The organism is Bordetella tumulicola (genome assembly GCF_965138755.1).
GTDB lineage: Bacteria > Pseudomonadota > Gammaproteobacteria > Burkholderiales > Burkholderiaceae_B > Bordetella_A > Bordetella_A tumulicola.
Window position 1 is genome coordinate 513,243 of the sequence record NZ_CBCSFP010000001.1, and the last position, 57,671, is coordinate 570,913.

A 57,671-nucleotide genomic window follows, 5' to 3' on the forward strand; every position below is an offset into this window, starting at 1 on the left:
GGACTGTAGTGGGCAACGCATCACGATCCGCCGCGCCCGTGGCATACCCTTTCCGTTATTTCAAGGCGCCGCATCGTTAGCATTACTTCCCTGGCTATCAGCACATCAAATTCGCGAGACTTACTTGCAGAATACAAAAGCCATCGCCAACGCAAGGCTGGGCGACAACTGGGAGGAATTTCGACGATCTATGATGGCAGTGCGTCGCACGGGATACGCGACCAGCCACGGAACCATCACTCCGCTCGTCAGCGGTGTGGCCGTCCCGATTCTGGCGCCTAGCGGCAGGCTGCTGGGAAGCCTGGCCCGTGCCATGCCGACCGAACTCTTACAGAAAATCGGAGAAGCGCAGGTGGCAGATGATCTTTATCCGCTGGCACAACGTATCGCAAAAACATGCGTGAGCGCATCAGCGCGGGACGTCGCGCCGTAATCCACCGCCCTACTACCGTGTTGCATGCTCCCTCTGATCCTCACAACCTTGACATGTGATCAACCAACTAGTAGATTGATGTGATTATCAATGCCATCATGGCGGCCCGAGTGCGTTTGCCACGTGCCGTTGCATACCTTTTACGCAAATCGACCCCATCCCTTTCCATGAGCCTCGAACTATCCCCCAGAGCCACCGAGATTGCCGAGCACACAAAGCTATTGCTCGCCGCGGGTGGCTATAACGGATTCAGCTATGCGGATATCTCCGACAGAGTGCATATCGGCAAGGCCAGTATCCATCACCATTTTCCGAGTAAAGCGGAACTGGTGCTTACCGTGGTTTTGAAGCATCGCGAGCAATCCCGCGAAGGGCTGGCCGCGCTCTCGCAGCAAGTCAATGACCCGCTGGGCCAACTCACGGCGTACACCGATTATTGGGCCACGTGCATACGCGAGGGTACGGCGACCATGTGCATCTGCGCGATGCTCGCGGCGGAGTTGCCCATGATCCCGCAAGAGATCGCCGACGAAGTACGCGGCTATTTTTCGGACCTGACGGCCTGGATCGGAGCCGCCCTGGAAAAAGGGGTCTCGACGGGTCAGTTTCAGCTGCGCGAGAGCGTAAATGTCGAAGCACAAACCTTTATGTCGACCATTCACGGCGCGATGCTGACGGCGCGCGCATTCGGTCGGCCTGAAGCATTTTCGTCCGTCGCCCGAACGGCAATCGACCGTCTGCAGGCGCCCACCGACCGGGCATGAGTCGAGGGTTGTCCGGAGCGCGCCCACGTGCGATTCGGCGCGATGAATCCGACCTCGACCGTATAGGTAAATCCCAAAGACCAAGCATAATAGGCAAGCAGTCAAAAGCCATGGCGTTACCATGGACACGGAACTAGCAGGGAGAGAGATGGATGGAGTTCAAGGACTACTACCAGACACTGGACCTCAAGCCAGACGCCTCGGATGACGAGATCAAGCGCGCCTACCGCAAGCTTGCCCGCAAATATCATCCCGATGTCAGCAAAGAAAGCGACGCCGAAGCACGCATGCGTGACATCAACGAGGCCTACGACGTGCTGCGCGACGCGGAGAAACGTCAGGCGTATGACAAACTCGCCAGCGGCGCTTCGCCAAACGGGGAGTTTCAGCCGCCACCTGGCTGGGACGAGGGTTTCGAGTTCCGTCACACGGCAACGCCGGGCGAGGAAGCGCAATTCAGCGAGTTTTTCTCCTCGCTGTTCGGCGGTCGTCAGCGGCACTCTGCGCACCAGAATTTTCGGGCTCGTGGCGAAGACCATCATGCCATCATCGAGATCGACCTCGAGGACGCCTTGAAAGGCGCCACGCGCGACATCAGTTTACGCGCGGTACATCTGGACGATCAGCACCAGCCACAAATGCAAACACGCACGCTCAGTGTGCGTATCCCCGCTGGTGTGCGCGAAGGCCAGTACATCCGCCTATCGGGCCAGGGCATGCCTGGACATGGCGGCGGCGAAAATGGCGACTTGTACCTTGAAGTCCGTTTCAAGCCTCACCCGCGCTATGCGGTGGATGGACGTGACCTGACCATGACATTGCCCGTCGCGCCTTGGGAGGCGGCGCTGGGCGCCAGCGTCAACGCCCCCACGCCTGGCGGTACGGTAGAAGTCACCATCCCGGCAGGGTCGAATAACGGCCGCAAACTGCGGCTGCGCGGCCGAGGAATTCCGGGTAATCCCGCCGGAGACCTGTACCTGATACTCGAAGTCATCCTGCCGCCCGCCGATACTGACGCCGCCCGGGCCGCTTATCAAAAAATGCAGCAAGACCTGCCCTTCAATCCCCGCCGCCACTTGGAGGAATGAGCATGAAAACAGTAGTCATAGCCACCAGCGACACCATCGTGGGCAAGGCGCAACCGTTGAGCGCGGATGAACTGGCGTGCGCCTGCGGAGTCGAGGTGCAATGGATCGCCCAATTGGTGTCGGTCGGTATCGTCGAGGCGACAGGCGCGCAGCCAGAAGACTGGCGTTTTCACAGCGAGGATCTGAGACGTGCACGGGAAGCTCGTCAACTCGAACGAGATTTCGACGCAAGCTTGGATGCGGTCGCGTTGATCCTGGACCTGAGTCAGGAGGTCCGGCAGTTGCGGGCCCAACTGCAGCGGACTAACAGGTATCCCGTTTGATAAGCGATCAGTAATTCCAGAGCAGTGTTGCCTGGTTGGCACCCAACACCTGACAGCGTACAGGTAGGTAAGTCGCTAGTTCGCGGTGATCCCCGCCGTCTCCACCACTTTGGTCCATTTCGCCAGATCGTCCTTCACGATTTGGGCCAACTCGTCAGGTGATCGATAACTTGCGTTGGAGCCTTGTGCATTCATCTGGGCCTTGAACTCCTCGGAGGTAATCACCTTTTCCATGGCGGTCGTCAGTTTCTTCACGACGTCGTCGGGCATGTTGGCAGGGCCAAAGACTGAAAACCAGGCCTCGAGCTGAAACTCTGGCAGGCCGGCTTCAGCCGTGGTCGGTATATTCGGCAACTTGGGATGTCGTTGGCTACTGGTGATGGCCAGGGCACGCAATGTGCCGGCCTCCAGATGAGACATCGCCGTGGGCGGCGTCGTGATGAACATATTGATGCGGCCCGCCAGCAAGTCCTGCATGGCGGGCGCGGCGCCGCTGTACGGTACGTGCACGATATCAACACCAGTCTGGATCTTGAAAAGCTCACCGCCCAAGTGCTGGATAGAACCGACACCGGAGGACGCGAAGTTGATCGTGCCGGGCTTTTCCTTGGCGAGATCAATGAGATCCTGCAACGTTTTGGCCGGAGAGCTCGCGGGCACGAGAATCAAATGCGGACCGCGGATGACTTCGGCGATAGGCGTGAAATCCTTGATCGGATCCCAGCCCAGATCCTTGGTCAGTACCGGATTACCGGTATGGAATCCTTCGTACGAAAGGACCAGCGTATAACCATCCGGTTTCGCTCGCGCGATGTAGGCGTTCGCGATGCTACCGCTCGCCCCGGCACGATTTTCTACGATCACGGTCTGGCCTAGCTCGTCTTTTAATTGCTTGGCCAATGCGCGGCCCGCAATGTCGGTGGTGCCGCCGGCGGCTACTGGAATAATCAAGGTAATGGGACGATTCGGAAAATCGTCTTCGGCGGCATGCGCACCGATAACCGTTGCCAGCATCAAGCTAGCGACCATCGTGCGGAATAGTTTTTTAAGCATATGTCTCTTCCCCAGAATATTGTTTGCATGAGAGTCACGCGCGCTTGAACCTAGAGCACAGGAGAATTATGCTGACCATCGAGCCAGTCTTCTATGGCTTTTCTCTTGTATCAGCTATGCTTTTTTAGTTTAGAAAGTATGCGGTCAATACTCAATGCACCTCAAGATGCAGAGGTACGGGGGCTGAACTTGCTGCCTCTTGCAGCACAGGGCGAATTTGCGCAAGTACGGCACGACCCTCACGGGTGAGCGGCCGATTCAGTGACGTCGCGATCATCAGCCGAGTTGCCAGCTCGGGGGAAACAAGGGGCGTCGCCCTCAGCTTCCCCGCTTTGACTTCAGCCGCCACGGCGGGCATCGCCAATACCGTATGGGCAATCCCCGCGATCGCGACTTCTTTCATCAAGGTCAGCGTATCAAGCTCGTACTGAATATCCAGCGACGCCTTGACCTTGTTCATTCCCTGGTCCAGCGTACGGCGCAGTCCGTGCGAGTGGCTGGGCAATGCCATGGGCAGGCCATCAAGCTCGGCCAGGGAGACGCTGTCGCGCCCTTTGAAGCCAGCCTTGACGATAAGCCGCGGATGCGACACGAGAAACAGGCGCGCCGTCGCAAGAGGATCGACCGCAATATGCTGCGACCGCCTGGCGTCGTGCAAGATGGCGATGTCCAAGCGGCCGTCGACCATCCACTCATGGACGTAACCACTGTAGCCAGTCAGGAAATTCAACCGGATACCCGGCGCAACGGCACGCAGTTTTTGCAGCAACGGCAATCCAATAAGAGACATCACCGTGGGCGTGAGGCCGATCGTGATCGCGCCGCAAAGCGGACGTTCGGCAGCGAGGCCATCCGCAGCCTGTGCAAGCTGTTTCAACAGCGGCCGAACACGCTCGGCAAAGAGTTCTCCCTCGGGTGTCAGTGTGACCCCGCGGCCATGTCGGTAAAACAGTTTGGCGCCACAGTCCTCTTCGAGGCGTTGCACCTGACGACCCAACGCCGGCTGTGCCACGCCAATCGTGCTGGATGCCCGGGAAAAACTGCCGTAGTCAGCCACCAAGAGGAAATACTCTAGACGCTTGAGATCCACATATCACCTTTTAAAGGATATCTAGCCCGGTGTCGCACGCTGGCTGGGAAGCACCGCATTCAGGCTGGTCGCGACCTCGATGAAGTAGGGTTCGTCGGCAGCCAACCCGCGTTCGATGGCGGAGTCGACCTGATCAAGCCGATCGACCAACTCGGACGGTACGCCGAAGCTTCGAGCCATGGCCACAAAATCCGGGCTGTTGATGTTCGTTCCGACATAGCGTCCCGGATAAGTACGATCCTGGTGAATTCGGATCGAACCATAGCAATGGTTATTCGAGAGAATGAACAAGATCGGCAGTTTTCTATCCACGGCCGCCATCATTTCGTTGCCCGTCATCATGAACCCGCCGTCGCCGACCAGGCAAACCACTTTGTCCCCGGCGTTACGCAGTTGTGCCACGATCGCGCTGGGCGTACCGTAACCCATCGCGCCTGAAAAAGACGCGATCAGTCGCTGCTCATCGTCAAAGGCAAAATGACGATAAACCGGCGCGGCAAACGTGCCCGCGTCCAGACAGATTTTCACCGACTTCGGCGACTGCTTCTTGAGCGAGCGCACCACTTCGACAAAAGGCACACCGTCCGATACCTGGATGTTGGGCCAGGCGGCGTATTGCTCCTGGATCCCGCGCAGCGTACTGACCCACGATAGCCGTTCGTCATCGATGGATATGCCGAGATCACTGTCGAGCAGCGCCTCACAAAGCGCAGCAGCATCGCCAACGATGCCGACATCGGCCGCGAAATGCTGATTCACAATCTCGGCATCGGCAATGCAATGCACCAGTTTTTGCGCGGGCCGCGGATATCGCGGGAACGTATAGCCTTGCGTCGTCACATCGCCCAGACGCGTGCCCAACGCAAGGATCAGGTCGCTGGACGCAAAGGCCTGCATCTGATGTTCGGGATTCGCCAGATCCAGATTACCGGCATACAGCGGATGGCTATTCGGAAAGAGATCATGCCCCCGAAACGACACGGTGACCGGCAAGTGAAATTTCTCGGCCAACGCTTTCAGTGCCTGCCTTCCCCCTTCCCGCGCCAGCGCGCTGCCTGCGATGATCAACGGACGCCGGGATCGTTCGATCAATGCCCTGACCTGAACCACATCCGCCGGATTGGGACGCGTCGGAATGGACTGCTGCGACACCCATGCATGCTGTGCGACCTCTTGTTGCTGAATATCCTCGGGAATGACGAGGACGACGGGCCCCGGCACCCCCGACGTTGCGACGCGTATCGCCTTGAATGCGGCGACGGCGAGCTGCTCCGGCTCGATGACCTCGCAAACCCATTTGGCGATCGATCCATACATCTGTTGGTAGTCGATCTCCTGAAAAGCCTTTTTGCGCAAATCCCGTTTGGGGACCTGGCCGACAATCAGGATCATCGGTGCCGCGTCCTGCTGTGCGGCATGAAGGCCAATCGCGGCATTCGCCGCCCCCGGTCCCCTACTGACCATGACCACGCCAGGTCGACCGGTGAGTTTGCCATCTACCGCCGCCATAAAGGCCGCCCCGCCCTCGTGACGGCAGGTCACCACATCGATATCACTGAAATCGCTCAGGGCGTCCAACACACCCAGATAGCTTTCACCAGGCACCAGGTACACACGGTCTATTCCATTGTTGGAGAATACGCGCAGCAGCGCATGAGCAGAGGTCGATCCAGGAGTGGCAGTCATAAGCGTTATCAGGGACGTTGGTAGAGCGTGCGAAGCACCGAGGCATTATTGTGTTCAACGCAAGCGTATTGAACAATGGCATAGCTTTTATATCAGCTATGCCATTGAGGCACTACAGATTTACGATCTTCGCGGCACGACAGATCTGCGGTTTACGTAGTTTCTGATGCTCTCGCCTAAGAAACGCCGTCGGCAGCGGCCGCAATGAAAACGCCGGGCAGCAAGCCCGGCGTTTTCTTCACTCACCTTGCCAGAGGCGAGTTGCCGTCAGAATGGGATACCCACCTTCAGGGAACCGCTATTGCTCGAGGCGTGGCTCGAAAACTCACCCTCATACTGCAAGCGCACATCGACGCCGCCTTTGGTCGAGATCTGCAGGCCTGCCCCGACGCGTGCCACCGAGTCATCGATCGGCAGCGAGGTCTGGAACCCGCGGCTGCCACTCGGCGCGCCGGAAAAGCGTGCCTGCGTTTTCCACTCGTCGTCGGTCAGGAAGGTCGCGCCGACATAGGCGTAGGGTCGCACAGTCGCCCCCTTGAGATCCACTCGGCCACCAAATTCCAGGGTGGGCGAGAAGGCGAACGTGGTTTGATCGCTGCCATCGATCTTCAAGGCGACGTCGCTGCCGTTTTCGCTGTAACCCGGCATACGAGCATAGATCGCATCGATGTCCATGTAGGGCTTCAGGTAGAACGAGGGGAAGGCGAAGGTGCGTGCCACCCGCAGGCGCGCAGCGGCGCTGTAGACGTCGGGATCGCTGGAGGCCGAACCGCCGAATCCAGGCACACCGACCTGCCGCTTGGTGTCGTAGTGGCCGTAGCTGCCGCTCAAGCCCGCCGCTAACAGCCATGGGCCGATTTCGTGCTTCAGGGCAACGCCCAGGAAGCCGGTATCGCCCGAGCTGCCGACCCGTCCGCTATCACTGCGCAGCGAATCATTTTGATAGGCTGCAGACACACCCACAAACCAGTTCTGCGCGACCTTTTTCTGGACGCCCACTTGATAGGTCGTGTTGTCACCCGAAAAACCGGACACATCACCCTGGCTGCTTTGGCGCGACTCACGATGCGAAATCTGTCCCCAGACGCATTCGCTTTCGCCGGTCATCGCATCCGTGTCCTTGAACGTGGGGCAACTCATCAAGGTGCTGCCGAAACGTTGTATGTTGGCCTGCGCTTGGGTGGCCGGCGCCAACATGACATCAGGCGACAGATTGGAGAGCAAGTCCCGGTAATTACCCGACCCTTGCTCGGCTACGTTATCCAGCGCCGCGAACAGTTTGCCGAATTTGCCCGGCGCGCCCGCATCCCAGATCTCCTGGAAGTGACCGGCGATATCGGCCTGCCTGGAGCCCAACTCCAATGCCGGCGCGTCGAAATCGGCCCCGTCGACGGACAACTGATATTTCTGGCCGTCACGATAAAGCGCGTAATCGAAAATCGGCGATTCTCTGGGTGCCAACTGGCCTGTGGCATCGCCATCGACAGCCAGCACGGTAACGCGACGCCCGGGTAGCAACGACAGAGCCGCGATGTCGAGCTTGCCGTTGAGTCGAGCGTTGCCCTTCACATGCAGCAGATCGGCACTGCGGTGTTCAAAATCGGCATTGACCACCAGGGTGCCCTGCGAGCCTTGCGTGAAGTCGCCGGAAATCGCCGTGCTGTCGACGATGCTATTGTTGCCGACAATCAGCGTCCCCTCGTTGATCACGTTCGCATCGTAGCGTCGGGCGCCCACCAGAACCCCACTCGAGACCGGCGCAGCGACCTTCGCGGTCATCGCGGTCATCGCCGCCGGGCTGACAGTGCCGGCACCCACGTTGGTGACCGTTCCCGCCGCATTACTGTCCAGATTGGACATCAAGATATCGCCGACGATGACACCCGCGTTCTGTAGCGTCAGGACACTGCCTGCGCTGGTGCTACGGGTACCGTCATAGCGTATGGCAACGCCCGATGCGGCCGAAACCTGCGCACCCGCCACCACGGACAACCAATTCTGGTTGCCCCCTACCAGCCACATACCCGCCCCTTTCTCGCCAGTGCCGCCAGCCACATTGCCATTGATCGTCAGATCCATTCTGCCATCGGCGGAGGGTCCCTGGCTCTGGGCAAATATCCCCACGGCATTGTTGCCTGTCGCGGAGACATTGCCATACTGAGTCACGTGGATCAAACCGCCGCTTCCTGTGCGGTCGACACCGGTGGGGCCTGCGGATGCAGTCGACGAGTCGCCGCGCAGTCCGCCCCCGCCGCCGATCGATTGGGCCAGAATGCCAAACGCATTCTCACCTTCGGTGACGATGTCGGCGTTGACGGACACGGTCACGGCAGCGCCATTGCCCCCGCCCGCGTCGGAGCCACCATCGGCGGCCGATGGCGACACGCTTAGCGTGGCGATCGAGGGATCGCCCGCGATGCCACCCCCGCCGCCGATCGACTGCGCGACGACACCATGCGAACCACGGCCCTCTGTGTAGACCTGAGACCCTTGAGCAAGGGTCACCTTCGCCTCGCCGCCATGGCCGACCGCGTCGCCCTGACCGCCCAGTGTCACCTGCGACAGCCCGACGCCAGCGCCGCTGGTCGCGATACCGCCGCCACCGCCTATCGATTGCGCGACCAGGCCAAAAGCGCGATCGCCGGTCGTACCAATGCGCAAGACGGCATTGTCGACCGTGACCGTTTGCGCGTTGCCATAGTCAGTGCCGCCCACGACGATGTCTCCGGCCACACTGCCGCCATCGGCTGGCAACGTCATCCCCGCCACCCCGCCGCCGCCGCCGATCGATTGCAGCACCACGGCATGAGCATCGGCGCCATCTGTCACAATCGTCTTGGATCCATACAACCTGACCTTGCCTCCGTCCTGGGTATGAGATGAATCGGAAGATTGTGCTCCCCCTACATTCATCTTGATACCCGTTCCGGAAGCCAGAACCGCAGCGAGGCCCCCGCCCCCGCCTATGGATTGGGCCAGGATGCCGTACGCGCCATCGCCGGCGGTAACGATGCCTGTCGTTTCGGCACCATCCACTCGCAAGGCAATGTCGCCGCCATACCCGTTGCTACCGCCACCGCCACCCACTTTTACGGCACCGACGGTGGGCGAGGACATATCCTCCGTATCTGAACTGATATAGCCTGCCCCGCCGCCGCCGCCGATCGATTGAGCGAGCACGCCCATGGCCCAATCGCCGCTCGTGCTCACCGAGCCTAGTGCCGCGACCGACACGGCGTCCTGCTCTTTCAAAGGATTGCTATTGCCAACCGCTTTCTCCGACTGTCTGGTGTCGTCGTCGTCATCGGACGTGTCAATGTCCTCCATGTCGCCGGGATCTCCGCCGACATTCAGGTACAGCAACGATTCAGTAGGAAGCGCGCCACTGGGATCGCTAGTGTCATCGCTGCCCAACGATTTCACCGCAGCGCCCGCAACGCCACCGCCGCCGCCGATCGATTGGGCCACCATGCCATGCGATACGTCGCCCAGAGTTACGACATCGTTGGTGTTCTGTAGAGACACCACACCGGCATCACCACCGTCTCCACCGCGCCCACCGAGATGCACGGTGAGTTGGGCGGTCGTGTGCTCGCCTTCGTTGAGGCCACTCTCCCAGGGATACAGTGACCGGGAGGCACCCACTCCCCCTCCGCCGCCGATAGACTGTGCCAACAGGCCAGGCGAGAAATCCCCCTGGGTGCCGATGGCAAAGTCGCCTTCGACGAGAACGTTGCCGCCGTCGCCACCCGCGCCGCCATGACCGCCAATTTCCAGCCCCGTCGTAATGTTGAGGGGCCTGAAAGCGCCCCAGACCCCCTTCGGGTTGGAGATGTCGTTGATTCCACCTACCCCCCCGCCGCCGCCTACGGATTGCGCGATCAATCCGGTGGCCAGATCACCCTTGGTCAAAATCTGAACGGACGAGCAGTCCTTCCCATAACCACAGGCCGCCACGGTCCCGCCGTTTCCGGCGTTGCCACCGTGACCGCCCAGCGACAGCACCAGTGAGTAGTCCAGGATGAACGAGTTCGCACCATAGTCGGCGGTGCCGCCGACACCACCACCGTTGCCTATCGACTGCAGCACCACGCCGTGCGAACCGTCACCCGAGGTCTGCACGATGGTGTCGCCGTGGGCCGCGAAGTTGACCGCACCGCCATGGCTGCCATCACCACCGTTTCCACCCTTGCTCGAACCGACATTCAAGGTGCCAGAGAACAGAGCGGTCCCAACGTTGCCTATGCCCCCCCCACCGCCGATCGACTGTGCCAAGACGCCATATGCCATGCCGCCCTGGGTCACGATGGACGAACCATCCAGCAGATTGACATCCGTCTGCCCGCCCAAGCCGCCGGCGCCGCCGGAGCCGCCAACGGAAATTACGCCGGAATACAACGACGTTTTGCCGCCGGCCGAGGCAAGGCCGCCTTCACCACCGCCACCGCCGATCGACTGCGCCACGATGCCGTCAGCGTAGTCGCCTCTCGTGTTGATGTCGCCCTGATTGTTGACGGTGACCAGACCGCCCTGTCCGCCTGCGCCGCCCTTGCCACCCACGGCAACCGACATCCGGCCACTGGTGCTGAATTTCAGCCGTTTGCGGTTGTCCTTGAGGTGGTTTACAAATGACGTGAGGCTATTCAGTATCGAACCATTATCGGCCCCGACAGAGCCTCCCAGGCCACCGCCGCCGCCGATCGATTGCGCCATGATCCCATCGCTATTGCGGCCCAGCGTCGAAATAGTGCCCGCGTTCTGTACCGTCGTGGCCGCCCCATCGCCCCCTCCGGGGCCGTTTCTGCCGACGGCTACCGAGAGGGTCAGCGACGGCAGTGCCGTTCCAGGTTTGGGTCTGATCTGCCCCCCAATGGAACCCACCACGGCGACGCCCTGCGACTCACCGCCACCACCACCCACCGATTGCGCAACGATCCCCCGTGCGCCTGAGCCGCTGGTGACAATGTAGCTGGCCGCGTCCTGATTCACGTTGACCAGACCGCCACTGCCGCCCACATTACCTTTGCCGCCAACGGCAACCGATGCCGACACACTGGCATACGTGCCGAAGGCATAACGCGTGGAATAGGCCGCGCCACCCGAGCCGCCGCCGCCACCGATCGACTGCGCCAGTACGCCCGTCGCATAGTCACCTGAGGTCGAAATGGGGCTTTTCGTCATATTCACATCGACGGCCGCGCCATCGCCGCCCACACATACGTCATCTGCGCACTGGCCGCCAACTGAGGCCTGTAACTGCACATTCACGGTACTAGCGGTACCAACCGCCAAAGAATAGATAGAGGAATCTCCCCCGCTTCCGCCCCCGCCACCGATCGATTGGGCGTGAATGCCACGTGAATATTGGCCAAAGGTCGTCAAAGCGGTATTGGAGATATCCACATTGACATCGCCACCGTCGCCGCCCGCACCGCCCGAGCCGCCAAAGGCTAGGTTGACCGGGATGGTGACGCCGAACCCCCCCTCTACCGGTATGCCAAGAATGGCGTTGTCTATTACCGAGTTCCCGCCCGTGCCGCCGCCTCCACCGATCGACTGAGCGAGAATGGCGGTAGAAGCATCCGCGTCCTTGGGAGCTTCGTCTTCAGTTTCGGAATTGTCATCGTCCCCGGAATCGTCGTCCCCCGAATCGTCGTCCCCGGAATCCTCATCGTCGGAATCATCATCGTCGCCGCCGCCGTTCATAATGTCGTCAATCACATCGGCTACGGCGGCCACATCAGCCTGGCCGAGTGTCGTGATCGAACTGTTATCTAAATTCACATTGACCGCGCCTCCATCGCCGGCTACGCCGCCGGTGCCGCCGACGCCCATGTTCAGGGCGACTTCGATGCTGACCGAGGCGGTGATAATGCCGCCTCCCGCGCCACCGCCGCCGCCGATCGATTGCACTTCCAGGCCGCTGGCCATGCCGCCTTCCGTCTCGATATGCAGGTTTGATCGATCGACCGTGACGGCTCCGCCTGAGCCGCTTCCGCCGCCATCACCGCCCATCTGGAAAGTCAGGTCGGCAAGACCGCCACCGATTGCGCTGCCGCCAGATCCCCCGCCCTTGCCCACCGATTGGACCAGCATGCCCTTGGCGGCAGCGCCCGTGGTGCTGATGCTGGCGTGCTCACTGCCCGACACCGTGACCGCGCCGCCGTCGCCACCGCCCTCTCCAGCGCCACCCACGCCGATACCCGCAACGATCGCCAAGTCAAAGGCAGAGCCACCGTCACCGCCCCCGCCACCGATCGACTGCGCGGCAACGCCGTGCGCGAACCGGCCCGACGTGGTGATCGTGCCGATGGACGTGACGTCGACCTCGCCACCGTTGCCACCGGCCTGACCTTGTCCGCCCACGCTCAGGATACCCCCGGTGCCGGNGGNGTCGCCGCCGCCTCCTCCAATTGACCGGGCCACCAAGCCTTTTGCGGCATCCCCCCAAGTGGCGATCGAGCCCGTGTTAGCGACTGACACTTTGCTGCCGTCGGCATCCTGTGCCGCATCGGACGTTCCGCCAATCGCGATGATGCCCCCGGCGGCTCCAGCCGCCCCGCCACCGTTGGCGATCGACTGGGCCAAGATGCCATGTGACGCGAATCCGCTAGTGTCGATGATGCCGGAATTCGATACCGTCACCTCGCCGGGATTGCCGCCCGCCTGGCCATCGCCGCCGACTTCCAGCACTAGGCCGGCAGCCACACCGCCAGCGCCGCCGCCGCCCGAAATCGATTGCGCCAGGATGCCATATGAGAATGCGTCCGCCGTATCGATAGAGGCACTGTTGGCAACCTTCACGTTGCCGGCGTCGCCGCCATTACCGCCATTGCCCGCCCCTCCGCCGATGATCCCCACAAAGTCACCTCCCGTGCCGCCACCACCGCCCAACGACATCGCGACCAGGCCGCTGGCAAAGCGGCCTTTGGTGATAATACGCGCCGTCCTATCAGTCACGACCTGAACATCGCCGCCATTGCCACCGAATCCACCGCCACCGGTGCGGCCGGCCACGGCCAAGTTGTCATCCCCGTCGCCGCCTTCGCCACCGCGACTGATGGCCACGACACCGTTGATCCCGTTGCCCGACGTCGTAATGTCGTAGGCTAGCCCACCCGAGAGCGACACGTTGACGGAACCCGCGTTTCCCCCGTCGCCACCGACATCGCCGTTCGGGCCCTTGCCGCCCTGCCCGCCTAAGCTGGCGGCGCGAACGGCGGCACCCGTGCGAATGACGTCCTCCACATCAACATCCTCGCCGCTATCGACCTCCTCGCTCGTGACATCGACCGAGATGCCACTATTGACATTGACGGTGACCGTGCCACCGTGACCGCCCAGGCCACCCTGATCGTCGTTATCTTCGGAGTAAAAGCCCTCGGCACCGTCGCTCTCGGCCAGGATGCCGTAGATTTCCTGGCCCTCGGTCTTCGTGTTGACACGCAACTGCAGTACGGCGCCCGTATTGTGATCGACCTCCACGGTGCCGCCTGAGCCAGCATTGCCGTTCAAATGACCGCCAAAGCCGCCAAAAGACCAGGCCCGAATACCGGTGACCAGGTCGGCGGAACTCTGGATCGGCGCTTGTGCGCCAATCTTGATCGCGCCGTTGTTCACGACCTTTGCCAATTGCCCCGCGCCGCCGGCTCCGCCATGCTGATTGTCGAACAGCGCACTATTTTGCCGGCCGCCCGCACCACCGCCGCTTTGTGCAAGCACCCCTTCGAAATTGCGGGAAATCGTGCCGTCGACTTCGTATTGCGCCGTCCCGTTCACCGTTACCCGGACGTCGTTGCCGTTGGCACCGGTGCCTCCATTGGAGTCATTGTCATCGTTGTCATCGAGTTCGCCGGCACCGCCTTGCGATATGCCGGTGATAAAGGCACGCGGCGTGGATGCAGAACTGTTGACGTTCACCGCCATCGTGCCAGAGCTTGTGATGGTGACACTGCCGACGCCACCTCCCTTGCCGGCGTCTTCGCCCTCACCGCCAAACGTCTGACCGAACAGCACTCCGCGATAGGTATCGAAGTTCGACGATACGGTAAACGTCGCACCGGTATCGTTGATCGTGACACTCGGGCTCGCACCGCCGTCGGTGGTGCCATTGCTGTGGGGTGGGTTGTACCCTCCGACTGACGTGCCCTGAATGCTTGTATACGTCTCGGTAGTACTGTAGTTGCACTGCCAACCGTTAGATTCGGTACAAGCTGCCGAAGCGGGCGAGGTGCTTGCGAGCAAGCCCGTCGTCACTGACGACACGAGGATGTGGCGTTGATACGCCAGCTTCCGACGAATTTTCATGCTGCCAGCCATGTTGTTCTCCGTTTTCCGGGTGCCGACGTCTCTACGCCGCACCGCAACAATCAGACCCGTCTCATTAAGTCGCAAAATGTGGGGGAACGCAGCAATTTTTCGACGAATCGCCGGTTTCTCTCGACGAAATGAAAGCGCGACGTTTCGCAAGCGCCACGTTTATGGGTTTGTGACGGACAGATGTCTTTAATGCGCGTCTTGGCCCGCCTGTCGTCAAGGATGGGCGCTGACCACGCGACACGCGATCCGCTTGACGCATCGCGTGTCGCAGGCGCCGTTATTTGGCCGGCAATAGTCCTGGCCGGCCCTCATGCGCGGCATGGGCCTTGTCCAGAATGAACTCGATCAGCATCGACAACGCGCGCGGGTGATGGCGGCTGGGCATATACAACAGGTACATGCCGCGGCCGAAAATGCTCAGGCGCCAGGTGTCCAAGGCGGTCAGCAGGCGGCCTTGAGTCACGTCTTCGTACACAACGTAATCAGGTACCACCGCCACGCCGAGCCCCGCCAACGTGGCATCGCGCAAGAATGGATAGTTACGCGACGCTACAGTGGGAACCAGCGTTACTTGCTGGCGCTGGCTACCTTGATAAGCCGACAGCCGCAGCGGCCGGCCGATCACGGCGGCGCTGATGATGGGCGCAGTGCATAGCGACTCGGGCCGTTGGGGCAGCCCTTGCCGCGCCACATACGCGGGCGATGCGCAAGCAACATAACGCACCTTTCCGAGTTCGCGCGCCACCAGATGGCCGGGCGGTTCGGACATAATACGCACGGCAATATCCACTTCGTCGCGCAACAGGTCTTCCACGCTGTTCTCGAACAGCACGTCGAGCACAATGTCCGGATAGTTGCGCTTGAATTCCAGCAGCCAGGGCGACATGACGAACTGGCCGTAGCCGCTGGGCACGCTCAAGCGCACACGGCCCTGTGGTGTTTTGCCCAGGGTTTCCACCGATTCGTGTGCAGCGGCCAACTCATCGCGGATGCTGCAACCATGCTGGTACAGCTTCAGGCCGATTTCGGTGGGTTCGACCCGGCGTGTCGTACGGCGCACCAGCTGCATGCCTACGGCGCGCTCCAGTTGGCCCAGGTGGTAGCTGACATTGGCGCGCGTCATTTTCAACCGGCGCGCGGCCTCGCTCAGGTTGCCTGCGTCCAGAATCTCAACCAGCAAAGTCAGGGATTTCGTGTCCATAGCGGGCATTGTCAAATTTTCCTGTACGCAGTGTCAACGGCTGATGTCATTGTCAAGATTCGCTTGCTGATCAAGAATAAAGAGCGGTACCCGCATCACCTATCACACTAGACAGGCTGCATCGCCTGCGCCTCCGGAGACATGACCCATGGCACAACGCGCCGGCCTGCGAACCTGACGAAATGGCTATCGACCCGATCTATGCGCTATCGCGCCTGCCGGCGCGCGAGGACAAGTCTGCCCTGTGCATGGGCTGTGCCCCATGCGCCCTGCCTATTTGACATTTATTCAGCACGAGAGCATTCATGGATCTGAATTTCACTCCCGAAGAAGAAGCCTTTCGCACCGAAGTGCGCGCCTTCCTGGCGGCCGAACTCCCCCCGGCACTGGCAAGCAAGGTACGCGCAAACCGGCGCCTGACCAAAGCCGACATGGAGGCTTGGCACGCTATCCTGAACGCGCGCGGCTGGCTGGCCAGCCATTGGCCCCGCGAATATGGCGGTACCGGCTGGACACCGATACAGAGCTTCATCTTCGAAAACGAATGCGCCCTGGCCCACGCCCCGCGCATCGTACCCTTTGGCCTGAGCATGCTGGGCCCGGTACTGATCAAGTACGGTGACGAGGCGCAAAAGCGCCACTGGCTGCCGCGCATCCTGAATGGATCCGACTGGTGGTGCCAGGGCTACTCCGAACCTGGATCGGGCTCGGACCTGGCATCGCTGACGACCAGCGCGGTGCGCGACGGCGATCACTACATCGTCAACGGCCAGAAAACCTGGACCACCCTGGGCCAGCACGCCAACATGATTTTCTGCCTAGTGCGCACTCGCAGCGAAGGCAAGCCACAAGAAGGCATCAGCTTCCTGCTGATCGACATGACCACCCCGGGTATTGACGTGCGGCCCATCATCACCCTGGATGGCGAACACGAAGTCAACGAGGTGTTCTTCTCCGACGTGCGCGTGCCCGCGATCAATCTGGTGGGCGAAGAAAATCGCGGCTGGTCTTGCGCCAAGTACCTGCTGACGTACGAACGGACCAATATTGCCGGCGTGGGCTTGTCCACCGCCGCCCTGCAACAGCTCAAGGAAGTGGCCGCCCGCCAGCGCAAAAATGGCCGGCCGCTGGCGCAAGACCCGGCTTTCGCGGCGCGCTTGGCGCGCGTCGAAATCGAGCTCGACAACATGCGCACCACCAACCTGCGTGTACTGGCCGCCGCCGCGAACGGTGGTGCACCCGGCGCCGAAAGCTCCATGCTGAAAATCCGCGGCACCCAGATTCGCCAGGAAATCACGGCGCTTAATCGCCGCGCCATGGGAGTCTATGCACGCCCCTATGTCGCACAGGCACTCGAAGATGGCTACGACGGCCCTGGCATCGGCCCGGCCGGCGCCGACAGCGCGGCTGCCCAGTACTTCAACTACCGCAAGCTGTCGATCTTCGGCGGCTCGAATGAAATCCAGAAGAACATCATCTCGAAGATGATTCTCGGACTGTAAGGACGAATCCGCATGAATTTCAACCACACCGAAGACCGGCGCATGTTGTCGGACATGTTGAAACGCTTCGTGGCCGAGCAGTACGGGTTCGCCGTGCGCGACCGCATCGCGAGCTCGCCCGAAGGCTATAGCGTGCAACTCTGGCAACGCTATGCTGAACTCGGCGCTATCGGCGCGCTCTTGACCGAAGCCGATGGTGGCCTGGGCGGCAGCGGCTTCGATATCGCCGTGGTGTTCGAGGCACTGGGCCGCGGTCTGGTCGTCGAACCCTTTCTCGATGCGTTGATGGCCGGCGACGCCATCGCCGCCGCCGGTACGCCGGTACAAAAGCAGGCGCTTGAGGACCTGCTGGCCGGCGCGACCATCATGTCGCTGGCCCATGCCGAGCCCCAAGCTCACTACGAACTCGCGCACGTCCAAACGCGCGCGCAACCCGACGGCGAGGGTTGGCGCCTGAACGGCGCCAAGGCCGTCGTGACGCAGGCCGAGCATGCCGACCTGTTCGTCGTGTCGGCACGCACTGCCGGCGCAGACGACGATACTGACGGGATTTCGCTGTTCATGGTGCCGGCCGGTACACCCGGCCTGCATGTGCAGGGCTATCCGCTGATCGACGGCGGTCGCGCTGGCGACCTGACGCTGGTCGATGTGCAAGTGAGTGCCGACGCGCTGCTGGGGCGACCCGGCACAGGCCACGCCGTGCTCGAGCGCAGCATCGGCAAGGGCATGCTGGCGCTGTGCGCAGAAGCCGTCGGTGCCATGGACGCCGCGCGCGACGCCACGCTCGAATACCTGCAGACGCGCAAACAGTTCGGCGTGCCCATCGGTCGCTTCCAGGCATTGCAGCATCGCATGGCCGATGTCCTGCTCGAAATCGAGCAGGCGCGTTCAGCCGTGATCAACGCCGCCGCCCAGCTTGATCACCCCGACCGCACGACCCGCGAACGCACCCTATCGGCCGCCAAATACACCATTGGCCGCGTAGGTAGCCTGGTCGCCGAAGAATGCATCCAGTTGCACGGCGGCATCGGCATGACCTGGGAACTGCCGCTAGCTCACTACGCCAAACGCCTGGTCATGATCGACCATCAATTGGGCGACGAAGACCATCATCTCGCCCGCTTCATCGCGCTCGCGCCGCAGGATTGACGTCATGACCGTCGAGACGTCAACGCCGCCCACCGACAGCCCGGACCTCCCGCTCGAAGGCATCCGGGTCCTGGACCTGTCGCGCGTGTTCGCCGGCCCTCTGTGCGGCCAGGTACTGGCCGACTTCGGGGCCGAAGTCATCAAGGTCGAACACCCCGTACGCGGCGACGACACGCGCGACTGGGGTATGCGCATCGGCCATACCGAGACTACCTACTACAACAGCATGAACCGCAACAAGCGGTCCATCACACTGGACCTGCAGTCGGCCGAAGGCGTCAAGATCATTCACGACTTGCTGCCGCAGTTCGACGTCGTGATCCATAACTTCAAGAGCGGCGGCGCCGAGAAACTGGGTCTGGGCTATGAGCAACTCAAGGCCCGAAAATCCGATCTGGTCTATTGCGCGGTCGGCGGCTATAACAGTGCCGGCCCCGAAGCTGCGCGACCCGGCTACGACCTGGTCATCCAGGGCGAGACCGGCATCATGGCGATTAATGGTGAAGCGCATCAATCGCCCTTGAAGTTCGGCGTGGCGGTGGTCGACATGATGACCGGCATGTATGCCGCCCAGGCCGTACTGGCCGCGTTGTTTCGCCGCGAACGGACCGGCCGCGGACGCCTGATAGAAATGGCGCTCTACGATTGCGGCCTCACAGTCAGCAGCTACTATGGCTTGGACGCCATGCTGCTGGGCCGCGACCCGCAGCGCTATGGCAACGCCCATCCCTCGATCGTGCCGTACGGCATGTTCGAATGCGCCGATGGACCGCTGATCGTTGCCGTGGGCACCAATGCGCAATTCGACAAGTTCTGCCGCCAGGTCGTCATGCGTCCCGACATCGTCGAGGATCCGCGCTACGCCACCAACGTAGAACGTGCCAAGCACCGTCTGACGCTGCTGCCCATGGTGATCGAGCTGTTCCGTGAATTTGAACGTGATGTCCTGATGCAACGCCTGACGTCCTGCGGCATTCCCTGCGGCAAGGTGCTGGGCCTGCACGAGGCGCTGACCAGCGAACGTACGCGCCAGGGCGGCATGTTGCGTGAAATGCCGCATCCCGCGGCAGGCAGCACGCATGTCTACGCGCCGCCGTACCGCCTGGACGGTCAGCGCTTGCCGATCCGGTGCGCGCCGCCCACGTTGGGCGAAGGCACCAAGGAAGTGCTGCAGCGCCTGCTGCAATTACCCGATGCTGAATTGCAGGCTTTGCAAGCTAAGGGGGTGTTAACCCTGCCCGACCCACCACCATAAATAAAGAAACGGAGACAAACCATGCACCAAAAAAAAGCCCCCACGCTGCGCCTTCGGCTTGCTGCCCCCCGAGGGGGTATTTTTTGCCTTGAGGCGGCCCGGCGGCAAAAAATGACCCGTCGTACCTGCCTGGGGCTGGCGCTGACTGCCACGCTATGCGCGGCGCTGCCTTTGCCGGCCCTGGCGCAAGACAAATTCCCCACCAAGCCCATTACGTTGATCGTGCCCTTTCCTGCCGGCGGCTCTACCGACCGCCATCTGCGCGCCATTGCCGAAGACGCCAGCAAACACCTGGGGCAAAACGTGATCGTGGAAAACCGCCCGGGTGCGGGCGGTACGCTGGGGCCGGCCAATATGGCCAAGAGCGCCAAGCCCGACGGCTACACCGTCAGCCTGTTCCCCTTGGGTATGCTGCGCATGCCCTACATGATGAAAACCGATTGGGACCCCATCAAGGACTTCACCTACATCGTGGGTCTGTCCGGCTACACCTTCGGCTTCACGGTGCGTAGCGACTCGCCGTTCAAGACGTTCAACGACTACATCGACGCCGCGCGTGCCAAGCCGAACACTATCGACTACGGGTCGACCGGCGTGGGTTCGTCGCCACACCTGCTGATGGAGGAAATCGCCATCAACGCCAAGGTCAAACTGAACCACGTGCCGTTCAAGGGCAACGCCGACCTGCAGCAGGCGCTGCTGGGCGGGCACATCATGGCGCAAAGCGATGCCACCGGCTGGGACCAGTTCGTGGACTCGGGCAAGATGCGCTTGCTGGTCACGTTCGGCGAAAAGCGCACCAAGCGCTGGCCGGAAGTGCCCACTGCCGAGGAATTGGGTTATGGCGTAGTGTCGAGCTCACCCTACGGCCTGGCCGGCCCCAAGGGCATGGACCCGAAGGTAGTGCAGATTCTGCATGATGCCTTCAAGCAAGCCCTGTTCTCGCCGCGCAGCATGGAAGTCATGCAGCAGTTGAATCAGGAACCCGCGTATCGCAACAGCAAAGACTACCAAGAATGGGCACAAGCCACTTATGCCAAGGATAAACAGTTGATCGAGCATTTGGGGTTGATGGCCAAGTAGTGTCGCTGGGTGTCCGACGTCGTTATCTCGACGTCGGAGCACGGTGCGCATTCGCATGGCGTCACGCGGACAACGCGGGCGGCCCTGCGTCAAGGAGTCTCGTGCTGTTCAACAGGCCGGAATTTGAACGCCGCGCGGATGATGCCGTGGTCGTTGGTGCCGCGAGCCTTGTGATCGTCGAAATTCAAGTGGTCATTGTTGACCACCATACCGTCGAAAATCCAGCGACGCTTACGGCTGTTGTCGTAGAACTCTTGGCTAACCAGAATATGATCCAGCGACTCGCGCATGTCCTGGTAGACATGGGTGTAGTACACATCGCGCGTGTCCCGGTATTCCTGCAAGGTTTGCGCCGTGTACAACACCACGTCCCCACCGCCACGCGAATCACCCACCAAGTAACGCGGCTGTTCTGTCAGGATGTTAGCCGTATTGCTATGCTGGCCGTCGTTGATATCACCCAGCACGATCACCGGCACGTCACTGTCCTTCATCAAATCCGACAACAAGAATCGCAGGGCGGCTGCCTCGGCGGTGCGACGGATGGTCGATAACGCCGCGCCCAGGTTTTTTTGGTGGTTGCGGTAAAGATCCCGGTCGCGCTTGAACCAGCCCTCGTTGTAGACTTTGGTCTCCCCCTTGGACTTGAAGTGGCACACGTATACGTGCACATCGGGTTCGGACTTGCGCGGCTTGATGGTGAAATGCAGCACCGGGCGTGAAAATCCGTCAATGTTCACTTCGATCTGCGGCGTCTGCGGATCGTCGCCGCTTGAATGCAACAGGAATCCTTCGGGAAAATCGCTGATCCATTCCGGCTCGCCGCTAAGCAGGCCCTTGCGCACCGCCGCGCCACACACGATGCCGGCCCCATCCGTATTGTCCGGCACCACCATCTCATACTCGTCGGCCAAATCTGCGGCCACGATGGCGGCTGCCAACGAATCGGCATGCCACAACTCCTGGAAGCCGAACACATCCGAATTCAGTTCGCGCAACTGGCGGGCCGTCCATTCGATCTTCAGCGCGTACTCGTCGCGACTCCAACCCGCTTTATCGGTATAGATGGGCAGGCCCGGCTCATTCAGGTTGTACAGATTAAAAGTGGCGATACTGAGTCTGGACAGGTTCATCGGCGCGGCTCCCGGTAGATATCCGAAAAAATCTAGCTCAGTCATGTGACAACCTTAAGAAGGTTGTGCGGTGTCTCCCCCTCGCCGGGAAGTCTCTGGGGTTGACAAGAGGCGATGGCAGTTAGATACTTTGCCATATGGCGAACTATTTAGAATCCCTGGATCAGACTTTCGCAGCCTTAGGCGACCCGACCCGCCGAGCCATCCTGGCTCGGCTGGAACGCGAAGGCGGCGTCACCGTCAGCCAGTTGGCACAGCCCTTTCCCATCAAGCTACCGACGGTCATGAAACACCTGGACGTGCTTGATGCCGCAGGCCTGATTGTGCGCAGCAAGACCGGACGCACCGTCACGGTTCGTCTGTCGCCCGAGCCTATGCAGGCCGCGATGGACTGGCTACGCCGCTACGAACATTTCTGGACCCACAGCCTCGATCGCTTGACCGCCTACGCAGAAAACCAGGAAGCTCAACGGAGACCCAAACCATGACCAGCCTGACCTTGGTACGACGTATCAACGCACAACCCACCACCGTATTCGACGCCCTGACCACGCCCGACGGCATTGCATGCTGGTGGGGCCCGGATGACGGCCCTGTCCTGGTCGCCGAAACCGATGTCAGAGTCGGCGGCCGCTTTCGGGTGCGCTTTCGCATGCTCGATGGCAGCGAACACGAAAGCAGTGGCGAATACTTGCGCGTCGATCCCCCTCACCACCTGGAAATGAGCTGGCGCTGGTCAGGCGACGAAGACGGCGGCGAATCGCGCGTCGAGATCGCGCTGCGCGCCACCGATACAGGTACCGAGCTCACCTTCACCCACGCCGGCCTGCAAGACGAAGCCTCGCGCAGCGGCCACGAAGAGGGCTGGAGCGGTGCGCTGGACAAGCTGGTGCGGCATTTCGCCGCCTGATCCGGAGACCAAGACATGATCACACTCACCGCATTCCGCTGGGTTCCGCCTTTTGCGCAGGGGATGGTGCGCGACTTACGCGTACGCTGGGCGCTCGAAGAAGCCCGCCTGCCCTATCGCGAACATCTGATCGGCACGAAAGACCAGGCCAGCCCCGAATACCGGACACTGCAACCCTTCGGCCAAGTGCCGGCCATCGAAGAAGACGGCCTCAAACTGTTCGAGTCCGGTGCCATCGTCCTGGAAATCGCCGAGCGCGGCACAGCCCTGCTGCCACCCGATGCCCAGGGCCGCGCGCGAGCCCGCGTCTGGACGCTGGCGGCCCTGAACACGCTAGAGCCACCCATCATGCAGCTGGCCTCCCTGGATATATTCCATGTCGACCAGCCTTGGGCAGCCCCTGCCCGGCCCACCGCGGAGCAGGCCGTATGCAAGCGGCTGGACGAACTGGCGGCCTGGCTGGGTCAACGCGAGTATCTTGAAGACCGTTTCACCGTGGGCGACCTGATGATGTCCTCCGTGCTGCGCATTCTGCACAACACTCCGCTGGTGACCGACCGCCCCGCATTGCAGGCCTACCGCGATCGCTGCGAAGCACGCCCCGCCTTCGCCAAGGCACTCGCCGATCAGTTGCGGCCGTTCGCCGAATTCGAGGCCGCCCGGGCGGCAGCAAACCGAACAACAGGCTAAGCCATCAAGCAACAGGTAATTCACGCAGCGACGTGCCCAGACCCGGGACTTTTTGATCATTTCCGTACAGGAGCAGTGCGAAATATCTGAGCATTTCGACGCAATGATGACGAGGACGGTTGATCATTTACATACATTACGTATGCAAATTGACGTACGCGACGTATGCTTTTATCATGCCTCGTCCGCAACACGCGGACAATCCCCACCCCGGCATGCCTCATGACCCGCACTAGACACTCACGCTCCCGCCCTGCCAGCCAGCCGCGCACCCGACATCCCTGGATAGCGGTCGTGTGCGGCGGTTTGGCTACCTTCGCCATTGTCACCACCGAAATGTTGCCGGTCGGCCTGCTGACCTCTATCGCCGACACCGTGGGAACCTCTACTGGCACCGCCGGGCTGCTACTGACCGTGCCCGCCCTGCTTGCCGCCCTGTTCGCGCCGTTGGTCGTGGTGGCTGCCGGCAACATCGATCGGCGCCACATTCTGTCGGTGCTTTTCGTACTGCTCATCGTCGCCAATCTGGCCAGCGCCCTGGCGCCCAGCATGGCATGGCTGCTGGCGTCCCGCGTACTGGTGGGTTTATGTATGGGAGGAATCTGGGCCATTGCCAGTACCTTGGCCGTGCGCCTGGTACCCACCGCCTCGGTGGGGCTGGCCACGTCCATTATCTTTGGCGGTGTGGCGGCCGCCTCGGTCATGGGCGTGCCTCTGGGCGCACTGATCGGCGACCTGGCTGGCTGGCGCATGGCCTTCGGCAGCATGGCCATGCTGGCGGCGGTGGTGTTGGTTCTACACCTTTGGTCCATGCCGCCACTGCCCGTCAGCCAGTCGGTGTCCGTACGAAAGCTATTCGATGCTCTGTCCAATCAAGGCTTGCGTCTGGGCCTGATCATGACGATGCTGCTGGTCGCAGGCCATTTCATGGCGTTCACTTTCGTGCGCCCCTGGCTGTTGTCGGTATCGGGTTTTGACCCTGAATGGATTGGCGTGCTGCTGTTCGCCTACGGCAGCGCCGGCATCATGGGCAACTTCATCGCCGGAGCCAATGCCGCCCGACGAGCCGGCTGGACGCTGATCGTGATCGCGGCTGGCCTAGCCATCACGCAATTGCTGCTGTTCTCGACCGCGGACGGAGCCTGGGCGGGTGCGCTGGTGCTGGTGCTGTGGGGCCTTGCCTATGGCGGCGTATCCGTGTCCGTCATGACCTGGACCATGAAAGCCGCGCCAAAGGCGCTTGAGCCCGCCACCGCCTGGTCGGTGACCGCTTTCAATTCCGCTATTGGGCTCGGTTCGTTCGTCGGAGGCAATGTAGTCGACCGCTATGGTCTGCACGCCAATGTACTGGCTGCCTGCGGCCTGCTGCTATTGGCCCTGTGTGTGGCGGCGACGATTCAATACCGGTTCGTACGTCCCGGCGCCTTCGCGTAGCCGGCGGCACGCCAGGTCTGATTCTGCCCGAGCCGCGCCGACGCTAGACTTCGCGTCGCCCCAGCGGTGGTGCCGTCGATATCGGAGCATGCGTGCGCATCAAATCGACGATCCAGTCGATAAACACCCGCAGCTTGGCGCTTACGTGCCGGTTCGGCGGATACGCCACGTACATCGGCATCGGGTCGAGCTGCCAATCCTCGAAGAGCGGCAGCAACTGCCCCTGCTCCTGATGCGGACGGGACATATACTGCGGCAACCAAAGCACGCCAAGGCCGGCCAGACCCGCCTCCAGATAGGCGTTGCCATCATCCACGGCCAGCACGTATCGGCCTTGCACAGTCAGGCATTCCTCGCCACGACGCATGGTATACGGCAACGCCTTACCCGTGCGTTTCCACAGATACCCGACGGTACGGTGATGCGTATCTTGCAGTTCACTCGGATGGGTGGGTTTGCCTAAGCGTTGCAGATAGCTGGGCGCAGCGAACACGCCCAGCTCCAAGTCACCCACGTGGCGCCCCACCATCGATTGGTCGACCAGCTCGCCGCCGCGGACCACACAATCGACGTTCTCGCCGATGATGTCCACCGGCCGGTCGCTCACGCCCAGGTCGAAATGGATGTCGGGATAGCGCAAGTGAAACTCTGGCAAAGCCGGCACAAGGATCATGCGTGCAAAGGGGCTGGGTACATCCACCCGCAACCGCCCCCGGGGCGAGGCCGACGCGCTGGACAATTCACCCTCGGCGTCCTCCAGATCGGCCAATACTCGCATCACTCGTTCATAGTAGACCGCCCCATCGGCCGTCACGTTGACCTTGCGCGTGGTGCGGTTCAGCAGCTTTACGCGCAAGCGTGCCTCAAGTTGCTGCACCAGCTGTGTCACGGTGGTCTTGCTCATATGCAGCGTGGCCGCCGCCTTGGTGAAACTGCCGGTTTCCACCACACGCGCAAAGGCCTGCATTGCATCGAATCGGTCCATGTCCAGCTCCGGATAAAGCACTCATTGTTTGAATTCTACAAATAGTGCGAGCTGGATTCCTCAATGACCTTACTCATGCCGCCATACCTGCGTCCAGGCATGACGGCTTTCCTACACAGAGGGATGACGAGGAGATAGATAGCGAGGCTCGATAAGCGGTCAAGTTTCTCGCCACCTATCGCTCAACGACCTCCTCATCCTCGCTCAAATCAACCCGCGTTGCCAGGCACCGGCGTGTTGAGCAACTGCTGTTCCCACAGGTAGGCGATACCGCTGCCAGCGGCATGCTGCTTCATGACCTCGATCAGGTCGGCGACATGCTCGGTTCGCGCCCAATCGCGCTGCCACTCAGAGGCCACCGCCAGCCAGGTCATCATGTTCGCACCGGCCCCGATCATGCGCTGGATAGCGACCTCGTGGGCTTCGACTGAAATACCACCGCAAGCGTCGGTCACTACCGTGACATCCCAGCCTTCGCCGAGGGCCTGGATCACCGGCATCGCGACGCAAACCTCGGTCCAGAGCCCTGCAATGATCAACTGCTTGCGGCCCGTCGCCTTGACCGCATCCACCACCTTCTTGTCTTCCCAAGTGTTGATGAATGTCCGGTCGATCACCTCTTGGCCGGGGAATACATCGGTGATCTGAGGGAAGATGAGGCCACCTTGATGAGCAATCACGCTCGTCAGGATAGTGGGGACGCCGAAGGCTTTGGCGGACTTCGCCAAAGCGGTCGAATTATTGACGACCGCTTGCGGGTCATGGCTGTTTAAATTCGTCAATTGGAACGGCTGATGATCGATCAGAACAAGTACCGAGTCCTCTGGACGAAGAAGCGAATCAAGGCCATTGCGAAAAGTCATTATTTGCGTCCTCTGCTGCTGATGTGAGTGGGAGGGGGTTGTTTTCCGGTAGACATGCGCTCGTGGCGACGTTACCCGGAAGCCGTATTGTGCTGTTGCCGTTTACGATGCGGTAGTACCATCGCGTGGCTAGCTGTGTCGCAAAATAGGGAACGCTAAATTGGATATCGAAGAACTGCAGACATTCGTAGAGGTCGCCGATGCGGGAGGAGTTTCGCCTGCTGCGCTGCGGCTGGGCGTGGCCAAATCGATCGTCAGTCGCCGGCTCGCCCGCCTTGAAGCGGAGCTTGGCATCCAGCTGCTTGTACGATCCACCCGCGCGACCGCCCTCACAGAAGCCGGGATCACCTTCCGGGACTATGCCGCCAGAGTCTGCGCCGAGATCGACATCGCCAAGGAAACGATCCTGCCCGCCGGAGACCTTCGCGGTCGTCTGCGAGTCGCCGCGCCACTCACTTTCGGCCCGACGCACTTTGCTCCCGTCATCGCGGAAATGGCGCAACGCCACCCCCAGCTTCACATCCAGACCAGCTACAGTGATCGCTTCGTTGATCTCATTGCCGAGGGTTTCGATTGTGCGATACGGGTCGGCTATCTACAGGACTCCAACTTGATCGCAAGACGTATCGGCCCGATCTATGGAAAGCTCGTCGCAAGTCCCGGCTATATCAAGGCGCATGGATCACCTGAGACACCGGACGAGCTCGCTGCCCATTCTGCCCTCATGCAAGGCACCGAAACCTGGCAATTCAAGGACGGCGACAAGATCATCACGGCGCGTCCGCAGGGGCGCTTTCAGGCCGACAACGGGACCGCGCTAGTCGCCGCTGCGACGGCGGGACTCGGGATCGCGTACCTGCCCGATTGCCTTACCTATGAACATGTGAACTCCGGGGCGCTCGTACCGATCATGACGCGCTATCCCCCTCCCCCGGCGGCTGCCTATGTCGTCCGCCCGTCAGGTCAGCATCCCGCACGAAAGATACGAGCCCTCACCGAATTGCTGATCGAATATTTCGATCAGTCCCCGCACTTTGCAAGGACAGTCCCTGTCACTGTCGCTGCCTGACGACAACATTGATCACCAGATAGAGCGTCGACCGACGGTCGGCGCCTGTACCTGTCGCTTACCTCAATCGCTTGCGCGGTGACCCAGCGGCGATCAGCTCGGCCATGTAGGTTCAGCCTGCCGATAGACATCATTTATTGTTTCTATTATTATTGAATTATGGAAACGTCAAACGCTGTCGCCGCGCTCGCGGCCCTCGCCCAAGAATCGCGCCTCGCGGTGTTCCGGCTACTTATTCAGGCCGGCCCCACCGGCATGGCCGCTGGCAAGATCAGCGAGGCGGCCGGCATCCCGCCCTCTTCGCTGTCCTTTCACCTGAAAGAGCTCGCCCACGCGGACATGGTCACCTCGCGGCAAGAAGGCCGCTTCGTGATCTACGCGGCGAATTTCTCGACCGCCGCCGACCTGGTGGCATTCCTCACAGAAAACTGCTGCGACGGGCAGGCGTGCGACCTGCCTTGCACCACGGACGCGGCAAAGGTACCAGCATGAGACTTCGCCATCTTTCCGACCCTGACGTCCTGCCGGCCCTGGACAAGTCCTTTGCTATCAAACGCCCGGCGCTCGACCTGACGGACGATGCCCAGCCGGTTCGTATCCTGCTGCTGTATGGCTCGCTTCGCCCCCGCTCGTTCTCGCGACTGGCCGTTGAGGAGGCCGCACGGCTGCTGCAATTCTTCGGTGCGGAAACGCGCATCTTCGATCCGTCGGACCTGCCGCTGCCCGACCAGATACAAAACGATGATCACCCGGCCGTCAAAGAATTGCGGGCCCTATCCGAGTGGTCAGAGGGACAGGTCTGGTGCAGCCCGGAACGCCACGGCCAGATCACTGGCGTCATGAAAGCGCAGATTGACCATTTGCCGCTTGAAATGGCCGGCGTGCGACCGACGCAAGGCCGCACCCTGGCCGTGATGCAGGTGTCCGGCGGCTCGCAGAGTTTCAACGCCGTGAACACCCTGCGCCTACTCGGTCGCTGGATGCGGATGTTCACCATCCCGAACCAATCCAGTGTCGCCAAGGCGTACCAAGAATTCGACGAGGCGGGCCGCATGAAGCCCTCGCCCTATTACGACCGAATCGCCGACGTGATGGAAGAACTGATGCGCTTTACGGTACTGTTGCGGCCGCACCGCGAAGCCCTGACAGACCGCTATTCCGAACGCAAAGCGGCAGGCCGCATCATCGACCAGGACACCGATCTCTCATCCATTGCTATTGCTCCTCAACCCCAGCTCGAAAGCCAAGCGCAATGACCGAAAAAACCTATCACCCTCGCATCCACCGTACCCCCAAATGAGCACGGGCACGCAGGCCATCGCCGCGACGTCGCGCCAGGCCTCTATGAGTGGGTTCGAGCGATACCTGACGCTGTGGGTAGCTCTGTGCATCGTCGTCGGCGTGGCGCTCGGCCAAGGCCTGCCTGATGTGTTCCACTCCATCGGTCGCATGGAAGTGGCCCAGGTCAATTTGCCGGTGGGCATGCTGATTTGGGTAATGATCATCCCGATGCTGGTCAAGATCGACTTCGGGGCACTGCACCAGGTCAAGGAACACTGGCGCGGCATCGGTGTCACGCTGTTCGTGAATTGGGCCGTCAAGCCATTCTCGATGGCCCTGCTGGGGTGGCTCTTCATCCGGCATGTGTTCGCGCCCTTTCTGCCAGCCGAGCAACTAGACAGCTACATCGCGGGCCTGATCTTGCTAGCCGCTGCGCCCTGCACAGCAATGGTATTCGTGTGGAGCCGGCTTACCAACGGCGACCCGCTTTTCACGCTCTCGCAAGTCGCCTTGAACGACGCCATCATGATCGTCGCCTTTGCCCCCATTGTCGGACTGCTATTGGGCATCTCCTCGATCTCGGTGCCCTGGGACACGCTGCTGATTTCAGTCGTGCTCTACATCATCGTGCCGGTGATTCTGGCGCAGCTCTGGCGACGGTATCTGCTCAAGCAAGGGCAGGCAGCCTTTGATCGCGCCATGCAAACAATCGGGCCGTGGTCGATCATTGCACTGCTGCTGACGCTGATTCTGCTATTCGCCTTTCAGGGCGAGGCCATTATCCAGCAGCCGCTGGTGATCGCCATGTTGGCCGTGCCAATCCTGATTCAAGTGCTCTTCAATTCCGGGCTGGCTTACTGGTTGAGCAAGCGGGTCGGCGAAAAGCACAACATCGCTTGTCCCGCGGCGCTGATCGGCGCCAGCAACTTCTTCGAGCTGGCCGTGGCAGCCGCCATTAGCTTGTTCGGTCTGCACTCCGGCGCGGCGCTGGCAACCGTGGTCGGCGTCCTGGTCGAAGTGCCCGTCATGCTCTTGGTCGTACGCGTCGTGAACCGCTCTAAAGACTGGTACGAACGAAGCTGAACGATCCCCCGCTACGTTCTATCAGCCACCTTCCGGTAGCTTGGCGATGACCTTGATTTCGAACTGAAAGCCAGACAGCCAGGTGACACCAATCGCGGTTGCGGTCGGATACGGCGCCTCGCCCCAGTATTCCGCGGCCACAGCCCAGGCGCGTTCGAAATGGGTGTCCGGGTCCACCATGAACACTGTCACGTCGATGACATCGCTGAAACTGCAGCCGGCCGCAGCGAGGATAGCGTTGAGATTCTGGAACGCGAGGCGCACCTGGTCATCAAGTTCCGGCTCGGGCGAACCATCGGCCCTGCTACCGACCTGGCCGGACACGAACAGCAGGCCATTGGCGCGGATCGCGGGAGAATAGCGGTGCAGCTCGTACAGAGCATGGCGTTCGGGCGGGGTAACAACGTCACGGGTGGTCATAAGGCGTACTCTTTAGGAAAAGCGGTTGGAGAGGTAGCCATTATGGGATTGCGCCAGTCACGGATAAACCCGCAGTTCGCACAATCACTGTTTGCATTAGCCAAACAATAGAATGCCGGTTCGTATCTGTCAGTTCTTGGCAATTTGGCTTTTACGCTTTTGCATCCATGCATCGCGTACGAATGTGTACTCGTCCAATGCCTCGGCACGCATCTTGTCCAAGGGCAAAGCAGCAGACCGCATGCTACCAATCTGGACGACCTTGAGGGCAATGCTCACTCCCTGATTGTCGATGTACCCCGTAGGGTTCAATGGGCTGTCTCCAAACCCGCTGACGAAATCTCGCACCGTCTTGGGTCCATAAAGCGGTACGACAAAGTACCTGGAGTCGTCCCACCCCCAGCTAGCGAATGTCTGGCCGAGGTCCTCATCGGCGCGATCAAGCTCCCACTCGCTAGCCGGGTCGAACATACCGCCGACTCCGGCAGTAGTGTTGATCACAAAGCGTCCCAGCGTTGTGGCGGCCCCGACGGGTTGCCCTTGCAACAACTGATTCACCAGGGTCCGTGGCTCTTTCAGATTCGAAAAGAAGGACGTAACCCTGCGCTGCACAACGTCTGGCACCACCGTGTCATACGCCACGCCGACGGGGCGAACGAGGTATTTGTCAAATTTGGTATTGAACGAGTACATCAAACGGTTATAACCTTCCCATGGGTCGTTGACCTTCGTGTCGTAGTCACCTTCAACATCCTCTTCAGCGCCAGTAGGGAAATCGGCAAGTGCGACCACGTCCCCGGCAGACGAGATCGACGCGCTATCCGCGAACGCGATCAAGCCGTTGCCAACCGCCTGATTCCCGTTGGATACATCCAGGCTGGCGGTTTCGTCGGGCGTCTCGCTACGAAAGTCGCGGCGTTCTTTTGACGAATCTGCCACGGCCGACGGTGCATCTATCGGCGCGAGACCAAACGCCTCCGCCGTAGATTGCGACACGGGTAGAGAGGAAGCGGATGGGGTCTTAACAGTGCTGCTGCATGCGCTTGTGCCCACCGTGATCGCCGCGAGTACGAGGAATTGAATTGCCTTCATTTTTTGAACTCCCACGCCGAAAGCAGGGGCGCCCTTCGGCGAATGAGGTAAAAGAGAAATCGTTAAGGCAGAAGCGACAGACGCCGCCAACGACCAACGACATTTGAGTGGCGTGCCTACAAGCACAAGCTTGTGAGATCGGATACTACCGATGCGGTTTTAAGCGCTTTTTAGCGTTTTTAAGAATTCTTCACGAGTTAGATCGCCGTCTGAAAAAATCCAGGAAAAACAACTCGCACCGTGAGCCCACGTCCATCCAGTCCAGTATCGACTTTGATCGATGCGTTGTGCGACTTGGCAATGCTGGCGACCAATGACAGGCCGATCCCGCTACCGCGCACCTTCGTCCCTGCGGCGCGATAGAAGCGCTCGAAAATAGCTTCGCGCTCAGCGGCGGCGACGCCTGGGCCGTCGTCGGATACCTCCAGGTAAACATCGGGCGTCATACCGGGTTTTGCATCGGCAACATAACCGCAACACACGAGCACAACACCTTCGTCCGAGGTGTATCTCATGGCGTTGTGCAGCAGGTTACGCAGCAGGATTCCGATCTCGTCGATATCGCATTCAATGATGCAGGAGCGCACATCCAGGTACAGCGATCGTCGATTCTGGCTGGCGTATACCTCGACTTCCTGCGCGACGTGCTCCACAAGCTTTCTCAGATCGGCATGCGCACGTTTGGGTGCCTTGGTGCCAGCGTTGATTCTCGCCAGGTCAAGCAATTGCTCGGAAAGCCGGGTGCTGCGTTCGGCCACAACAAGCAGTTTCTTCAAGGCGGCGTCTTTGCCCTTGAGCTCTGTCGAGTTCAGGGCGATCTCCGCTTGTGCGTGCACGGCCGACAGCGGTGTGCGTAGTTCATGGGCCGCCTCCCCTATGAATCGCCGCTCACCCTCGACGGCTTTGTCGAGTTGCAGAAGGAGATCGTTGAACGAGGCGACAAAAGGATGCAGCTCCGTTGGCAGGTCATGCAGCGGTAAAGGTGTGAAATCGAAGCTGTGCCGATGGCGCATGCTTGCACTCATGGCGCGCACGGGCTTGAAGGTCCTCTTTGTCACGAACCCCATGATGACACCGACAATAAGAAGAAGCACTGTAGCCACGATGAGTACATGCCCCGCCACGTCGCGCATGTCCGCGTCCACGACGTCTTGAGGGTTGCCGGCCTGGACGGTCACTCGCCCGGTCTTGTCCGATACAGAGTAGACACGCCACTTCTTACCTTCGATGACCGTCGACGTCAAACCATCGGTAAAGTCTGGTTTGAATGGTGACGTCGGTGCGCCAGGCGTGGCGACGAACAATCGATGACGATCGATCCATATCTGGAAGACCAGCAATTCGAGGTCAACATCAGGCGGATCACGCAGTTGCAAGCCTGGCCCCGCTCGCTCTGCAAAGCTGCTGTCGGCCGGGATCGTCAACAAGAGCTGGGTAGCAATGGTGGCCAGTTCCTTGTCAGAGGTGCTGGTCTGATTCAGAGAGAACTGCATAAAAACGACCCCGACCACGGCGATCCAACTCAACACAATGGTTGAGACGACCACGACGATCAGCCGTGTGTTCAACGATCGCGGTTTCATGCCGTTGGCCGACCGATGACATATCCCAACCCATGAACGGTCCGAATCAAATCGCCTCCAAGCTTGCGACGCAGTTGGTGGATAAACACGGCGATGGTGTTGCTTTCCACGCCGCTGGCGCCGCCATAGACCATATCCTCCAAATGATCGCGCGTCACTACGTGGCCTGGACGTTCCAGTAACGCCAACAGTGTGCGGTACTCATGCGCACTGAGGGTGACATCGACACCCGCCTTACTGACAACCCCGCGGGCTCGATCAACCTGAACGTCTCCATGCGTGGATATCGGGACGACACGCCCCTGGCTGCGGCGAATGACCGACCGCACGCGCGCCCAAAGCTCGTCGAACTGAAATGGCTTGATCAGGTAATCGTCCGCGCCAGCATCCAGCCCGGAAATCCGCTCGCTCAACTGACCTCGGGCAGTCAGGATCAGCACCGGCGTAGAGTCATAGTGGTTACGCATGGAGCGCAGCACCGTCAAGCCGGAATCGCCGGGAAGCCCCAGATCCAGTAGTACGGCGGCATAGACGTGATCTGTCAGGGCCGTGCGTGCCGCGTGCGCATCGCCAACGTGGTCGATGCTCCATCCGCTCTGGCGTGCGCCATCGCAAATGCTCTCTCCCAACATGGGATCATCTTCTACCAGAAGAAGGTGCATATGATGTCAGTCCGTTGAGCTAAGCCTGGTTTTCTTCTCTCATCATGGACGAATCGTTTTAGTATTTTATTAAGATCCAGGAAAAGAATATCCGAATCGCCTCCTCCCTCATGGTGTCCATCTATCCAGTGCATAGCTTTCATCACCTGATTTCTCGATCCGGCATTTATTTGTCTCGCAACGCCAAGACGTCAAGATTCAATGACGAATGATCCGCTTGGGTATTGGGCGCACATGAACGCCACGAAAGCGCGAACCTTGGGACTCTGCAACCGGCGAGAGGTGTGCAGAACCCAAAGTTCAACTTCGTCGCCAACCATTCCCCACGTCACTAATTCGCCCTTTTCCAGGAGCTTCCCGATGATGGATTGGGGCAGCATCGCCGCCCCCGCGCCAGCGGCAATCGCATCGCGGACGGTCAGGAGCGAAGACAGACGTAAAACAGGCTGTGGTTCAACGGTCAGTCGACCATCACGGACAGACCAAACATCTCCATCGCGATAGGTCGGCATGACGACTGCCGGAACCGGGACGGGCTTAATGCGCCGCCCCTTCGGCATATCAACAGAAGGGGCGGCGGCAAGGACCAGCCTGTCTTTGGCAAAGCACCTGCCGACCAATGAGCTGTCCTTGCGTGGATTGATCCGAATGGCAACATCGAAGTGTTCGTCAACGAGATCGACGGAACGATCCTCCGCTGCGACCTCGATCTGCACTTCGGGATAAATGGCCACGAACTGAGCAGCAAGCCGTCCCAATGCCAACTGCCCAAACAAAAGAGGCGCCGCGATACGTAGACGGCCACGCGGCGTCGCAAGGCCATCCCGTGCCGCCGCGACTGCTTCGGCAACCTCGAACATCGGCCCCTCCGTTCTGCTCAGTAACAGCTGGCCGGCTTCGGTCAACTCCAGGCTACGGGCGCCTCGCTCCATCAGCCGAATGCCCAGTGCCTCCTCAAGATCAGCGACACGACGCGACAAGGTTGCTTTAGACCGGCCGCTGGCGCGGCTGGCTCTACCAAAGCCACCGTGAGCGGCTACGAGTTGGAAATCCTCAAGCGCGTTGAGATCCATGATGTCTCATATTTGATACAAACAGTCTATATTTTAGAGTCTTTGTTTTGAACATGGAACCCATTATCGTTTGGTCATACGCAACCCACACCCCAAAGGAATAATCGTCATGACCATTCTCGTTACCGGTGCTACCGGCACTATTGGCGGCCACGTCGTCGAACAGCTTGTAAAGCGCGGCGCCGATGTTCGCGCCCTCGTCCGCGATCCCTCGAAGGCCAGCTTCCCGAAAGGCGTCGGCGTCGTCCAGGGCGACCTGCTCGACGTCGACTCGCTGCGCAGCGCCTTCTCAGGCGTCTCCACGCTGTTCCTGCTCAACGCAGTGGTGCCCGACGAATACACCCAGGCATTGATCGCGCTTAATGTCGCCCGTGAAGCCGGCATCGAGCGAATCGTCTACCTATCCGTCATTCACAGCGACCGTTACGTGAACGTGCCGCACTTTGCGGGCAAATTCGGTGTTGAACGCATGATCGAACAGATGGGGCTCAACGCCACCATCCTGCGCCCGGCTTACTTCATGAATAACGATCTCACCATCACAGACGTGGTGACTGAATATGGCATCTACCCAATGCCGATCGGCAGCAAAGGACTCGCCATGATCGACGCGCGCGACATCGGCGAGATCGCGGCCCTCGAACTCATCCGCCGCGAACAAGCCGCCACGCCTCTTCCCCTAGAGCAAATCAATCTCGTTGGACCTGACACGCTGACCGGCACGAATGTCGCCGCGATCTGGACGGAGGTTCTGGGTCGCCCGATCGCCTATCCGGGTGATGACACTGCCGGATTCGAGCAAAACCTCCGACAGTTCATGCCGAGCTGGATGGCTTTCGATATGCGCCTGATGAGCGAGCGTTTCCTCACTGAGGGCATGATTCCTGACGCCGGCGATGTCGAGCGCTTGACCGTGCTACTGGGTCGCCCCCTTCGCTCCTATCGCGACTTTGCCTCTGAGGTCGCGAAGCCAATTGCGGCGTCGTGAAGTAACGATCATGGATAATCCCCGACGCGGAATAGGATTCGGCCAGCCGCGCTCGGGCGTGGGAATCAGGGATGTTCTGCCGTCAGCGCGCAAGAAAACGTGCCAGGCCGGCCTTGGCCTCCTCACAGGTGAATGCGCGCTGGCCCAACGCTGCCTCGCGCGCAAAAGCCTCTTGAAAAGAAAGATGTCCCAGGGTCAAGGCCGCCTCCTTGATGACCGAGATGGCAATCTTGCCTTTCCTGGCGATGCCTTTGGCGTAGGCTAACGCGAGCTGCGCCAGTTCATCCGCGGGCACGACCCGGTTCAGCAAACCCATTTCCGCCAGCCGGCTGGCCGGAAAGCGCTCAGCCGTCATCATCAGCTCCATGGCAAAGGCGTAGGGAATCTGGCGTGTCAACCTGACCAACGTACCGCCAGCGGGAGTGAACCCCAGCGAGGCTTCGGGCAGCGAGAAAACCGCCGTGTCGGCAGCCACGCGGATATCGGCAGCCAACATGATCTCGAAGCCGCCGCCCATGCACAGACCATTGATGGCCGCCACCACAGGTTTGTAGAAGTTGGCTTGCTTCAGATGTGCGCCATCCCATTCTGAAATATCGAAGCGCCCTTGCGCCAATGCCGGTATCGATTCCGTCAGGTCCGCGCCCACACAAAACGCACGATCCCCAGCGCCGGTCAACAAGATGACCCGCACATCGGTGTCATCGTTGGCGCATACAAAGGCCTGTGCCAACTGCTCATACATCGCCAGCGTCAGCGCATTGAGTTTCTCTGGGCGGTTAACGCAGATATGCGCAATCTGCTCGCGCACCTCATAGCTGATGCTCATCAGATCACTCCTTCTGCAGACAGGCGCTCCAGTTCGTCGCCGCTCAGGCCCGCCCATTGACTGAATACCAGTGCATTGTGTTCACCAAAGGACGGTGCGGATCCCGACGCGTTAACCGGCGTTTTTGAGAGTTTCATAGGACTACCGAATGCTTTTACCTGCACACCATCCATAGCCACGGACACGAACATCTCGCGCGCGGCCAGATGAGGATCCTGCACGACTTCGGCCATGGTTTTGATCGGCGTGAGCGGAATCACATCTCCAGCCATTGCCTCCAGCTCGGCCTTGGTCCGATCCGCGCACCATCGACTGACAATGGGTGCCACGCGGCGCTCATACACCTGCGGATCAAAGCGTTTTTCCATGGAATCGATCTCGGTATCCGCACTCAGTTCGGGCTCGCCAAAAATCTTGCAGGCCTCGTGCCAGAATTTGTCGGTATAGGCGCCGAAAAACACAAAGCCATCCTTGCAGGCAAGCTGACCGTAGGGGCGTACGAAGGGGTGGTCATTTCCCAAGGGTTCGGCAACGATCTGGTCGACGGTGTAGTTAACCACCGCATGTTCGGTGAGCGTCACCACGGAATCCTGCTGGGCAACATCCACGAGTTGCCCCTCGCCGGTTTCCCTGGCGTGCATGACGGCAGCCAGCGCCGCAATGGTGGCATAAAATGAGGCCGACAGGTCGCCGATGATGGTGCCCACCCGCACGGGCGGCCGCCCTTTTTCGCCATTGAATGACCACAACCCGCCGGTTGCCTGTGCGCTGTTGTCGTACGCGGGGCGCTGGGAATGAGGTCCTGTCTGTCCGAACCCGCTAATGGAGACATAGACCAAGCCTGGATTGTTCTCTTTTAGCGTCTCGTAATCCAGCCCTATTCGCGCCATGGCGCCAGGGCGGAAGTTCTCCACCAGCATGTCGGCCTTGCCTATCAGTTTGCGCAGCAAGGCCTGGCCTTCGCTGGTTTTAAGATTAATGCTAATGCCCAATTTGTGCCGGTTGTACTGTGCAAAAAAAGCACTGGCCCTGCCAGTTTCTCCCTTCACAAAAGGCGGAAAACTACGCACGTAGTCAGGCTCGGCCGGGTTCTCGACCTTGATCACGGTGGCCCCAAGATCGGCCAACATCATGGTGCAGTATGGGCCCGCCACTACCCGCGTGACATCAATGACAACCAGCCCTCTCAAAGGACCGTCGCCCAGGGGCAGCCCTGCCTCTTCAGCATTCATTCATTTACTCCCGATTGCCCATGGCACAGGAGCCATGGTCGTTTTTCCTCGACGCGCGAACTCAATCCGCGAATGCGTCATCGCCCATCATGCCGTCAGCGCCATATCCATCGGCGGCGGGTTATGCAAAACATCCAGGCGATCCGCCGTCACGTAGCCACGCTCGATATAAAGCGTGGAACTCTGTACCTCCTCAAGCAGAGAGGCGTTCGACTCAGTGATCACCACGCAAAGGTGGGGATGCGATTGGCGCAAGGCCCTGAGCGAATCTCCATACTGCCTTGCCACGACAGGCGCCAGGCCCTGGAAGGGTTCGTCCAGCAGCACAAACCGCGTTCCCACCATCAGTGCTCGCGCCAGCGCAACCATCTTTCCCTGCCCGCCCGATAGCGCAGCGCCCGAGCGCGGCAACATCGGCTTGAGCTGCGGCATCGCTGCAAGGACCGTCTCTATTCGTTGTGCAATTTCTCGCTTGGACACATGCTGCACTTCGCAAGGCAACGCCATGTTCTGGACCACGCTCAAGGTGGGAAAGATGACCCTGTCTTCGGGCGCATAGCCAAACCCTGCCGCAGCACGCAGGTATACGGGTTCGGTTCCGATGTCCCGGCCGTCAAGCAACAGTTGGCCCGATGTCAGCTTCACTAGCCCCATGATGCTGCGCAACAGCGTCGTTTTGCCTGCGCCATTGCGGCCGACCACCGCAACGGTCTCGCCTTCTGGCAAGATGATGTCCACATTGCGCAGCACCGTGTTGCCGGCCAGGTCGACACGCACAGACTTGATATGCAGGCTCATCTCAACGCTCTCCCAGTACTTCGCGACGAATGATCGGATCGCTGAATACCGCATGCGGCGTGCCATCGGCTGCCACCTTCCCATCAATCCATGCCGCTGCCCGCGTGGCATAAGCCAGCACGATGTCAATGTCGTGCTCAACAAACCAACTGGTGACATTGCGCTCGCTCAATGCAGCCATGATGGTGCGCATCACCGCGTGTTTGTCCTCTGAGGCCACGCCGCTGGTCGGCTCGTCCATGATCATCAGCCGGGGTTCCAGCATCAGCGCAATGGCCACATCCAGCAGCTTGCGATGCCCTTCCGGCAAAACAGTCACCGGATCATTTCGGTAGGGTTTCAGTTCGACCAGCGCCAGCATTTCAGCGACCGCATTGCCATTGGCGTTTTGCGTCAGCGGTACCCAGCGGGAAATCTTGCGGTCGCGCGCGNCCGACGCCAATTGCAGGCACTCTTGCACGGTGTGCTCGAGAAACAGTTGTGGTAATTGAAACGAACGCCCCACCCCCAACCGAGCAATCTGCCTGGGGCCTTTGCGAGTAATGTCCTGCCCCGCAAATACCACAGTGCCGCTGCTGGGCTTGATATAGCCGGTGCAAATGTTGATAAACGTGGTCTTGCCCGCGCCATTAGCCCCTATCACCGCCAGGTGCTCGCCCTTTTTCAAGGAAAAGTCGATATTGTCCGCGGCGGTGATAGCACCAAAGCGCAGGGTCAGCCCCGAGGTCTGCAACAGCAGTTCATCCGATGCGATGTTCATGATTTTCCACCTTCAGTCATCTTGCCCAGACGGAATTGCTGAAATCGTCCAACCAACCCGGAGGGCGCAAAAAAGATGACGATCAACAAGGTGACGCCCAGCACGATTTGCCAGATATTGGTGAAATACGCCGAGCCCACCAGCAGAATCAGCTCGAATACCGCCGCTCCCAGGAATGCACCGATGGCGTGGCCCGCTCCACCCAGAATGGCGATAAACACATATTCACCGGATCGAAGCCAATAGCCGCCTTCGGGTGTCATCAGCCCTTGCGTCAACGCCAACAGCGCGCCACCCACGCCTACTAGCGCCGACGACAGCACATAGGCTTCGATCAAGGCGGCCCGGGCCGACAGGCCTATGTATTCAAGCCGGGTTTCATTGGTGCGTATCGCGACCGCAATCTGGCCCGCCGACGATCTGAAGTAACGCTGCACCACCCAGCCAAGAACGATGGCCAACACAAGCGCCAGCAGCATCATGCCCCACTCGAACTCGCCGCGATCAAGCGCCATGCCGAACAGACGGGGTCGATCAATGCGCAGGCCGTCTGTCCCGCCCGTCCACGTATAGAGTTTCGCGGCAAGCGAATAGAACACCATAGAGATGCCCAGATTCAGCATGCCGAAAAAAATTCCCCGGTAGCGAGAAACAAAGGACGCCACCACAGCACCAATAATCACGGCGCTCAGCACGCCCGCTGCCAGCGCAAACAATGCATCTGTCCCGGGGAAGGCTTTGACCGTAAATGCCGCGCCGTACCCGGCAATCAGGGCGTACATGGCATGCCCAAAAGATACCTGCCCCGCACGCATCAGTACAGACAGGCCGAGCGCAGCCAACCCGTAGCCCAGAAAGGTAATAACAGGCATTCGCGTCCATGGCCAGATCCACGTCATCGCCAGGATGATGGCGGTCGCACACCCGATACCCAGAATAAAAGCCGAGTGCCGCATCAGATCCTCCTGGCCGTGGCCACGGTAAACAAACCGCTGGGCCGTACCAACAGCACCACAACCATCATGAGATAAGGCATGACGACTTCAAGCTCTGGAAACGTATAAATTGCCAATGCGCGAGCCAGGCCGATCAGGATGGATGCAATCAGGGCGCCGGTAATCTGGCCGAGACCCGCCGTCGCGATCACGGCAAAGGAAGTCACCACCATATCGGCTGCCACGCCCGGCACAAACGTTGTCATGGGTACAGACAACGCCCCGCCCACCGCCCCCAAGGCGCCGGCCAACGCAAACGTCATCAGTCCCATGCGTGCCGCGTTAATCCCTAGTGCGCCCGCCACTTCACGATGGTGAATGACCGCCACCAATTTTCGGCCGGTCGTGCAATAGCGCAGCAGCCCCTGCAGTCCCAGATAGAAAACCAACGCGATGCCTGGCACCAGCAGCAACTGGTATTTCATGAAGGTCACACCCAGGAGATCCATCGTCCCCATGCGGCTGGCCAGTTCCCCGGCATTGACAGGCGTGGCACCCCAGATCATGCGCTGCAGATTCTCAAGGATCATGAACGCGGCAAACGTCACCAGCAACTGCAACACGGGGTCGCGATCCTGAAAACGCCGCATGATGCCGCGTTCCAGCAGCGCACCTAGCACACCGCCCACCAGTGCCGCCGTCACCAAGAGTGCCAGCACCAGTGTCAGCGTCGATGTGTCGTGCGGCAATAACCAAACCACGACGGTGGCCGCGCTATAGCCGCCGAATGCATAAAAACTGCCATGCGCGACATTGATGACGCCAAACACACCGCAAATCAATGTCAGACCCAGCGCAATCATGAACAACAGGCTTGCATACGACAGCCCATCGACTGCGGCCAGCAGCAATAAATGGAGATTCATTTCCCGCTTTCCCGGACGATCACGCGTTATTTGCCTACACCCTGGATCAGCTTGCTTTGCACCATGTCTGGCTTGAGCGTCTTGACCCAATCTTCCGAGATCGCACCTACGGGCGGCGCCACCAGTTCAGCGGGATAGAACAGCAGTTCTCCGACCTGCGGGAAGGGGTAGTCGGAATGCTTGAGCGTCACACCATAAAGTTGCCCCTGCATTGCCTGGCCGTCTTCACGCATCTCGATGGGTCGCGACAGTCCGCGATATTCCAGCGAACGCAACGTCGATGCCAACTGATCAGTCGTCGGCCACTTGCCCCCGTTGTCTTTCAACGACTTTTTATACGCCTCGGTAGTGGCTTCAAGCGCCTGGATCATGTGATAGACCGCAAAGTTAGGATAAGCACCTGTTTCTTTCTTGAACTTCGCGACGAAGTCCTTGGCCTTCGGATCATTCACAAATTCCGGATCGGCAAAGTAGCCGTCACCCACAAACCCCACAATCACACCTGGCGGCACTGCGTTGCCCAATCGTTCAAGCGAAGAATCGGCCAGTGGCAGCACGAACTGTGACGTCTTGAGCAAACCGCGCTGCGAGGCCTGGCGCAAAAACGTATCCAGATCGCCACCCCAGGCAGTCGACAGCACGACGTCGGGCCGCAGCGCTTGCAGACGCGTCACTTCGGCGGAATAGTCCGGTGCGCCGAACTTGGGGAACATCTCGGCAACGATTTTCACGTCCGGTTTGAGCGCCAACAACGTGTTGCGAAACAGGTCCCAGGAGTCACGGCCCCAGGCATAATCCTGGTTCACCACCGCCAGCGTCTTGAAATCCGGCTTGACCTTCAACAAATGCAGTACCGCGGCCACCATTTCCAGCGTGCCATTCGGGCCTGTTCTGAAAACGTAGTTGTACTTTTTCCCTTCCAGCACCTTTTCTGAAGAGCACTCCCACAGAATATTGATGACCTTGAGGTCCTCCGCCACAGGCGCCAGCGCACCGCAGTAGCCGCTGGAAATGGCGGAGAGCATCACTTTCTCGCCAGGCTCCTGCGCCAGCCGCCGATACTCCGTCAGGAATTTGTCGGCGCCCTGCCCCTCATCAATCCAGGTTTGCTTAAGTTTGACCCCATCAACGCCGCCTTTGGCGTTGAAATCCGCTATCCACATATCAGCGGCGACTTTGGCGGGCGCCCCCAGCACGGAAGCGGAGCCGCTCATGAAGGTGCTCATCCCAAGCTTGATCTCGGCAGGCCGGTCCGACTGGGCAAATGCGGATGCCGTAACCATGCACAGGCTTAAAAAAAAGCCCCCACGCCGCAGCCACTGCGTGGCTTTGCTGCCCCCAAAGTGCGTATTTTTTATTTTGGGACGGCCCAGCAATAAAAAGTCGGCCAACGGCCATATCAGCGTTTTCATTTTGTCTCCATTACTTTAATTAGTAGTTAAGGGAGATGATGAATTCGAAGGGCCGGACCAACAATGTCTATTTTGTCCTGTTGAATCTCGTTTTTATGTATTTTTTAAACATCCCATAATCTGAGGCAGGGTTTACGATATGGATAAATGAGCCAACCCTCTCCATCAGCGCCTTACTATTTTTTCCCTCACCATGACACCTAATCAGACGACAGCGTCGGTCGCCGTCGAAGCATCCTCTGGCACGCATGCGATGGACACGATCAGGTTTCAGGCCAAATTGCTAGGCTTGCTGCGCAATGGCGCAAGTGCTGAAGAGTTACTGCAATTGCAGGAGCAAAGCGGGGACATCGCGCACGAACCTGATCACAAAGAATTAGTGGCCGAAAGCATTCAAGCAGCCTCTTCTATTCAGAAATTGCAAGCTATACAACTGCAGCGCGAAAAAGGCCTATTGGCCGTACTGGAGACGGCGCAAGATCTCACCGCGATCAGGGACCTGGATCTCGTGCTTCAAGCCATCGTGCGGCGCTCGCGACAGATCTTTGCTACGGATATCGGCTATCTGACCAACTATGATCGTGTGCGCAATGATTTCTATATCCGCGCCACAGATGGAGCGACATCCGACCGGTTCAGAAATGTCCGTGTCCCTCCTGACCACGGCATTTGCGGCCACGTCCTCAAGCACAAAACACCCTATCACTGCACCAACTACATGCAGGACCAGGGTTTCATGCATGACAGTGGTATTGACCTGGCCATTGCCGAAGAAGGCGTCTGCTCGCTACTGGGCGCGCCACTGATGGTTGGCAACCACTGCATTGGCATACTTTGCGTCTGCGATCGGCAACCGCGGGGCCATGAGCCTTGGGAAATCTCCATGCTGGCAACACTGGCCGCACAAGCGGCCATTGCCATAGAGAACGCCCGCCTCTTTCAAGAAACCCAGGTCGCACTGCAGCGCGTCAGCGAAGCCAACGCCTTGCTGCACCAACAAACGATCGAGATTGCTGACGCCGCCGAAGCTCATGAGCAGATGACCAAACTCGCGGCGCGTGGCGGGTCGGTCACCGATATTCTGCAGATGGTGGCATCACTGCTGGGCGCAGAGGTTGCGTTACTCAACGAGGCCGAGCAGCTCACCTATCACGCGCGCGCGCCGCAGGCCACTACCGACCCCCAACTTTCCACACTATTTCAGAGCGTCGAGGTGCAAGACCTCGTGCACAAAGCCTTGACCCAAAGCCGCCTGTCCGGCCAGTCAAAATCCGTCGCGCCGGCGCCAGACCTGGTCTTGAAAATTGCGGCCATCACCGGCGCAAATGGTCTGCTGGGTGCCATGCTGATGCTGTCTCGCGAGGCAATCTCCGACACCCAGATTCGCACCTTCGAACGCGGGGCATTGGTCGCAGGCGTCGCCCTTCTATCTGAGGAACGCAGCAAACTCGCGCTAAGCAGCCGAAGTATCGCGACGATCAGATCGCTGGTGACCTGGCAGCAAGAGCCGCTGAACGTATTGCAGGCGTTGACTGAACCGCTCGGACTGGATCTGAACTCCCCTGTACGGATCATGGCGCTGCATGTTGAAAGCAATCATCTGGAGTACGCGCTACGCCGCATGCGGCCGCGTCTGCCACGCTCGGTCTTAATGGAGACACTCGATGGCCTTATCGTGGCCATTTACGCCGCTCATCACGCAGAAGAAACTCAAACCGCTGTCCAGTCGACACTGATGCAGAATTCACGTCTCAATGTCGTAGGCGTTTACTCAGACACCATTACGCAAATCAGTACGCTGCCGCAGTGCTTCCGCTCGCTCAAACGTTGCATTGATGTGCTCCTGGCCCTGAACCGCGACAACGAGCTGGTTTCCGAAGCGCTGTTTTCGATGTATGCGCTGCTGTTCGAACAGCGCGGCACCAAAGACCTGAATTCATTTATCCAGGCCAGTGTGGGCGAGCTCATCGCCCATGACCTGCGTCGCCATACCAATCTATGCGGAACGCTCCTGGCCTATCTGGACGAATCACAAAGCATCAAGATTGCCGCCGACGCTCTAGGTATCCACGTCAACACCTTGCGCCAGCGGCTGGAGACGATAGATCAGTTGCTTGGAAACTGGCGTAACGGCAGTAAAACACTGGAAATTCAAGTTGCTTTACGCATGCACAAGCTTAATAGTTCGCTATCGCGGGTGATCGAGTGAGGCGTGTTTTTATATCCAATGACCAACGGTTATCAAGGGCAAATTTACGACTAACTCCCAAAATATGCAGCCTTCACGGTCGGATCGTTCATTAGCTGATTCGCGGGCCCCTGGTTGACCAACTCACCGCGTTGCAACACATAGGCATAGTCGACAGACCTCAGGCTGAGTTGAACATTCTGCTCAACCAACAGCAAACTCAACCCTGTTTGCGTGAGCACACCCAGCACAGAGAAGATCTCCTCGACGATCCGTGGTGCCAAACCGATTGAGGGTTCGTCCAAAATCAACAGGCGAGGACGCGTCATCAATGCACGTCCTATCGCGACCATCTGCTGCTCGCCACCGGACAAGGTTCCGGCCCGCTGGCGTGCCCGTTCTCGTAACCTCGGAAAGAGATCGAGCACATACTCCAGTGTCTGTACGCGTTGCGCTTTAGCCTGTCCAAACGTCGAGGCCGCAATCAGATTCTCCATCACGGTACATTCGGCGAATAACAGGCGGCCTTCCGGCACCGTGGCGATACCCGCCTGGGTCCGCAACGAAGCTCTATCTTTGCTGATCTCGCGGCCATCCCAGCAGATGGACCCGCGACGAGACGTAATGAGGCCGTTGATCGTTTTAACGATCGTGCTCTTGCCCGCACCATTTGAGCCGATCAACGCCACTCTCCCCCCTGACGGAATCTCTATGGCAATGTCGCGGATGATCTCGGCCTTGCCGTAGCCGGCGATGACTCCACTCACGCTGAGGGCGCTCATTGGCCGGTCCCTCCCAAATACGCTTCCTGCACGCGTGGATCGCGAATCACGTCCTCAGTGCGACCACAGGTCATCATTTCACCGAAATTCAAAACCACTGCGTTTTCGCACAAACTCAGGACCACCGGCACGGAATGCTCCACAACGATCACCGCCAGCCCACGCGCGGAGAGTCTTTTGATCTGGGCGCACATCGCCTGGGATTCGGGTCCCGTCAACCCGGCCAGCATCTCATCGAGCAGCAGTAGCTGTGGTTCGGTGGCCAGCGCCCTGGCAATCTCAAGGCGGCGCAAATCAGCCACATTGAGCGTGTCCGCATCGACATCTGCCAAGCCATCCATACCCATATCCCGCAGCACCACCTCCGCGGCTTGTTCTGCCTGCTTTGCAGAGGCATGCCTTGAAAAGGCGGCCACTTTTACATTCTCGGCCACCGTCATTCCCCGAAAGGGTTTGACGATCTGGAATGTCCTGACCAGACCGTAGCGACAGATATCATGCGAAGCGGCACCATCGATTCGCTGCCCTTTGAAATGCACCTCTCCCGCATTGGCACGCAATGCGCCGGACAGGCAGTTGAACAGCGTGGTCTTGCCTGCTCCGTTAGGGCCTATCACTGCAAAAACTTCACTGGGCTGCACCGAGAAGCTCACATCCTTTAGCGCGTGCAGGCCCCCGAAGGATTTGCTCAGCCCATTCACCGTTAATAATGCAGTCATGGCGCAGTCTCCGCCTGTTCACTACGGGAAGCAGAAGCAACCGGCGCCAGCGGTCTCTGCGCAGTATCGGATCCCTGAGCGATCTCGGCTCTGCGGGCCCCACGCCGGCGCCAGCGCTCTACGAGCCAGCCGGCCACTCCCTGGGGGAGCAACAGGGCCAGTATCATTAACAGCGCCGCATAAAAAATGACGTTACTGCCCTGAATGGCAGTGAGGCCGCGCAGAAAGTCACTGAACGGTACCAGTATCCCGGCGCCCAAGAGCGGCCCCCACAATTGGGACATGCCGCCGATAATGGAGAACACCAGCAGCTGTATAGTCAAATCAATACTCAAGACTGAGCGCGGATCCACAAACGCAACGTAGTTCGCATAAAACGCGCCGCACAGCCCTGAAATAGCGGCGCTGATCAGAAATGCCCGCATCTTCATGGCCCGGGCATTGACGCCAAGCGCCTGGGCAGCGTCCTCATTGTCACGCAGCGCCCGCCAGTAATAGCCTGTACGCGAATTGAGCAACAGGCGGCACAGAAACATGACCGCCATGAGAATGGCGCCGATAATCAATCCATAGGGCCATTTCTCCATGAACTGTAAGTGAGCAGGCCCATTGTCTGCGATAGGCATTATGATGCCGTCCGAACGTCCCAACCCATCCGTTGCGGAAACGACAAAGAAGGCAACCTCGCTGAAGGCCAGCGTCGCGATGGCAAAGAAATAGCCACGCAGTCCATAGCGAAAACACAAACCGCCGATGACGTAAGCCGCCCCGACGGAAAGCGCTACACCCATGGGCCAGGTCATCAACGGCGACCACCCGTGCACGCTATAACCCCAGGCAACACTGTACGCACCGATGCCGACGAACAAGGCGTGACCCAGCGACATCAAGCCCGTCATGCCGGCCATCAGGTTCCAGGCCACAGCTAACGCACCATAAAAGCAGGTGAGTACAAACACGTCCATCAAATAGTTGTCGGTCAGCGCATAAAGAAAGGCCGCACTCACGACAGAACAGACCACCAGCAAACTCGAATATTGCTTCATCAGTGGGCCCCTCTTCTGGACAAAAGGCCCTCGGGCCGCAGCAACAATATGAGGATCAGCAGCACGAACGGTACAGCCGCCGCGATAGAGGCCGAGAACCATGCCACGGCCACGCTTTCGGCAACCCCGACGATCAGGCCGCCAAGCAAAGCACCACCAAAACTGCCCAGCCCCCCCACAATCACAATGACGAAGGCCTTGAGCGTAAACAGAGCACCGACCGCGGGATTCACATAGAGGACCGAAACCAACAAGGGCCCTGCCACCCCCAACGCGCCGATACCTACGGCCATGGCCCACCGATACACGCGTCCGATATCTATTCCAGATAAAGACGCCCCGTCATGCGACTGTGAGACCGCCCGCATCATGAGGCCGAAATCCGTGCGCCGCAGCAGAAGGTACAACACACCCAATAACAGAAAAGATGCCGCGCCGGCGATCATTTGCGGCACCTGCAGCATCACCATCCCCACGCCGAACCCTTCTGTAGAGCGCGGCAGAACGACCAGGCGGTTATCTCCCGTGAACAACAGCAAGGCAAAATGCTGGATCAGAAGCGACAAACCAATCGTGACCGCCATCTGATTAATTTCCGGCACGCGTATGGCAAAGCGCAACACACCAACGTACAGCAGCACGCCGCAGAGCATCAGCACAGGCGTGACCACCAAGATCGCCACAATGGGGTCCAGACCAAGCAATGCCCATAAGAAATATGCGGCATACATGGCGATCATCAAAAACTCCCCGTGGGCAAAGTTGATGATCCGCATCACACCAAAGACCAGGGTCAGGCCCACGGCGATCAAACCATACATCGCGCCGTTGGCCAGCCCTCCGATTAACGCCTGGAGCAGTATTCCGACTGTCATGGGTTCGGTTCGGTTTTACTCTGGAATGACCACTTGCTTGCTCGCCACAGCCTCGGGCCAGACGGTGACAAACTCGTTGTCGATCACTTGCGCGATCACGTACCTGACATGGTTCTGGCCATGCTCGTCAAAGGCCAGCGCATCTTCAGGCAGCAAGGAGGCGGGGCCATCAGGCAGATTCAGGGTCGCGAGCGCATCGCGCACCTTGACGGGATCAGCCGATCCCGCCTTGTCGACAGCCAGCGCTACCGCCCAGGTCGACGCGTACGCTTGCGCGGAATGGCTCAAAGGGATATCCCCATACTCGGCCTTGTAAGCCGCGACGAAATTTTCGGCCGCGGGCTTTTTGACATCCTGCATCCACTCCACAATGCCAAAGGTGTTCTCTACCAATGGACCCAACTGCAACAGGGTCGGATGCACATGGCCGCCAAAACCCAGGATCATGGGCTGAAATTTCTGGGCCGCCATGGCGCGCAGCAATACCGTTTCGTCGTCTACATAGCAAACGATCAGCACCAAGTCAGCGCCGCTGGCCTTGAGCTTGACCGCCTGTGTGCTCAGATCGGCCGAGCCTGTGCGAAAGCTCTCCTCAGCCACCACATTGATGCCGCGCTCACTCAGCTTGGCCTTGTACCCTTTGGCGACACCCTGGCCAAACGGACCGTCCTCATAGGCTATAGCTACCTTTTTGATGGGCTTGCCCTTGTCTCCAAGAAACGCCATGAAATCCATGACGTTGTCGGCCGCCCAACTGCCCTTGGGCGAAACCCGGAAAACAAACTTCAGGTTTTTTTCCGTAATGCTATCAGTCACGGCGCTGGTCACAACGAAAGGGGTTTTGTAGCGCTCGGCAACCTGCAAAGCAGGAATAGTGACCGCCGATGACCATGCGCCCATCAAGGCACTGACCTTGCTCCGCGATATCAGGCGATCGGCCTCGCTGCGCGAGACTTCCGGCTTGGATTGCGTATCGGCGACCACCAACTCCACCTTGGCCCCATTGAGCGACTTGATACCCCCTTGTTCATTGATCTGCTTGGCGGCTAGCTTGTGCGCGCGCAACAGTCTATCGCCATCCGCGGCAGTAGCGCCGGTCATGGGGACCAGCACGCCGATCTTGACGGTGTCAGCGGCATGAGCCGACCATGCACTCGCCATGGCGATCAGCGCGCAAGAAAACATTGACCCTATTATTTTGATTTTCGACATCTGCATTGCCTCCTCCTTGTGGCGAACCCAATCGCCGGGGTGATCGAGTGGCCTTATCGGCCTTTTTTTCTGCAGGCCGGCTTAGCGGCAGGTATAGCCACCGTCTACCGGCAAGGCCACCCCGGTGACAAAGGACGCGTCATCCGATGCCAGCCAAAGCACGGCATGCGCCACTTCCTCTGCTCGGGCCAACCTGCCCATGGGTACTGTGGTCAACAGGCGCTTTTCATTTTCCTCGGCCTGGGCCGCGTCACCACCACGGTTGGTGAATCCAGTTTTCATCGGTGTGTCGGCCAAACCCGGACACACGACATTGACCCGCACGCCGTCCGCGGCGAAACTTTGCGCAAGCGACTTGCCCAGGCCGACGATGCCGAATTTGGCGGTAGAGTAGATCGGGCTGAACATAGAACCCACCAGCCCCGAGATCGATGAGGTGAATACAATGGCGCCTCCCTGGCGCTTACGCATGTACCCCACCGCCTCGCCAGCGCCCAGAATGGCTGACGTCACATTCAACGACATCGCTTTGTGGTAATGAACCAAATCCAGATTTTCAATGGGCCCCGGACCCGGCATACCGGCATGAGCCCATAAAATATCAATGCCGCCCAGTTTGCGCGCCGCTTCGTGAATGCTGTCTTTGGCCCCCTCCTCGGTAGTGAGGTCGGCAACAATCGTTTCAAGCTTGCCTCCCCTGGCCTCGACGTCGGCGGCCAAGGTTTTTAAAGCTTCCGGATTGACATCCACCGCCGCCACGCGGGCGCCTTCACGGATAAACAGCTCTACGCCGGCGCGGCCCATTCCCGATGCGGCAGCCGTGATGACTGCCAGCTTGTTTTTCAATCGCATGATTTTCCTCTTTCGCTTATTGCGCGTATGCGTCCGGGAATTTTCCCGTAGTGCTGACAATCGTCGTGCGCGTCTCGAGAAAACTGTCGAGCGCCTCAAGGCCATTCTCGCGGCCCCACCCGCTGGCCTTCATACCGCCATAGGGTGTAGACCAGCGTATGTATCGATAGGTATTGACCCACACCATGCCGGCGTCAATGCGCGCCGCCACGCGATGGCAGCGACCCACGTCACGCGACCACAGCCCTGCTGTCAGCCCATAGCGAGTGTCGTTCGCAATAGCGATGGCTTCGTCCTCACCATCAAATGGAATCAGTGCCGCCACCGGTCCGAAAATCTCTTCGCGCGCGATGCGCATTTGATTATTGACTCCGGCAAACACCGTTGGCGCGACAAAATAGCCGTCGGCCAATGCCGGCTCATCCAGGCGTTTGCCGCCGGTCACAAGCTGTGCGCCTTCGCTGACGCCAATATCGATATACGAAAGCGTTTTATCAAGCTGAGCCTGGTGTGCCTGCGGGCCCATATGCGTTGCCTCGTCCAGAGGCATGCCGACACGCACCCGAGACGCTCTCTGCGCAAAAGCCTCTACCACCTGATCGTAGACGGGGCGCTCCACCAGAACGCGTGAACCGAGCGCGCAGCTTTGGCCGCATAGTGTCCATGCCGATCCTGTCGCTGCGTTGAGCGCCTGCTCAAGGTCGGCATCCGCAAAAATAATATGCGGGGCTTTGCCCCCGAGCTCAAACGTAAAGCGCTTGAGGCTCTCGGCACCGGTGCGCAGAATATCTTTGGCGGTGTTGCCCTCTCCGGTGAACGCAATCTTGTCGACACCTTCGTGCGCGACCAATGCGGCGCCGGCTTCGTGGCCATAGCCTGGCACAACATTGACAACGCCAGGAGGAAAGCCAGCCTCTTCAATAAGCCGTGCAAGCTCCAGTGCGGTGACCGGCGTCTGCTCGGCGGGTTTCAACACCACGGTGCAGCCCGCCGCCAGAGCGGGAGCCAGTTTCCAAGTCGCCGCCATCAACGGCACATTCCAGGGCACAATCGCGCCCACTACGCCTACCGGCAATCTCGTCGTGTAGACATGAACGGAATCATCCATAGGAATCGTACGGCCCGACAGCTTGTCCGCGAGAGACGCATACCATCGATACCACTGGTGATGACTACCGACATCCACTCGCGCGTCACGCAAGGCTCGACCCGAATCACGTGACTCGAGAACAGCAAGTTCGGATGCATGCTTCTGATAAACATCAGCCAGACGAAGTAGCAGTGCCGCGCGTTCCCAGCCCGGCATACGCCCCCATGGGCCCTCGAAAGCGGCACGCGCAGCCTGCACGGCCCGATCGATATCCTGAGGCCCCCCGTAGGCCACCACGGCCCAGGGTTTGCCGGTTGCGGGATCAATACTATCGATGAACCCGCCGTCTATGGGTGCCACCCACTCCCCACCGATGAAGAGTTTTTCATAGCGTCGCAATGCCCCTTCATGGCGGGGGGGATGCGATGTGGCAATGCCATCTCGATGCATTCCAGTCTCCAATTAATCTTGTATGTGAATTATTTATCCACAATATTGGATTTAAAATACAACACACAGAATAGGTAGAATCCCGAATAGAACACCATCAGGCAACGATTATTGAAGTTGTACGTGTCTAATTCGTTGATTTAATGAATTTTTATAAATTATTTTCCAAACTCAACGATGAAATTAATTTTCACTTGATTCTTTTCTTTCATATAAAATTCATGATCATGAATTTTTAGTCTTCGTATTAAATTCGGACCAATATGCCCTCTTCGTGAATGCACATCCGCATATATTGATAGAGTCGAACCCCACTCCCACCGATCCAATCAAAGGTACACAGCCCCCATGCAGGTCAAACAAGCTGCAAACGTCCTGACGCTTCTTGAGTATTTCGCCAAACGCAGGCGCCCCGCGACGCTTGCCGAATTGGCTGATGAGCTTGGTTGGCCCAGATCCAGCGCCTTCAATCTGATTGGCACCCTGGCGAGTAAAGGCTATCTGTATGAACCGCGAGCACGAGGCGGGTATTACCCAAGCCCGCAATGGGCGGCAACTATCGCTCCGATCGCCGACGCAGATCCCTTGCCAGAGGCGTTACTACAATTAGCCAAAGAGGTCGCCCAGGAAACAGGCGAAACCACCGCCATCGGCGCCTGTGCGGGTACGCATGTCATGTTCGTGCACGTCGCGGAGTCCAGCCAGCCCATACGCTATTTCGCACAGGTAGGCAGTCGAGTCCCCATCCATGCCAGCTCGGCTGGTCGTGCGATTCTGGTGCAGTACAGCCAACAAGAACGCCAATCGATATACCGAAAAATAGAATTTCAACGCTACACCGACACCACGCCCATGAGCATCGATGAGGTCGAGTCTGAAATCCGACACTCGGTAGAACGCGGCTATTTTCAAAGCCACGCCGAGTACCTGCCCGACCTGGTCGGTGTATCCCTGGCCTTGCCAGTACAGTCTCGCAAGCTATCGATTGTCGTGGCGGGGCCGATTTCCCGGTGCGAAAGCCGTCGTTTACTCACTGCCGAAATACTGCAGCGTGGCTTGCGTCGCTTTGCATCGGATCTGTAATCAACGACTGGACTGCATACCTGGGCCTTTACTGCGAACGCGTAGCACCAGGTCTCGGCATCATCTTCAAGACCGAATTCTCGCGGCTGCGCCCTAAAGCGAACGTCGCCCTTGCCCATGCGTTTTTTGATAAATACGCGGCGACATGCCGAAGCGCTCTCGAAAATCACGCGAGAAATGCGCACCGTCGGCAAAGCCGCAGTCCAGCGCAATCTGTGTGACGTTGCTGGGGCGATTGACCAGTAGCCAGCGACCATAGTCCAGCCGCAGGCGACGCTGAAAAGCCATGGGGGAAACACCCAACGCAGCATGAAAGGCACGCTCGAGCTGACGCCGCCCCAATCCGACATAACGAGCGACGGCATCAGCCGAAGGCGGATCGTCCATGCGCTGCTCAATAAAATGCGCAGCCTGCCGCACACGCACGTCCTGAATGCCGGTGAGGTCGGTATAAAAATGGGCCTGCGGCAAACGTGCAGGACGCATGCCCTGCAGCATCATGTGCCGCACCGCCTGCTGCGCCTTGTCCCGCCCGCAATGGCGCGCGACCAGATACAGACCGAGGTCAATGGCGGCAGTCGATCCTGCACACGTAATCAGGTCGCCCTCGTCGATAAACAGGCGATCAACCATCGCACGCGTTCCAGGAAACTTGGCACGAAAGGCATCCAGCACATTCCAATGCACGCACACGGCACGCGACTGCACCACACCCGCTTGTGCCAAGGCAAAGGTCCCGGTGCAGATCCCCAACAGCCTGACGCGCTTGGACACGGCCTTTAGCAACCAGTCCCTGAGCACCGGTGGTAGGTGAACATTCGGGTAATCATTTCCCCCACACACCGCGACATAATCGAACTGCGACGGATCCACCGCATCAAGCGCGCACTCCACGTCCAGCGTCATCCCGGCGCTAGCGCGCCGCGGCTTGCCATCCCAGCTCATCACTTTCCAGGCCGTATGAATCTGGCGGCTGCGTCCGCCATGGTCGCCCGCCAGTCGCAACGCGTCGACAAACCCTGCAAATGCCGTGAGCGTAAATTGGTCGAGCAGGATGCAGCCGACCGTCAGCTGGGGTTTCCCCTCATACGATGGCAAAAGCGCGTCTTCATAGGGAGAACCAGAAAACGCAGGCGCAGTCGAAGAAGCCATGTCGCAATTATTCAAGTTTATGACCCAGGATTTCAAGCGAGCGTACAGCACAATCGGCAAGATGGCACCGTACGTCACCATTAAAAATGATCGACAAGGGGAAAACGTCATGGCACGACCGATACGTAGTACGTTGACCGCAGCCGCTTTGCTTGCCAGCGGCCTGATGTCCCAACACGTTCTGGCGCAAGACAAGAGCATTACGGTTGCCTGGTACGGCGGAAATTGGGGCGAAGCATTTCGCGCCTGCGTAGCCGACCCGTATACCAAAGCGACCGGCGTGCGAGTCAATGCCGATGTCGGCACGTCGACCACGACCCTGGCCAAGCTGCAGCAACAGAAATCCGCACCGACCATCGATGTCGCCTACATGGACGGCGGTATCAGCGAACTCGCACAAGCCGCAGGCGTACTCGATTCGCTTGAACCGGCCGCCATTCCGAACATGAAAAACCTGCTCAAACAGGCCGTGTACAAGTCGGGGGAAAACACCTTTGCCGTAGGATCGGGCTACTACTCGCTGGGCCTGACCTACAACACCCAGGAAATCAAGACACCGCCCACCAGTTGGCAAGACCTGTGGAAGCCCGAATACGCAGGCGCGGTCGCCATCCCTTCGCCGTCGAACTCGTCGGGTGTGCCCTTCGTGCTGTTCCTGGCCAAGATATTCGGTGTTGACGGCGACAACCTCGACCCGTTATTTGCACGATTATCGAAACTCGATACGGCCCTGTTCTTTGACAGCTCGGGTGCCGCCACCAACGCCTACCAAAGCGGCGAGGCCATTATCGGCGCGCACTTCAACGTGGGCGCATGGGACCTGATCGACAAAGGGATGCCCATCGGGTTTGTGGTGCCCAAGGAAGGTGCATGGGCCACCGACGCCCGCTTGCACCTCGTCAAAAACGGGCCCAATAAACAGGCTGCGCAACAGTTCATCAACACGGCCCTTACCCCCGATGCCGCATCGTGCCTGGCAACTCGCCTTTATCTCGGACCCGCCGTGCAAGGCGTGAAGGTCGCCGAGGATGTGGCCCGAAAGCTGCCTTGGGGTGCGACAGGTTCAGTCGACAACCTGGCGTTGTTCGACTGGAGCATGGTCAATGCCCGACGCGCCGCCATCACCGATACCTGGAATCGCCAGGTCGCCCGCTAGACGTAAGTCGAATCAAGTCCGACACGCCAACAACAAGGTTTATCGATGTCAGCGTTATTGACTCTGGACGGCATATGCCAACGCTTCGGCGCTTCGACTGCGTTGGATCACATCCATCTGTCCGTCGAGCAAGGCGAATTCATTGCCTTGCTCGGGCCCAGCGGCTGCGGCAAAACCACACTCCTGCGCACCATTGCGGGGTTTCTGATGCCCACGACCGGTCGGGTTCTGATCGAGGATCAGGATGTGAGCACCCTTGCGCCTTATCGCCGGCCCTTGAATACCGTGTTCCAGAATTACGCCCTGTTTCCGCACCTCTCGGTGTCGGGCAACGTCATGTATGGACCACGCCGCACCGGCATGTCCCGACGCGAAGCGCAAGAACGATCGCGGGAAGCCCTGGATATGGTGGGTCTGGGCGAGTTCGCAGAACGTTTTCCGCGCGAACTGTCCGGCGGGCAACAGCAACGCGTTGCATTGGCACGGGCCATCGTCAATCGTCCCAAGCTCCTGCTGCTGGACGAGCCTCTTTCCGCGCTGGATTTAAAACTGCGCAAGCGTGTACAGCTGGAGCTCAAACACCTGCAACAAAAACTGGGCATCGCCTTTTTGTTCGTCACGCACGATCAGGAAGAAGCCATGACCATGGCCGATCGCATCGTGGTGATGCATGGCGGTCGAATAGAACAGGTCGGTACGGGAGCGGACATCTATCGCCGGCCCGCTTCCCGCTTCGTTGCAGAATTCATCGGCGAAGCCAACATCTTGCCCTGGGCCCGCGATAGCGAAGCACAGGTATCGCTGGATGGGACTGGGCTCATCTTGCCCGCCCATGTTCCGGTGCCCGTAGCCACACACGGGATCGCCGTACTACGACCGGAAGACATTCAAGTCGCGGCGCCAGCGTCCGGCGACATCGACAGCACGACGGCCGACCCCGTAGGCTCACTGGGGACACCCGCAGACGTCACCTCAAATGCCGTGCCCGCCGGTTGTCTGCAACTGACGGCCGTCGTCACCGATCTGGTCAGCGTTGGCAGTCATACCGTCGTGCATACGCGGGTAGGCGAGCTTACAGTGCTGGCACGTGTACCAGGCTTGCCCGACGAGTCCCTGGCTGTCGGAAAATCGGTCGCACTATGGTGGCAGCCCAACCGCATGCACCTCATCGGCGAGACGGTGTGATGTCTCGCCTGCGCACCCCTTTCCTGCTGCTGGTGATACCGCTGGCTTTTTTCGCGGCTTTTTTCCTGGCGCCTCTTGCCACCGTAGTGATTGCCAGCCTGACCTCGTCAAACGGTGACACAGGTCTGACATTCGATCATTACGTGCGCGTGCTGGCCGACCGGTACCACTGGGATGTGATCCTGGTGACGTTTCGGATCGGACTCTATACCACCATCGCCTGCCTGCTGCTGGGCTACCCCCTGGCGTGGTATTTGGTACGCATTGTGCGCTGGCGTACGTGGCGCCGGGTGTGCGTGATCATGCTGGTCGTCCCCCTGTTCACCAGCAATATCGTTCGGTCTTTCGGCTGGATGGTGCTTCTGGGTCGCAACGGTCTGGTCAATGACGGGCTGATGGGGATGGGTCTGGTCGATCGCCCCGTCAGATTTCTGGGGACCGAACTCGGCATCCTGATCGGCATGGTGTATGTGCTGCTTCCCTTTGTCGTGCTGGCCGTGGGCAATGCGCTGGCGTGCGTCGACACCAGTCTGGAACACGCCTCTTCCGACCTCGGTGCACGCCCTGGCGCGACCTTCATGCACGTCACGCTGCCATTGACACTTCCCGGCATCATGTCTGGCGCCATCATGGTATTTACGCTGGCCGTCAGCGCCTACGTCACACCCGCCCTGCTTTCGGGTGGTCGCATATCGGTGCTGTCCATGCTCATCTTCCAACAGTACAGCTCAGTCTTCGATTTTCATTATGGCGGCGCGTTGAGCGTAGTGCTGCTGA

General features: G+C 59.6%; 50 protein-coding genes and 1 pseudogene (2 of these 51 cut by a window edge). 22 read left to right on the forward strand and 29 right to left on the reverse strand.

Annotation, left to right across the window (positions count from 1 at the left end; all coding sequences use genetic code 11):
- The 4 genes from ACNAZS_RS02430 to ACNAZS_RS02445 form a co-directional block, all read left to right on the forward strand.
- Positions 1 to 433, forward strand: partial view of an IclR family transcriptional regulator gene (locus ACNAZS_RS02430; protein WP_415785785.1) — the 3' portion only. It extends 365 nt beyond the left edge of the window; the window shows 433 of its 798 coding nt (coding positions 366-798); the start codon falls outside the window, past its left edge; its stop codon occupies positions 431 to 433.
- A gap of 167 nt (positions 434 to 600) precedes the next feature.
- Positions 601 to 1,197, forward strand: a complete 597-nt coding sequence (locus ACNAZS_RS02435) for a TetR/AcrR family transcriptional regulator (RefSeq protein WP_415785787.1) — start codon at positions 601 to 603, stop codon at positions 1,195 to 1,197.
- Positions 1,198 to 1,349: 152 nt separating this feature from the next.
- Complete coding sequence (locus tag ACNAZS_RS02440) at positions 1,350 to 2,285, forward strand: DnaJ C-terminal domain-containing protein (RefSeq protein WP_415785789.1); 936 nt, start codon at positions 1,350 to 1,352, stop codon at positions 2,283 to 2,285.
- Between the two features lie 2 nt (positions 2,286 to 2,287).
- Entirely contained in the window at positions 2,288 to 2,608 is a 321-nt protein-coding gene (locus ACNAZS_RS02445; protein ID WP_415785791.1) for a chaperone modulator CbpM, read from the forward strand.
- Positions 2,609 to 2,683: 75 nt separating this feature from the next.
- Here ACNAZS_RS02445 and ACNAZS_RS02450 read toward each other — a convergent pair whose 3' ends face one another.
- From ACNAZS_RS02450 to ACNAZS_RS02470, 5 genes are all read right to left on the reverse strand, one after another.
- A complete protein-coding gene (locus tag ACNAZS_RS02450) occupies positions 2,684 to 3,661 on the reverse strand; it encodes a Bug family tripartite tricarboxylate transporter substrate binding protein (protein WP_415785792.1) in 978 nt (325 codons plus the stop codon).
- A gap of 151 nt (positions 3,662 to 3,812) precedes the next feature.
- Positions 3,813 to 4,751: a LysR family transcriptional regulator gene (locus ACNAZS_RS02455; protein ID WP_415785794.1), complete on the reverse strand. Its 939-nt coding sequence runs from the start codon at positions 4,749 to 4,751 to the stop codon at positions 3,813 to 3,815.
- A 21-nt stretch (positions 4,752 to 4,772) separates the two neighbouring features.
- Positions 4,773 to 6,437 carry a thiamine pyrophosphate-dependent enzyme gene (locus tag ACNAZS_RS02460; RefSeq protein ID WP_415785796.1) on the reverse strand — a complete coding sequence of 555 codons (1,665 nt, stop codon included), beginning with the start codon at positions 6,435 to 6,437 and terminating at the stop codon, positions 4,773 to 4,775.
- Positions 6,438 to 6,704: 267 nt separating this feature from the next.
- Positions 6,705 to 12,803: a hypothetical protein gene (locus ACNAZS_RS02465; protein ID WP_415785798.1), complete on the reverse strand. Its 6,099-nt coding sequence runs from the start codon at positions 12,801 to 12,803 to the stop codon at positions 6,705 to 6,707.
- A 2,230-nt stretch (positions 12,804 to 15,033) separates the two neighbouring features.
- The gene (locus tag ACNAZS_RS02470) at positions 15,034 to 15,957 is read right to left on the reverse strand and encodes a LysR family transcriptional regulator (RefSeq protein WP_415787036.1); all 924 of its coding nucleotides are present in this window, start codon (positions 15,955 to 15,957) and stop codon (positions 15,034 to 15,036) included.
- A 305-nt stretch (positions 15,958 to 16,262) separates the two neighbouring features.
- Between ACNAZS_RS02470 and ACNAZS_RS02475 the strand changes: the two genes are divergently transcribed.
- The 4 genes from ACNAZS_RS02475 to ACNAZS_RS02490 all read left to right on the forward strand — a co-directional run bounded on the left by ACNAZS_RS02475 (position 16,263) and on the right by ACNAZS_RS02490 (position 20,946).
- Entirely contained in the window at positions 16,263 to 17,459 is a 1,197-nt protein-coding gene (locus ACNAZS_RS02475; RefSeq protein WP_415785800.1) for an acyl-CoA dehydrogenase family protein, read from the forward strand.
- A 12-nt stretch (positions 17,460 to 17,471) separates the two neighbouring features.
- Positions 17,472 to 18,608 (forward strand): acyl-CoA dehydrogenase family protein, encoded by a 1,137-nt coding sequence (locus ACNAZS_RS02480; protein WP_415785802.1) that lies wholly within the window; start codon positions 17,472 to 17,474, stop codon positions 18,606 to 18,608.
- Positions 18,609 to 18,612: 4 nt separating this feature from the next.
- Positions 18,613 to 19,863, forward strand: a complete 1,251-nt coding sequence (locus tag ACNAZS_RS02485; protein WP_415785804.1) for a CaiB/BaiF CoA transferase family protein — start codon at positions 18,613 to 18,615, stop codon at positions 19,861 to 19,863.
- 111 nt (positions 19,864 to 19,974) lie between these two features.
- Positions 19,975 to 20,946 (forward strand): tripartite tricarboxylate transporter substrate binding protein, encoded by a 972-nt coding sequence (locus tag ACNAZS_RS02490; protein ID WP_415785806.1) that lies wholly within the window; start codon positions 19,975 to 19,977, stop codon positions 20,944 to 20,946.
- Between the two features lie 89 nt (positions 20,947 to 21,035).
- On the opposite strand, the gene ACNAZS_RS02495 is transcribed toward ACNAZS_RS02490, so the two are convergent.
- Positions 21,036 to 22,079, reverse strand: coding sequence for an endonuclease/exonuclease/phosphatase family protein (locus tag ACNAZS_RS02495; RefSeq protein WP_415785808.1), 1,044 nt, complete (start codon positions 22,077 to 22,079; stop codon positions 21,036 to 21,038).
- A 137-nt stretch (positions 22,080 to 22,216) separates the two neighbouring features.
- Here ACNAZS_RS02495 and ACNAZS_RS02500 point away from each other — a divergent pair, with 137 nt between their 5' ends.
- The 4 genes from ACNAZS_RS02500 to ACNAZS_RS02515 all read left to right on the forward strand — a co-directional run bounded on the left by ACNAZS_RS02500 (position 22,217) and on the right by ACNAZS_RS02515 (position 25,113).
- Positions 22,217 to 22,567, forward strand: a complete 351-nt coding sequence (locus tag ACNAZS_RS02500; RefSeq protein ID WP_415785810.1) for an ArsR/SmtB family transcription factor — start codon at positions 22,217 to 22,219, stop codon at positions 22,565 to 22,567.
- Entirely contained in the window at positions 22,564 to 22,989 is a 426-nt protein-coding gene (locus ACNAZS_RS02505) for an SRPBCC family protein (RefSeq protein ID WP_415785812.1), read from the forward strand. Before ACNAZS_RS02500 ends, ACNAZS_RS02505 begins: the two co-directional genes overlap by 4 nt.
- Positions 22,990 to 23,004: 15 nt before the next feature.
- A complete protein-coding gene (locus ACNAZS_RS02510; protein WP_415785814.1) occupies positions 23,005 to 23,679 on the forward strand; it encodes a glutathione S-transferase family protein in 675 nt (224 codons plus the stop codon).
- 222 nt (positions 23,680 to 23,901) lie between these two features.
- Positions 23,902 to 25,113: an MFS transporter gene (locus ACNAZS_RS02515; RefSeq protein ID WP_415785816.1), complete on the forward strand. Its 1,212-nt coding sequence runs from the start codon at positions 23,902 to 23,904 to the stop codon at positions 25,111 to 25,113.
- A gap of 43 nt (positions 25,114 to 25,156) precedes the next feature.
- Here the strand turns inward: ACNAZS_RS02515 and ACNAZS_RS02520 are convergent, their stop codons facing one another.
- Together ACNAZS_RS02520 and ACNAZS_RS02525 are read right to left on the reverse strand one after the other, a co-directional pair.
- Positions 25,157 to 26,098, reverse strand: a complete 942-nt coding sequence (locus ACNAZS_RS02520) for a LysR family transcriptional regulator (RefSeq protein ID WP_415785818.1) — start codon at positions 26,096 to 26,098, stop codon at positions 25,157 to 25,159.
- A gap of 209 nt (positions 26,099 to 26,307) precedes the next feature.
- A complete protein-coding gene (locus ACNAZS_RS02525; RefSeq protein ID WP_415785820.1) occupies positions 26,308 to 26,961 on the reverse strand; it encodes a hydrolase in 654 nt (217 codons plus the stop codon).
- A gap of 160 nt (positions 26,962 to 27,121) precedes the next feature.
- On the opposite strand from ACNAZS_RS02525, the gene ACNAZS_RS02530 reads away from it, so the two are divergent.
- The 4 genes from ACNAZS_RS02530 to arsB all read left to right on the forward strand — a co-directional run bounded on the left by ACNAZS_RS02530 (position 27,122) and on the right by arsB (position 30,394).
- Entirely contained in the window at positions 27,122 to 28,030 is a 909-nt protein-coding gene (locus ACNAZS_RS02530; protein WP_415785822.1) for a LysR family transcriptional regulator, read from the forward strand.
- Between the two features lie 159 nt (positions 28,031 to 28,189).
- Complete coding sequence (locus tag ACNAZS_RS02535; protein ID WP_415785824.1) at positions 28,190 to 28,522, forward strand: ArsR/SmtB family transcription factor; 333 nt, start codon at positions 28,190 to 28,192, stop codon at positions 28,520 to 28,522.
- A complete protein-coding gene (gene arsH, locus ACNAZS_RS02540; protein WP_415785826.1) occupies positions 28,519 to 29,286 on the forward strand; it encodes an arsenical resistance protein ArsH in 768 nt (255 codons plus the stop codon). The genes ACNAZS_RS02535 and arsH overlap by 4 nt, the downstream gene beginning before the upstream one ends.
- A gap of 40 nt (positions 29,287 to 29,326) precedes the next feature.
- The gene (gene arsB / locus ACNAZS_RS02545) at positions 29,327 to 30,394 is read left to right on the forward strand and encodes an ACR3 family arsenite efflux transporter (protein ID WP_415785828.1); all 1,068 of its coding nucleotides are present in this window, start codon (positions 29,327 to 29,329) and stop codon (positions 30,392 to 30,394) included.
- A 21-nt stretch (positions 30,395 to 30,415) separates the two neighbouring features.
- Here the strand turns inward: arsB and ACNAZS_RS02550 are convergent, their stop codons facing one another.
- The 5 genes from ACNAZS_RS02550 to ACNAZS_RS02570 all read right to left on the reverse strand — a co-directional run bounded on the left by ACNAZS_RS02550 (position 30,416) and on the right by ACNAZS_RS02570 (position 35,224).
- Positions 30,416 to 30,814, reverse strand: coding sequence for a RidA family protein (locus ACNAZS_RS02550; protein WP_415785830.1), 399 nt, complete (start codon positions 30,812 to 30,814; stop codon positions 30,416 to 30,418).
- Positions 30,815 to 30,943: 129 nt separating this feature from the next.
- The gene (locus ACNAZS_RS02555) at positions 30,944 to 31,906 is read right to left on the reverse strand and encodes an MlaA family lipoprotein (protein WP_415785832.1); all 963 of its coding nucleotides are present in this window, start codon (positions 31,904 to 31,906) and stop codon (positions 30,944 to 30,946) included.
- Between the two features lie 197 nt (positions 31,907 to 32,103).
- A complete protein-coding gene (locus ACNAZS_RS02560) occupies positions 32,104 to 33,489 on the reverse strand; it encodes a sensor histidine kinase (RefSeq protein WP_415785834.1) in 1,386 nt (461 codons plus the stop codon).
- Positions 33,486 to 34,151 (reverse strand): response regulator transcription factor, encoded by a 666-nt coding sequence (locus ACNAZS_RS02565; RefSeq protein ID WP_415785836.1) that lies wholly within the window; start codon positions 34,149 to 34,151, stop codon positions 33,486 to 33,488. The genes ACNAZS_RS02560 and ACNAZS_RS02565 overlap by 4 nt, the downstream gene beginning before the upstream one ends.
- 191 nt (positions 34,152 to 34,342) lie before the next feature.
- Positions 34,343 to 35,224, reverse strand: coding sequence for a LysR family transcriptional regulator (locus ACNAZS_RS02570; protein WP_415785838.1), 882 nt, complete (start codon positions 35,222 to 35,224; stop codon positions 34,343 to 34,345).
- A gap of 109 nt (positions 35,225 to 35,333) precedes the next feature.
- On the opposite strand from ACNAZS_RS02570, the gene ACNAZS_RS02575 reads away from it, so the two are divergent.
- Complete coding sequence (locus ACNAZS_RS02575) at positions 35,334 to 36,212, forward strand: NmrA/HSCARG family protein (protein WP_415785840.1); 879 nt, start codon at positions 35,334 to 35,336, stop codon at positions 36,210 to 36,212.
- 82 nt (positions 36,213 to 36,294) lie between these two features.
- Here the strand turns inward: ACNAZS_RS02575 and ACNAZS_RS02580 are convergent, their stop codons facing one another.
- The 8 genes and pseudogenes from ACNAZS_RS02580 to ACNAZS_RS02615 all read right to left on the reverse strand — a co-directional run bounded on the left by ACNAZS_RS02580 (position 36,295) and on the right by ACNAZS_RS02615 (position 43,104).
- Positions 36,295 to 37,041 carry an enoyl-CoA hydratase/isomerase family protein gene (locus ACNAZS_RS02580; RefSeq protein WP_415785842.1) on the reverse strand — a complete coding sequence of 249 codons (747 nt, stop codon included), beginning with the start codon at positions 37,039 to 37,041 and terminating at the stop codon, positions 36,295 to 36,297.
- The gene (locus ACNAZS_RS02585) at positions 37,041 to 38,273 is read right to left on the reverse strand and encodes a CaiB/BaiF CoA transferase family protein (protein ID WP_415785844.1); all 1,233 of its coding nucleotides are present in this window, start codon (positions 38,271 to 38,273) and stop codon (positions 37,041 to 37,043) included. The genes ACNAZS_RS02580 and ACNAZS_RS02585 overlap by 1 nt, the downstream gene beginning before the upstream one ends.
- Before the next feature lie 87 nt (positions 38,274 to 38,360).
- On the reverse strand, positions 38,361 to 39,071 hold the full coding sequence (locus ACNAZS_RS02590) for an ABC transporter ATP-binding protein (RefSeq protein ID WP_415785846.1): 711 nt from the start codon (positions 39,069 to 39,071) through the stop codon (positions 38,361 to 38,363).
- Between the two features lies 1 nt (position 39,072).
- Positions 39,073 to 39,502, reverse strand: a 430-nt coding sequence (locus tag ACNAZS_RS02595) for an ATP-binding cassette domain-containing protein (protein WP_415785848.1), incomplete at its 5' end; no start/stop codon positions are given.
- Between the two features lies 1 nt (position 39,503).
- Positions 39,504 to 39,831 (reverse strand): annotated as a pseudogene (locus ACNAZS_RS02600) (ATP-binding cassette domain-containing protein); the annotation flags it as partial.
- Complete coding sequence (locus tag ACNAZS_RS02605) at positions 39,828 to 40,787, reverse strand: branched-chain amino acid ABC transporter permease (RefSeq protein WP_415785850.1); 960 nt, start codon at positions 40,785 to 40,787, stop codon at positions 39,828 to 39,830. The pseudogene ACNAZS_RS02600 and the gene ACNAZS_RS02605, both read right to left, overlap by 4 nt.
- Entirely contained in the window at positions 40,787 to 41,692 is a 906-nt protein-coding gene (locus ACNAZS_RS02610; protein ID WP_415785852.1) for a branched-chain amino acid ABC transporter permease, read from the reverse strand. Before ACNAZS_RS02610 ends, ACNAZS_RS02605 begins: the two co-directional genes overlap by 1 nt.
- A gap of 26 nt (positions 41,693 to 41,718) precedes the next feature.
- Positions 41,719 to 43,104: an ABC transporter substrate-binding protein gene (locus ACNAZS_RS02615; protein WP_415785853.1), complete on the reverse strand. Its 1,386-nt coding sequence runs from the start codon at positions 43,102 to 43,104 to the stop codon at positions 41,719 to 41,721.
- A gap of 193 nt (positions 43,105 to 43,297) precedes the next feature.
- Between ACNAZS_RS02615 and ACNAZS_RS02620 the strand changes: the two genes are divergently transcribed.
- Positions 43,298 to 45,313, forward strand: coding sequence for a helix-turn-helix domain-containing protein (locus ACNAZS_RS02620; RefSeq protein WP_415785855.1), 2,016 nt, complete (start codon positions 43,298 to 43,300; stop codon positions 45,311 to 45,313).
- Between the two features lie 50 nt (positions 45,314 to 45,363).
- Here the strand turns inward: ACNAZS_RS02620 and ACNAZS_RS02625 are convergent, their stop codons facing one another.
- The 7 genes from ACNAZS_RS02625 to ACNAZS_RS02655 all read right to left on the reverse strand — a co-directional run bounded on the left by ACNAZS_RS02625 (position 45,364) and on the right by ACNAZS_RS02655 (position 52,318).
- Positions 45,364 to 46,074 (reverse strand): ABC transporter ATP-binding protein, encoded by a 711-nt coding sequence (locus ACNAZS_RS02625; protein WP_415785857.1) that lies wholly within the window; start codon positions 46,072 to 46,074, stop codon positions 45,364 to 45,366.
- Entirely contained in the window at positions 46,071 to 46,793 is a 723-nt protein-coding gene (locus ACNAZS_RS02630) for an ABC transporter ATP-binding protein (RefSeq protein WP_415785859.1), read from the reverse strand. The genes ACNAZS_RS02625 and ACNAZS_RS02630 overlap by 4 nt, the downstream gene beginning before the upstream one ends.
- Positions 46,790 to 47,839 carry a branched-chain amino acid ABC transporter permease gene (locus tag ACNAZS_RS02635; protein WP_415785861.1) on the reverse strand — a complete coding sequence of 350 codons (1,050 nt, stop codon included), beginning with the start codon at positions 47,837 to 47,839 and terminating at the stop codon, positions 46,790 to 46,792. The genes ACNAZS_RS02630 and ACNAZS_RS02635 overlap by 4 nt, the downstream gene beginning before the upstream one ends.
- Positions 47,839 to 48,714: a branched-chain amino acid ABC transporter permease gene (locus tag ACNAZS_RS02640; RefSeq protein ID WP_415785863.1), complete on the reverse strand. Its 876-nt coding sequence runs from the start codon at positions 48,712 to 48,714 to the stop codon at positions 47,839 to 47,841. The genes ACNAZS_RS02635 and ACNAZS_RS02640 overlap by 1 nt, the downstream gene beginning before the upstream one ends.
- 15 nt (positions 48,715 to 48,729) lie before the next feature.
- Positions 48,730 to 49,926 carry an ABC transporter substrate-binding protein gene (locus ACNAZS_RS02645; protein ID WP_415785865.1) on the reverse strand — a complete coding sequence of 399 codons (1,197 nt, stop codon included), beginning with the start codon at positions 49,924 to 49,926 and terminating at the stop codon, positions 48,730 to 48,732.
- A gap of 81 nt (positions 49,927 to 50,007) precedes the next feature.
- Positions 50,008 to 50,778 carry an SDR family NAD(P)-dependent oxidoreductase gene (locus ACNAZS_RS02650; protein ID WP_415785867.1) on the reverse strand — a complete coding sequence of 257 codons (771 nt, stop codon included), beginning with the start codon at positions 50,776 to 50,778 and terminating at the stop codon, positions 50,008 to 50,010.
- Between the two features lie 16 nt (positions 50,779 to 50,794).
- Positions 50,795 to 52,318, reverse strand: coding sequence for an aldehyde dehydrogenase (locus tag ACNAZS_RS02655; protein WP_415785869.1), 1,524 nt, complete (start codon positions 52,316 to 52,318; stop codon positions 50,795 to 50,797).
- Positions 52,319 to 52,666: 348 nt separating this feature from the next.
- Here ACNAZS_RS02655 and ACNAZS_RS02660 point away from each other — a divergent pair, with 348 nt between their 5' ends.
- On the forward strand, positions 52,667 to 53,401 hold the full coding sequence (locus ACNAZS_RS02660) for an IclR family transcriptional regulator (protein WP_415785871.1): 735 nt from the start codon (positions 52,667 to 52,669) through the stop codon (positions 53,399 to 53,401).
- Between the two features lie 93 nt (positions 53,402 to 53,494).
- Here the strand turns inward: ACNAZS_RS02660 and ACNAZS_RS02665 are convergent, their stop codons facing one another.
- Positions 53,495 to 54,553 carry a GlxA family transcriptional regulator gene (locus tag ACNAZS_RS02665; protein ID WP_415785873.1) on the reverse strand — a complete coding sequence of 353 codons (1,059 nt, stop codon included), beginning with the start codon at positions 54,551 to 54,553 and terminating at the stop codon, positions 53,495 to 53,497.
- On the opposite strand from ACNAZS_RS02665, the gene ACNAZS_RS02670 reads away from it, so the two are divergent.
- The 3 genes in view from ACNAZS_RS02670 to ACNAZS_RS02680 are tightly spaced (at most 45 nt apart) and all read left to right on the forward strand, a layout consistent with a single transcriptional unit that may run on beyond the window.
- Positions 54,552 to 55,709: an ABC transporter substrate-binding protein gene (locus ACNAZS_RS02670; protein WP_415785875.1), complete on the forward strand. Its 1,158-nt coding sequence runs from the start codon at positions 54,552 to 54,554 to the stop codon at positions 55,707 to 55,709. The genes ACNAZS_RS02665 and ACNAZS_RS02670 overlap by 2 nt on opposite strands.
- 45 nt (positions 55,710 to 55,754) lie before the next feature.
- Positions 55,755 to 56,894, forward strand: coding sequence for an ABC transporter ATP-binding protein (locus ACNAZS_RS02675; protein WP_415785877.1), 1,140 nt, complete (start codon positions 55,755 to 55,757; stop codon positions 56,892 to 56,894).
- Positions 56,894 to 57,671: the 5' portion of an ABC transporter permease gene (locus tag ACNAZS_RS02680; RefSeq protein WP_415785879.1), read on the forward strand. The gene runs 65 nt beyond the window's last position; only the first 778 of its 843 coding nucleotides appear in the window; the start codon lies at positions 56,894 to 56,896; its stop codon lies off the right edge, out of view. The genes ACNAZS_RS02675 and ACNAZS_RS02680 overlap by 1 nt, the downstream gene beginning before the upstream one ends.

Coding starts and splice junctions, on each gene's coding strand:
- ACNAZS_RS02435 (WP_415785787.1), top strand. CDS start 601: ATGAGCCTCGAACTATCCCCCAGAGCCACCGAGATTGCCGAGCACACA.
- ACNAZS_RS02440 (WP_415785789.1), top strand. CDS start 1,350: ATGGAGTTCAAGGACTACTACCAGACACTGGACCTCAAGCCAGACGCC.
- ACNAZS_RS02445 (WP_415785791.1), top strand. CDS start 2,288: ATGAAAACAGTAGTCATAGCCACCAGCGACACCATCGTGGGCAAGGCG.
- ACNAZS_RS02450 (WP_415785792.1), bottom strand. CDS start 3,661: ATGCTTAAAAAACTATTCCGCACGATGGTCGCTAGCTTGATGCTGGCA.
- ACNAZS_RS02460 (WP_415785796.1), bottom strand. CDS start 6,437: ATGACTGCCACTCCTGGATCGACCTCTGCTCATGCGCTGCTGCGCGTA.
- ACNAZS_RS02470 (WP_415787036.1), bottom strand. CDS start 15,957: ATGGACACGAAATCCCTGACTTTGCTGGTTGAGATTCTGGACGCAGGC.
- ACNAZS_RS02475 (WP_415785800.1), top strand. CDS start 16,263: ATGGATCTGAATTTCACTCCCGAAGAAGAAGCCTTTCGCACCGAAGTG.
- ACNAZS_RS02480 (WP_415785802.1), top strand. CDS start 17,472: ATGAATTTCAACCACACCGAAGACCGGCGCATGTTGTCGGACATGTTG.
- ACNAZS_RS02485 (WP_415785804.1), top strand. CDS start 18,613: ATGACCGTCGAGACGTCAACGCCGCCCACCGACAGCCCGGACCTCCCG.
- ACNAZS_RS02490 (WP_415785806.1), top strand. CDS start 19,975: ATGACCCGTCGTACCTGCCTGGGGCTGGCGCTGACTGCCACGCTATGC.
- ACNAZS_RS02495 (WP_415785808.1), bottom strand. CDS start 22,079: ATGAACCTGTCCAGACTCAGTATCGCCACTTTTAATCTGTACAACCTG.
- ACNAZS_RS02500 (WP_415785810.1), top strand. CDS start 22,217: ATGGCGAACTATTTAGAATCCCTGGATCAGACTTTCGCAGCCTTAGGC.
- ACNAZS_RS02505 (WP_415785812.1), top strand. CDS start 22,564: ATGACCAGCCTGACCTTGGTACGACGTATCAACGCACAACCCACCACC.
- ACNAZS_RS02510 (WP_415785814.1), top strand. CDS start 23,005: ATGATCACACTCACCGCATTCCGCTGGGTTCCGCCTTTTGCGCAGGGG.
- ACNAZS_RS02515 (WP_415785816.1), top strand. CDS start 23,902: ATGACCCGCACTAGACACTCACGCTCCCGCCCTGCCAGCCAGCCGCGC.
- ACNAZS_RS02520 (WP_415785818.1), bottom strand. CDS start 26,098: ATGGACCGATTCGATGCAATGCAGGCCTTTGCGCGTGTGGTGGAAACC.
- ACNAZS_RS02525 (WP_415785820.1), bottom strand. CDS start 26,961: ATGACTTTTCGCAATGGCCTTGATTCGCTTCTTCGTCCAGAGGACTCG.
- ACNAZS_RS02535 (WP_415785824.1), top strand. CDS start 28,190: ATGGAAACGTCAAACGCTGTCGCCGCGCTCGCGGCCCTCGCCCAAGAA.
- arsH (WP_415785826.1), top strand. CDS start 28,519: ATGAGACTTCGCCATCTTTCCGACCCTGACGTCCTGCCGGCCCTGGAC.
- arsB (WP_415785828.1), top strand. CDS start 29,327: ATGAGCACGGGCACGCAGGCCATCGCCGCGACGTCGCGCCAGGCCTCT.
- ACNAZS_RS02550 (WP_415785830.1), bottom strand. CDS start 30,814: ATGACCACCCGTGACGTTGTTACCCCGCCCGAACGCCATGCTCTGTAC.
- ACNAZS_RS02555 (WP_415785832.1), bottom strand. CDS start 31,906: ATGAAGGCAATTCAATTCCTCGTACTCGCGGCGATCACGGTGGGCACA.
- ACNAZS_RS02560 (WP_415785834.1), bottom strand. CDS start 33,489: ATGAAACCGCGATCGTTGAACACACGGCTGATCGTCGTGGTCGTCTCA.
- ACNAZS_RS02565 (WP_415785836.1), bottom strand. CDS start 34,151: ATGCACCTTCTTCTGGTAGAAGATGATCCCATGTTGGGAGAGAGCATT.
- ACNAZS_RS02570 (WP_415785838.1), bottom strand. CDS start 35,224: ATGGATCTCAACGCGCTTGAGGATTTCCAACTCGTAGCCGCTCACGGT.
- ACNAZS_RS02575 (WP_415785840.1), top strand. CDS start 35,334: ATGACCATTCTCGTTACCGGTGCTACCGGCACTATTGGCGGCCACGTC.
- ACNAZS_RS02580 (WP_415785842.1), bottom strand. CDS start 37,041: ATGAGCATCAGCTATGAGGTGCGCGAGCAGATTGCGCATATCTGCGTT.
- ACNAZS_RS02585 (WP_415785844.1), bottom strand. CDS start 38,273: ATGAATGCTGAAGAGGCAGGGCTGCCCCTGGGCGACGGTCCTTTGAGA.
- ACNAZS_RS02590 (WP_415785846.1), bottom strand. CDS start 39,071: ATGAGCCTGCATATCAAGTCTGTGCGTGTCGACCTGGCCGGCAACACG.
- ACNAZS_RS02605 (WP_415785850.1), bottom strand. CDS start 40,787: ATGCGGCACTCGGCTTTTATTCTGGGTATCGGGTGTGCGACCGCCATC.
- ACNAZS_RS02610 (WP_415785852.1), bottom strand. CDS start 41,692: ATGAATCTCCATTTATTGCTGCTGGCCGCAGTCGATGGGCTGTCGTAT.
- ACNAZS_RS02615 (WP_415785853.1), bottom strand. CDS start 43,104: ATGAAAACGCTGATATGGCCGTTGGCCGACTTTTTATTGCTGGGCCGT.
- ACNAZS_RS02620 (WP_415785855.1), top strand. CDS start 43,298: ATGACACCTAATCAGACGACAGCGTCGGTCGCCGTCGAAGCATCCTCT.
- ACNAZS_RS02625 (WP_415785857.1), bottom strand. CDS start 46,074: ATGAGCGCCCTCAGCGTGAGTGGAGTCATCGCCGGCTACGGCAAGGCC.
- ACNAZS_RS02630 (WP_415785859.1), bottom strand. CDS start 46,793: ATGACTGCATTATTAACGGTGAATGGGCTGAGCAAATCCTTCGGGGGC.
- ACNAZS_RS02635 (WP_415785861.1), bottom strand. CDS start 47,839: ATGAAGCAATATTCGAGTTTGCTGGTGGTCTGTTCTGTCGTGAGTGCG.
- ACNAZS_RS02640 (WP_415785863.1), bottom strand. CDS start 48,714: ATGACAGTCGGAATACTGCTCCAGGCGTTAATCGGAGGGCTGGCCAAC.
- ACNAZS_RS02645 (WP_415785865.1), bottom strand. CDS start 49,926: ATGTCGAAAATCAAAATAATAGGGTCAATGTTTTCTTGCGCGCTGATC.
- ACNAZS_RS02650 (WP_415785867.1), bottom strand. CDS start 50,778: ATGCGATTGAAAAACAAGCTGGCAGTCATCACGGCTGCCGCATCGGGA.
- ACNAZS_RS02655 (WP_415785869.1), bottom strand. CDS start 52,318: ATGCATCGAGATGGCATTGCCACATCGCATCCCCCCCGCCATGAAGGG.
- ACNAZS_RS02660 (WP_415785871.1), top strand. CDS start 52,667: ATGCAGGTCAAACAAGCTGCAAACGTCCTGACGCTTCTTGAGTATTTC.
- ACNAZS_RS02670 (WP_415785875.1), top strand. CDS start 54,552: ATGTCGCAATTATTCAAGTTTATGACCCAGGATTTCAAGCGAGCGTAC.
- ACNAZS_RS02665 (WP_415785873.1), bottom strand. CDS start 54,553: ATGGCTTCTTCGACTGCGCCTGCGTTTTCTGGTTCTCCCTATGAAGAC.
- ACNAZS_RS02675 (WP_415785877.1), top strand. CDS start 55,755: ATGTCAGCGTTATTGACTCTGGACGGCATATGCCAACGCTTCGGCGCT.